Annotated in this window: 55 protein-coding genes (1 of these 55 running past the window's edge); 23 read left to right on the forward strand and 32 right to left on the reverse strand. The window is 44.8% G+C overall.

Going from position 1 to position 57671, the window contains the following annotated elements; all coding sequences use genetic code 11:
- The 4 genes from BCU12_RS22380 to gmhB form a co-directional block, all read right to left on the reverse strand.
- On the reverse strand, nucleotides 1-397 hold a 397-nt coding region (locus BCU12_RS22380), incomplete at its 3' end, for a glucose PTS transporter subunit EIIB (protein WP_157939900.1).
- A 180-nt stretch (nucleotides 398-577) separates the two neighbouring features.
- Nucleotides 578-1525: a trehalose operon repressor TreR gene (treR, locus tag BCU12_RS22385; protein WP_102406888.1), complete on the reverse strand. Its 948-nt coding sequence runs from the start codon at nucleotides 1523-1525 to the stop codon at nucleotides 578-580.
- A 76-nt stretch (nucleotides 1526-1601) separates the two neighbouring features.
- Nucleotides 1602-1946, reverse strand: a complete 345-nt coding sequence (locus tag BCU12_RS22390) for an MliC family protein (RefSeq protein WP_102406890.1) — start codon at nucleotides 1944-1946, stop codon at nucleotides 1602-1604.
- Nucleotides 1947-2038: 92 nt separating this feature from the next.
- Complete coding sequence (gene gmhB, locus BCU12_RS22395) at nucleotides 2039-2590, reverse strand: D-glycero-beta-D-manno-heptose 1,7-bisphosphate 7-phosphatase (protein WP_102406892.1); 552 nt, start codon at nucleotides 2588-2590, stop codon at nucleotides 2039-2041.
- 214 nt (nucleotides 2591-2804) lie between these two features.
- Here gmhB and metN point away from each other — a divergent pair, with 214 nt between their 5' ends.
- The 3 genes from metN (at nucleotide 2805) to BCU12_RS22410 (ending at nucleotide 5474) form a co-directional block, all read left to right on the forward strand.
- On the forward strand, nucleotides 2805-3839 hold the full coding sequence (gene metN / locus BCU12_RS22400; protein ID WP_102406894.1) for a methionine ABC transporter ATP-binding protein MetN: 1035 nt from the start codon (nucleotides 2805-2807) through the stop codon (nucleotides 3837-3839).
- Nucleotides 3829-4521: a methionine ABC transporter permease gene (locus BCU12_RS22405; protein ID WP_102406896.1), complete on the forward strand. Its 693-nt coding sequence runs from the start codon at nucleotides 3829-3831 to the stop codon at nucleotides 4519-4521. The genes metN and BCU12_RS22405 overlap by 11 nt, the downstream gene beginning before the upstream one ends.
- Before the next feature lie 143 nt (nucleotides 4522-4664).
- Complete coding sequence (locus BCU12_RS22410; RefSeq protein WP_102406898.1) at nucleotides 4665-5474, forward strand: MetQ/NlpA family lipoprotein; 810 nt, start codon at nucleotides 4665-4667, stop codon at nucleotides 5472-5474.
- Nucleotides 5475-5647: 173 nt separating this feature from the next.
- Here the strand turns inward: BCU12_RS22410 and BCU12_RS22415 are convergent, their stop codons facing one another.
- Both BCU12_RS22415 and syd read right to left on the reverse strand, forming a co-directional pair.
- A complete protein-coding gene (locus BCU12_RS22415) occupies nucleotides 5648-6436 on the reverse strand; it encodes a Zn-ribbon-containing protein (RefSeq protein ID WP_102406900.1) in 789 nt (262 codons plus the stop codon).
- Nucleotides 6437-6515: 79 nt separating this feature from the next.
- On the reverse strand, nucleotides 6516-7061 hold the full coding sequence (syd, locus tag BCU12_RS22420) for a SecY-interacting protein (protein ID WP_102406902.1): 546 nt from the start codon (nucleotides 7059-7061) through the stop codon (nucleotides 6516-6518).
- Nucleotides 7062-7175: 114 nt separating this feature from the next.
- On the opposite strand from syd, the gene queF reads away from it, so the two are divergent.
- From queF to xni, 5 genes are all read left to right on the forward strand, one after another.
- Nucleotides 7176-8021, forward strand: coding sequence for an NADPH-dependent 7-cyano-7-deazaguanine reductase QueF (gene queF, locus BCU12_RS22425; protein ID WP_102406904.1), 846 nt, complete (start codon nucleotides 7176-7178; stop codon nucleotides 8019-8021).
- Nucleotides 8022-8034: 13 nt separating this feature from the next.
- On the forward strand, nucleotides 8035-10302 hold the full coding sequence (locus tag BCU12_RS22430) for a hypothetical protein (protein ID WP_102406906.1): 2268 nt from the start codon (nucleotides 8035-8037) through the stop codon (nucleotides 10300-10302).
- Between the two features lie 117 nt (nucleotides 10303-10419).
- Nucleotides 10420-11985 carry a GGDEF domain-containing protein gene (locus tag BCU12_RS22435; protein WP_102406908.1) on the forward strand — a complete coding sequence of 522 codons (1566 nt, stop codon included), beginning with the start codon at nucleotides 10420-10422 and terminating at the stop codon, nucleotides 11983-11985.
- 214 nt (nucleotides 11986-12199) lie between these two features.
- Entirely contained in the window at nucleotides 12200-13576 is a 1377-nt protein-coding gene (gene ppnN, locus BCU12_RS22440) for a nucleotide 5'-monophosphate nucleosidase PpnN (protein WP_102406910.1), read from the forward strand.
- A gap of 115 nt (nucleotides 13577-13691) precedes the next feature.
- Nucleotides 13692-14459, forward strand: coding sequence for a flap endonuclease Xni (gene xni, locus BCU12_RS22445; RefSeq protein WP_102406912.1), 768 nt, complete (start codon nucleotides 13692-13694; stop codon nucleotides 14457-14459).
- Nucleotides 14460-14647: 188 nt separating this feature from the next.
- Here the strand turns inward: xni and rlmM are convergent, their stop codons facing one another.
- The 7 genes from rlmM to pomA form a co-directional block, all read right to left on the reverse strand.
- Nucleotides 14648-15739 (reverse strand): 23S rRNA (cytidine(2498)-2'-O)-methyltransferase RlmM, encoded by a 1092-nt coding sequence (gene rlmM / locus BCU12_RS22450; RefSeq protein WP_102406914.1) that lies wholly within the window; start codon nucleotides 15737-15739, stop codon nucleotides 14648-14650.
- Entirely contained in the window at nucleotides 15736-16134 is a 399-nt protein-coding gene (locus BCU12_RS22455) for a DUF423 domain-containing protein (protein WP_102406916.1), read from the reverse strand. Before BCU12_RS22455 ends, rlmM begins: the two co-directional genes overlap by 4 nt.
- Nucleotides 16124-16798: an alpha/beta fold hydrolase gene (locus BCU12_RS22460; RefSeq protein WP_102406918.1), complete on the reverse strand. Its 675-nt coding sequence runs from the start codon at nucleotides 16796-16798 to the stop codon at nucleotides 16124-16126. The genes BCU12_RS22455 and BCU12_RS22460 overlap by 11 nt, the downstream gene beginning before the upstream one ends.
- A complete protein-coding gene (locus BCU12_RS22465; protein WP_102406920.1) occupies nucleotides 16791-17699 on the reverse strand; it encodes a transcriptional regulator GcvA in 909 nt (302 codons plus the stop codon). Before BCU12_RS22465 ends, BCU12_RS22460 begins: the two co-directional genes overlap by 8 nt.
- A 445-nt stretch (nucleotides 17700-18144) precedes the next feature.
- Nucleotides 18145-19593 carry a tRNA uracil 4-sulfurtransferase ThiI gene (gene thiI / locus BCU12_RS22470; RefSeq protein WP_102406922.1) on the reverse strand — a complete coding sequence of 483 codons (1449 nt, stop codon included), beginning with the start codon at nucleotides 19591-19593 and terminating at the stop codon, nucleotides 18145-18147.
- 208 nt (nucleotides 19594-19801) lie between these two features.
- Nucleotides 19802-20761 carry a flagellar motor protein MotB gene (locus tag BCU12_RS22475; protein WP_102406924.1) on the reverse strand — a complete coding sequence of 320 codons (960 nt, stop codon included), beginning with the start codon at nucleotides 20759-20761 and terminating at the stop codon, nucleotides 19802-19804.
- A gap of 10 nt (nucleotides 20762-20771) precedes the next feature.
- Nucleotides 20772-21536, reverse strand: coding sequence for a flagellar motor protein PomA (pomA, locus tag BCU12_RS22480; protein ID WP_102406926.1), 765 nt, complete (start codon nucleotides 21534-21536; stop codon nucleotides 20772-20774).
- Between the two features lie 427 nt (nucleotides 21537-21963).
- Between pomA and xseB the strand changes: the two genes are divergently transcribed.
- The 3 genes from xseB to dxs are packed head-to-tail and all read left to right on the forward strand — an operon-like array spanning nucleotide 21964 to nucleotide 25003.
- Entirely contained in the window at nucleotides 21964-22206 is a 243-nt protein-coding gene (xseB, locus tag BCU12_RS22485) for an exodeoxyribonuclease VII small subunit (RefSeq protein ID WP_102406928.1), read from the forward strand.
- A 15-nt stretch (nucleotides 22207-22221) separates the two neighbouring features.
- Nucleotides 22222-23106, forward strand: a complete 885-nt coding sequence (ispA, locus tag BCU12_RS22490; protein WP_102406930.1) for a (2E,6E)-farnesyl diphosphate synthase — start codon at nucleotides 22222-22224, stop codon at nucleotides 23104-23106.
- Nucleotides 23107-23125: 19 nt separating this feature from the next.
- Nucleotides 23126-25003, forward strand: a complete 1878-nt coding sequence (gene dxs, locus BCU12_RS22495; RefSeq protein ID WP_102406932.1) for a 1-deoxy-D-xylulose-5-phosphate synthase — start codon at nucleotides 23126-23128, stop codon at nucleotides 25001-25003.
- A gap of 182 nt (nucleotides 25004-25185) precedes the next feature.
- Here dxs and BCU12_RS22500 read toward each other — a convergent pair whose 3' ends face one another.
- From BCU12_RS22500 to BCU12_RS22515, 4 genes are all read right to left on the reverse strand, one after another.
- A complete protein-coding gene (locus BCU12_RS22500) occupies nucleotides 25186-26187 on the reverse strand; it encodes a linear amide C-N hydrolase (protein WP_102406934.1) in 1002 nt (333 codons plus the stop codon).
- Between the two features lie 123 nt (nucleotides 26188-26310).
- The gene (locus BCU12_RS22505) at nucleotides 26311-27186 is read right to left on the reverse strand and encodes a LysR family transcriptional regulator (RefSeq protein WP_102406935.1); all 876 of its coding nucleotides are present in this window, start codon (nucleotides 27184-27186) and stop codon (nucleotides 26311-26313) included.
- Nucleotides 27187-27197: 11 nt separating this feature from the next.
- Nucleotides 27198-27938: a tRNA pseudouridine(65) synthase TruC gene (truC, locus tag BCU12_RS22510; RefSeq protein ID WP_102406937.1), complete on the reverse strand. Its 741-nt coding sequence runs from the start codon at nucleotides 27936-27938 to the stop codon at nucleotides 27198-27200.
- Complete coding sequence (locus BCU12_RS22515) at nucleotides 27932-28252, reverse strand: YqcC family protein (protein ID WP_102406939.1); 321 nt, start codon at nucleotides 28250-28252, stop codon at nucleotides 27932-27934. Before BCU12_RS22515 ends, truC begins: the two co-directional genes overlap by 7 nt.
- A gap of 86 nt (nucleotides 28253-28338) precedes the next feature.
- On the opposite strand from BCU12_RS22515, the gene BCU12_RS22520 reads away from it, so the two are divergent.
- Complete coding sequence (locus BCU12_RS22520) at nucleotides 28339-29379, forward strand: DUF3549 family protein (protein WP_102406941.1); 1041 nt, start codon at nucleotides 28339-28341, stop codon at nucleotides 29377-29379.
- 142 nt (nucleotides 29380-29521) lie between these two features.
- On the forward strand, nucleotides 29522-29821 hold the full coding sequence (locus tag BCU12_RS22525) for a DUF3301 domain-containing protein (protein WP_102406943.1): 300 nt from the start codon (nucleotides 29522-29524) through the stop codon (nucleotides 29819-29821).
- Here BCU12_RS22525 and BCU12_RS22530 read toward each other — a convergent pair.
- Entirely contained in the window at nucleotides 29781-30287 is a 507-nt protein-coding gene (locus tag BCU12_RS22530) for a GNAT family protein (protein WP_102406945.1), read from the reverse strand. The genes BCU12_RS22525 and BCU12_RS22530 overlap by 41 nt on opposite strands.
- An 808-nt stretch (nucleotides 30288-31095) precedes the next feature.
- Here BCU12_RS22530 and BCU12_RS22535 point away from each other — a divergent pair.
- Complete coding sequence (locus BCU12_RS22535; protein WP_102406947.1) at nucleotides 31096-31389, forward strand: hypothetical protein; 294 nt, start codon at nucleotides 31096-31098, stop codon at nucleotides 31387-31389.
- Nucleotides 31389-31832 carry a YaiI/YqxD family protein gene (locus BCU12_RS22540; protein WP_102406988.1) on the forward strand — a complete coding sequence of 148 codons (444 nt, stop codon included), beginning with the start codon at nucleotides 31389-31391 and terminating at the stop codon, nucleotides 31830-31832. Before BCU12_RS22535 ends, BCU12_RS22540 begins: the two co-directional genes overlap by 1 nt.
- 209 nt (nucleotides 31833-32041) lie before the next feature.
- Here BCU12_RS22540 and BCU12_RS22545 read toward each other — a convergent pair whose 3' ends face one another.
- Nucleotides 32042-33631: an AbgT family transporter gene (locus tag BCU12_RS22545; RefSeq protein ID WP_102406949.1), complete on the reverse strand. Its 1590-nt coding sequence runs from the start codon at nucleotides 33629-33631 to the stop codon at nucleotides 32042-32044.
- 359 nt (nucleotides 33632-33990) lie between these two features.
- Here BCU12_RS22545 and tsaA point away from each other — a divergent pair, with 359 nt between their 5' ends.
- From tsaA to BCU12_RS22570, 5 genes are all read left to right on the forward strand, one after another.
- The gene (gene tsaA / locus BCU12_RS22550; protein ID WP_102406951.1) at nucleotides 33991-34686 is read left to right on the forward strand and encodes a tRNA (N6-threonylcarbamoyladenosine(37)-N6)-methyltransferase TrmO; all 696 of its coding nucleotides are present in this window, start codon (nucleotides 33991-33993) and stop codon (nucleotides 34684-34686) included.
- A gap of 115 nt (nucleotides 34687-34801) precedes the next feature.
- Nucleotides 34802-36517 carry a proline--tRNA ligase gene (locus BCU12_RS22555; protein ID WP_102406952.1) on the forward strand — a complete coding sequence of 572 codons (1716 nt, stop codon included), beginning with the start codon at nucleotides 34802-34804 and terminating at the stop codon, nucleotides 36515-36517.
- A 171-nt stretch (nucleotides 36518-36688) separates the two neighbouring features.
- Nucleotides 36689-37357 (forward strand): tellurite resistance TerB family protein, encoded by a 669-nt coding sequence (locus tag BCU12_RS22560; protein WP_102406954.1) that lies wholly within the window; start codon nucleotides 36689-36691, stop codon nucleotides 37355-37357.
- 166 nt (nucleotides 37358-37523) lie between these two features.
- Complete coding sequence (locus tag BCU12_RS22565) at nucleotides 37524-37727, forward strand: YaeP family protein (protein ID WP_102406956.1); 204 nt, start codon at nucleotides 37524-37526, stop codon at nucleotides 37725-37727.
- Between the two features lies 1 nt (nucleotide 37728).
- On the forward strand, nucleotides 37729-37920 hold the full coding sequence (locus BCU12_RS22570; RefSeq protein ID WP_102406958.1) for a DUF4250 domain-containing protein: 192 nt from the start codon (nucleotides 37729-37731) through the stop codon (nucleotides 37918-37920).
- 64 nt (nucleotides 37921-37984) lie between these two features.
- On the opposite strand, the gene BCU12_RS22575 is transcribed toward BCU12_RS22570, so the two are convergent.
- The 3 genes from BCU12_RS22575 to purL form a co-directional block, all read right to left on the reverse strand.
- On the reverse strand, nucleotides 37985-38290 hold the full coding sequence (locus BCU12_RS22575) for a DUF3622 domain-containing protein (protein WP_102406960.1): 306 nt from the start codon (nucleotides 38288-38290) through the stop codon (nucleotides 37985-37987).
- Between the two features lie 189 nt (nucleotides 38291-38479).
- On the reverse strand, nucleotides 38480-40006 hold the full coding sequence (locus BCU12_RS22580) for a diguanylate cyclase (protein WP_102406962.1): 1527 nt from the start codon (nucleotides 40004-40006) through the stop codon (nucleotides 38480-38482).
- 189 nt (nucleotides 40007-40195) lie between these two features.
- Nucleotides 40196-44104 carry a phosphoribosylformylglycinamidine synthase gene (purL, locus tag BCU12_RS22585; protein ID WP_102406964.1) on the reverse strand — a complete coding sequence of 1303 codons (3909 nt, stop codon included), beginning with the start codon at nucleotides 44102-44104 and terminating at the stop codon, nucleotides 40196-40198.
- 305 nt (nucleotides 44105-44409) lie between these two features.
- On the opposite strand from purL, the gene mltF reads away from it, so the two are divergent.
- Nucleotides 44410-45954, forward strand: coding sequence for a membrane-bound lytic murein transglycosylase MltF (gene mltF, locus BCU12_RS22590; RefSeq protein ID WP_102406966.1), 1545 nt, complete (start codon nucleotides 44410-44412; stop codon nucleotides 45952-45954).
- Nucleotides 45955-46252: 298 nt separating this feature from the next.
- A complete protein-coding gene (locus tag BCU12_RS23670) occupies nucleotides 46253-46387 on the forward strand; it encodes a hypothetical protein (RefSeq protein WP_277871298.1) in 135 nt (44 codons plus the stop codon).
- A gap of 145 nt (nucleotides 46388-46532) precedes the next feature.
- Here the strand turns inward: BCU12_RS23670 and tadA are convergent, their stop codons facing one another.
- The 6 genes from tadA to BCU12_RS22620 all read right to left on the reverse strand — a co-directional run bounded on the left by tadA (nucleotide 46533) and on the right by BCU12_RS22620 (nucleotide 51966).
- Entirely contained in the window at nucleotides 46533-47054 is a 522-nt protein-coding gene (gene tadA / locus BCU12_RS22595; RefSeq protein WP_102406968.1) for a tRNA adenosine(34) deaminase TadA, read from the reverse strand.
- 177 nt (nucleotides 47055-47231) lie between these two features.
- Nucleotides 47232-48791, reverse strand: a complete 1560-nt coding sequence (locus BCU12_RS22600; protein WP_102406970.1) for an AbgT family transporter — start codon at nucleotides 48789-48791, stop codon at nucleotides 47232-47234.
- Between the two features lie 297 nt (nucleotides 48792-49088).
- On the reverse strand, nucleotides 49089-49502 hold the full coding sequence (locus tag BCU12_RS22605; RefSeq protein WP_102406972.1) for a prepilin-type N-terminal cleavage/methylation domain-containing protein: 414 nt from the start codon (nucleotides 49500-49502) through the stop codon (nucleotides 49089-49091).
- Complete coding sequence (locus tag BCU12_RS22610; protein WP_241909897.1) at nucleotides 49492-50814, reverse strand: hypothetical protein; 1323 nt, start codon at nucleotides 50812-50814, stop codon at nucleotides 49492-49494. Before BCU12_RS22610 ends, BCU12_RS22605 begins: the two co-directional genes overlap by 11 nt.
- Nucleotides 50811-51476, reverse strand: a complete 666-nt coding sequence (locus BCU12_RS22615) for a hypothetical protein (RefSeq protein ID WP_241909898.1) — start codon at nucleotides 51474-51476, stop codon at nucleotides 50811-50813. The genes BCU12_RS22610 and BCU12_RS22615 overlap by 4 nt, the downstream gene beginning before the upstream one ends.
- Nucleotides 51457-51966, reverse strand: coding sequence for a GspH/FimT family pseudopilin (locus tag BCU12_RS22620; RefSeq protein ID WP_102406974.1), 510 nt, complete (start codon nucleotides 51964-51966; stop codon nucleotides 51457-51459). Before BCU12_RS22620 ends, BCU12_RS22615 begins: the two co-directional genes overlap by 20 nt.
- Nucleotides 51967-52067: 101 nt before the next feature.
- On the opposite strand from BCU12_RS22620, the gene BCU12_RS22625 reads away from it, so the two are divergent.
- Complete coding sequence (locus BCU12_RS22625; protein ID WP_198599410.1) at nucleotides 52068-52496, forward strand: type IV pilin protein; 429 nt, start codon at nucleotides 52068-52070, stop codon at nucleotides 52494-52496.
- Nucleotides 52497-52629: 133 nt separating this feature from the next.
- Here the strand turns inward: BCU12_RS22625 and BCU12_RS22630 are convergent, their stop codons facing one another.
- The 4 genes from BCU12_RS22630 to BCU12_RS22650 form a co-directional block, all read right to left on the reverse strand.
- The gene (locus BCU12_RS22630; RefSeq protein ID WP_241909899.1) at nucleotides 52630-53034 is read right to left on the reverse strand and encodes a hypothetical protein; all 405 of its coding nucleotides are present in this window, start codon (nucleotides 53032-53034) and stop codon (nucleotides 52630-52632) included.
- Between the two features lie 317 nt (nucleotides 53035-53351).
- Complete coding sequence (dnaJ, locus tag BCU12_RS22635) at nucleotides 53352-54500, reverse strand: molecular chaperone DnaJ (protein WP_102406980.1); 1149 nt, start codon at nucleotides 54498-54500, stop codon at nucleotides 53352-53354.
- Nucleotides 54501-54764: 264 nt separating this feature from the next.
- Nucleotides 54765-56684: a molecular chaperone DnaK gene (gene dnaK / locus BCU12_RS22640; RefSeq protein WP_102406982.1), complete on the reverse strand. Its 1920-nt coding sequence runs from the start codon at nucleotides 56682-56684 to the stop codon at nucleotides 54765-54767.
- A 235-nt stretch (nucleotides 56685-56919) separates the two neighbouring features.
- Nucleotides 56920-57671, reverse strand: part of the annotated coding region (locus BCU12_RS22650) for a dicarboxylate/amino acid:cation symporter (protein ID WP_102406986.1) (this coding region is incomplete at its 5' end). 425 nt of the annotated region lie beyond the right edge of the window; 752 of its 1177 annotated nt are in view.

Here is a 57671-nt window from a genome sequence, read left to right on the forward strand (position 1 = left end):
CGTTACGGAACCCGAGAATCAAACCACCCGTGATAATGGCAGGCAATAATGGAACAAAAATTTCAGCGAGATGAGAAATGCCACGCTCTAGGATATTCATGTTTTGGCGAGCAGCCAGTTTCGATTCATCTTTAGACGCTTCCGACTTTCCTGATAGGTCAATCAGAATCGCATAAACCTCATCCACCTCAGTACCAATCACAACCTGAAATTGGCCCGCATTGGTAAAACACCCTTTTACCAGGCTTAACGCCTCTAGAGCCGCTGTATCTGCTTTTTCTGTGTCGTTTAGTACGAAGCGAAGTCGTGTTAAGCAGTGACTGACACTGGCAATATTGTCGCTACCACCGACCAGTTGTATAAGACGCGCTACGTCTTGTCTCGCTATCTTGCTCATATCCTTATCCACCTTTTGGAGTATCACTCAAGTTCGTTTCAATCTATGGAAACAATAAATGGGAACATTCCCATGAATTAATGTGCAGTTTGCCAGATCGAAAACCAAACAAAAATGGGAACAGTCCCATTAATTGAGTAGGATCACAGTATAATTTTAATTCAAATAGAAATTAATGGGTTACGAAATAACCGGGGGCTGAGTGATGTGAACAAGTTCCGAATCGCCATTTATATGAGATATCAGAAGGTTAGCAGCCTGTTGGCCAGCAAGAGTATAGCCAGGATCGATACTGTGAACTTTAGGAAATAAGAAAGAGAGAAGTTCATTTCCCCCCACACCGGTGACCATAACATCTTCACGACCAAGTTCTTGCAGCTTCTTGATAACGCCAAGCGCTAACGTATCGCTGGCGCAAACTATCGCCTGTGTTGAATCGGTCAACACCTTGTCTGTCAACTGATAGGCGCTTTCATGGTGTAATTGCCCAGTTTGATAGTTGGGCGAACGCTGATGATCATGACACCAAGCCAGATACGCATCTAAGCGGAGTTTACCCGTCGTTTTATCACTCGGATCAACACCAATAAAGGCGATCTCACTCAAGCCAAGATCCACTAAATGCTGCAAGGCATGCTCAATGACACCGTGATTGTCGTAGTTAATCGAAGAGGTAACCTCTGTATCCATCGCAATCACAACCGATCTTCCCTGCCAGATGCCTAATTTTTCGGTATCAAGATCGGAGAATCCAAACACAATGACGCCATCGACATTGCGTTTTTTCAGCACGTCTAGGTGCTCATTGGTTTTTTCTCTGTCGAACTGACTCTCCATGATCACCGCGTCATAGCCCGCTGCGTAGATCGTGTTGAGCATACTGCCCACCGCTCTATTCTCTGATGGAGAATCAAGACGAGAGATGATGACCCCAACCACTTTTTGGCTTCCACCACGCATTGATTGCGCCGACTTAGAGGGCACGTAACCTGACTCTCTGATGATCTGCTCCACTTTCTCGCGTGTCGCAGGCTTAACCTTGGGATCATTAGTTAGCACGCGTGAAACCGTCGATTTACCGACGCCCGAAAGCTTAGCGATATCATGAATGGTGAGTTTTTTGGTCATACTTATCTGAAGGTAGAGGCAAAAGAAAATCGTATCGGTAAACTTGAAGGCTTACCGATACCACAAGGCTTATAACTTATTGTGTTTTACAGTTTTTGTAAACTTGCTGATGATACTCTAAGCGAGCGTCATCGGCTTTGGTTCGCAGCGTAATTGGGTTTTCAACGTCTGCTGTCCCATCATTCAGAATGTACCTCGCCCCAGAGCCGGAGCGAATACGAATCAACGCGTACTCCTTGTCAACAACACGTAAAATGGCAATGTCACTGTCTGGTATATACGCAACATCAAAATATTGTTCAGACTCACATTGATATGCGTGGAACAAGCTCTCATCTACGTTCATGTCACCATGAGTCGATTGAGAACACCCCACCAAAACAAAGCCTAACATTGTTAAAACCGTCAGTCGTTTTAACATAGTAACCTCCTACCTTTTACTCGCTTTTCTCACTGTTACTTTTCGTACAATAAACAAGACAGGACAAACAAAAAAGGCCGCTAGGCGACCTCTTATTTCGATAGATAGGCAGGAACATCTCTTATGCTATCGAGCACGGTCGTGGCTAAGGCTTCACCTTTGTCCGTCACAGGCTTTCCTGTACGCACTAGAATTTTAGTGCCAACTTCCGCCGCCTCGGCAGCCATCATATCTTCGGCTTTATCTCCGACCATGACTGACTTAGACATGTCTATCTTTAAGAAGTCTCGAGCAGAGATAAACATACCTGGCTTTGGCTTTCGGCAGTCACACTCTTCTTTGTATTTCCCAACACCATGTTCAGCATGATGCGGACAGTAATAGAAACCATCAAATTCGACACCATGATCAACAAAGTTCCAATCCATCCACTGAGTCAACGAAAGGAAACGCTCTTCATCAAACATGCCGCGCGCAATACCTGATTGGTTAGTGACTAATACAAGCATATACCCCATATCCTGAAGTTGCTTAGTCGCTTCGAAAACGCCCTCAACAAATTCAAAAGAATGCTCATCATGGACATAGCCATGATCAATGTTAATCACGCCATCTCGGTCTAAAAACAATGCAGGTTTGGCCAAAATAAATACTCAATCTTCTTAATATTGTGAGGAATTATCGCACGCTTTATTTCTTTCATCACTATCTAATTACTTTTGATACTAGAACAAACGAACGTTTAGACGTCTAGACGTAAAAATATCTATTGACTTGATTCATTGAACACCATAGCATCCACTACTAAATGAGATACAGTTCAAAATATTATTCTGTTGTCCCTGCACAGGAAAGAAAATGATTGAGATAAATCAAGTAAATAAGGTTTTTTATCAAGGCACTAAAGAGATAGTGGCGCTAAAAGACATTGACCTACACATTGCTCAAGGCACCATTTTTGGTGTGATTGGCTCGTCAGGTGCAGGGAAAAGCACCCTGATTCGCTGCGTAAACATGCTTTCCGCACCAACTACGGGCTCTATTATTGTTGATGGTGTTGACCTAACTCAGCTAAGTAAGTCTGAGCTGAGTGAAGCGCGCCGTAACATTGGTATGATCTTCCAGCACTTCAACTTGCTCTCTTCTCGCACTGTGTTCGATAACATTGCACTGCCTCTCGAGCTTGCAGGTCAAAGTAAAGAACACATTGAAAGTAAAATCAGTGAATTGCTAACACTGGTTGGCCTAGCAGATAAACGCGACACCTACCCTGCCAACCTAAGTGGCGGTCAGAAGCAGCGTGTCGCGATCGCAAGAGCGTTAGCCTCAGACCCTAAAGTACTGTTGTGTGATGAGGCGACCAGCGCTCTTGATCCTGCAACAACACAATCCATCCTAGAACTACTTCGTGAAATCAATAACAAACTGAATATCACGATTCTTCTCATCACCCACGAGATGGATGTAGTCAAGGGAATCTGCCATGAAGTCGCCATTATTGGTGATGGAGAGTTGGTTGAAAAAGGCACGGTTGGCGAAATTTTTGCTCACCCTAAAACAGAACTTGCGCATCAATTCATTCGTTCAACACTCGATCTTACGATTCCTGAAGACTATCAAGTTCGCCTTCAAGAAACACGCGTCGAAGGGAGCTACCCATTAGTTCGTTTAGAATTTACCGGCGAAACGGTCGATGCGCCTCTAATGTCTCAAATTACCCGTCAGTTTGACATTGATGTCAGCATTTTAAGCTCAGATCTGGATTACGCGGGCGGTGTAAAATTCGGCATGATGGTGGCTGAATTCTTTGGTAACGAACAAGACGACAACTCAGCAATCGAATTTTTGCGCGAGCATAAAGTAAAAGTAGAGGTACTCGGTTATGTCCTTTAATACCAGTTTTTTAGCAACTGTAGCGGATTGGCTAAACCTAAATGGCAACCTGTTGCTTGGTGCGACATGGGAAACCATCTACATGGTCGGCGTTGCCGGTATCGTCGGGTTTGGCGTAGGCATTCCACTGGGTGTTATTTTGCACACGACCAAAAAAGGTGGCTTGCTGGAAAACACCAAGCTTAACGCCATTCTTGGTGCCATTGTGAACATTGGCCGTTCTGTCCCGTTCTTGGTTCTGATGGTCGCGATTATTCCCGTCACCAAATTGCTTGTGGGTACCTTCATTGGTACAACAGCTGCGATTGTTCCACTAACGATTGGCGCGATTCCATTCGTGGCTCGCTTAATTGAAGGGGCCCTTTTAGAGGTTCCGACTGGTTTGGTTGAAGCCGCGCAATCAATGGGGGCAACACCGACACAAATCATAACGAAAGTTCTACTACCGGAAGCACTGCCGACCATTATTAACGCGGTCACAATTACTCTTGTCACTCTTGTCAGTTATTCAGCGATGGCGGGAACGGTTGGTGGTGGTGGTTTAGGTGATGTCGCCATACGTTACGGATTCCACCGATATGATGTTGTCATCATGGGCGTCACGGTCGTTATGTTAATCGTACTGGTGCAAATCATTCAATCGATTGGCGATACGATCGTTCGCCGCGTCGATCATCGATAAAAGCCAGTCATCAATAAACAATTTACAGATAAAGTAATTCACAGATAAAACACAAAAAGACAAATTCCCGTGAGCATTCTCAAATGCATCGTCATTGAGAAGCCGCGAAAACAAGATTTTCATTTTTTGATAAGGAGATAATCATGAAATTTAACCTTAAAGGTTTACTAACTATCGCAGCAGCAGCTTCTGCTCTTGTTCTTTCTGGTTGTGGCGATAAAGCAGCGGATAGCAGCAAGATTAAAGTGGGCGTTATGGCGGGTGCAGAAGCTCAAGTAGCTGAAGTTGCAGCGAAAATCGCTAAAGAGCAATACGACCTAGATGTTGAACTCGTGACGTTCACAGACTATGTAACGCCAAACGCGGCGCTGGATGATGGCTCTATCGATATCAATGCATTCCAACACAAGCCATACCTAGATCAGCAAGTGACAGACCGTGGCTACAAAATCACGATTGCTGGTAACACGTTTGTATACCCGATTGCTGGTTACTCAAAAGAAGTGGACTCTGTTGAACAAATCGCTGATGGCGCTCGCATTGCCGTTCCAAACGATCCAACTAACCTAGGTCGCTCTCTGCTTCTTCTTGAGCAACAAGGTCTTATCACACTTCGCGAAGGCGCTGGTCTACTCGCAACCGTTCGTGACATCGTGACTAACCCGAAAAACATTACAATTGTTGAGCTAGATGCAGCACAACTACCTCGCTCTCTTGATGATGTGGCGCTGTCTATCATCAATACAACTTACGCGAGCTCAATTGACCTAACACCACAAAACGACGGTATCTTCGTTGAAGACAAAGAGTCTCCATACGTAAACCTGATCGTTTCTCGTGAAGATAACCTAGACGCTGAAAACGTGCAGAACTTCGTAAAAGCGTACCAAACTGAAGAAGTGTATAACGCAGCTTCTGAAATCTTTAAAGGTGGCGTTGTTAAGGGTTGGTAATCACCCATAGCACATAAGTTTTATTAAGAGGACGAGCGCGTCTCAGCGTGTTCAAACTCAATAATTCAATGCATAAAAAAGCCGATATTTTCCACTATTACAGTGAGAACCTATCGGCTTTTTCTTGTCTGAAGACCTAGCAATCCTAAACCGTATACTAGGGGAGCAGCGTCCTAGTTATGATAGGTTTTGATTTGATCCCAAGAGATATTTGACACAATACGGCAGTCATCGCACTTAAAGTGGAACATCTCATGTGCTGGCTCATCAAGTAGCCATTCACCGCCACATTTGGGGCATTTACGCTGCTTCTCTTTCTCTAGGCTCTCACCGCCTACTCGGTACTGATAGTAGTACGTCGGAACTTGTGTGAGGTATTCTATGCGCCCTCTCAAATCCCAGCCGCGACGAAACAGCAAGCTATCCACATCACAGATTTCTTTTTGAGTGGCGTATTCGGCTTTGCAGCTGCCTGCCATTTGGATTTCATCACACGCTTGCCACTCTGTTTGCCATTTGATCAGCGCTTTATGATCACCGTTGAATGTCGCCGGATTGCGATACAATGGGATGGGCAGCAAGGTTTCTCCACTTCTCAGTGGTGAGCAGGTATGAACAAACGTGGTGTAAAGGATTTGCCAACTTGGCTTCTCTTCTTCTGCGGTTTCTTCTGAGTTTAGATCTCGGCCGAGCAATCGCATTTTGGGTGCCAATAGGCTCGCGTTAGATAAACGATTAATGCACACCTTTACAAAATCAGAGTGGTGTTTCGGGTGTAAACTGTCTTCTTCAGGGCAAACAACACGTACGAAAAACTCCCCCTCCCCCATAACGATAGGGAACTCTCTTCCCAGCACTTGCCCGTTATACCGCAAAGCATCCATCAGGCCATTTACCGCCTTATCTACCGCACTCACGGTCGTGTTATCAAAGCATTCAAATTGCAGTTCAACAACGTACATTATTCAGTCCAAAGCAAAAATTGATTCCTGAAAGTCGGAATCTAAAAATAGTGAGATAGTGTGTGACTTGTAGCCGGGCCTACACTTCAGGTTCCAATTTCGTTAAAAACTCAACAATGTCTTCCGCTAATACATCGCGTTTATCGGTTCCTAACCTTTCAAGGATGACGTTCCCAGACAGGTTACAGATGGAGATAACGTCCAGTTCGGCGTCAGTGGCCGCAATAAAAACCGTTGGCTTTAATTTCAATCGGCGCTGAGTCACTAGGTGGCCAAGAATATTCTCCTGCAATAGAACGAAGTCGTCATCGCTCCATACTTGCAAAAGAGTCAGCTCATTACCGTCCCATTTAGCATTCATGTCAGCGCTGTATTGGCTACCATAAAAGGTCTTGATGTCGTCATGAAGAGTGAGTTCAATGCCATTTTCAACATTGGTGAAATCTGCACTTTTTTCTCGTGGATACGCTTTCCATAGCACACTGTCTTCTAATTTTTTCTCGACACAAGGTGAGACTAGCTCATAGAGGTCTTCATTTTTAGGAAGAGAGTCATGCGCAGCTTGATACGCCTCTAAATACCTTTGGCTAAAAGAGAAAAGCGCTTGAGCGGTATGAGAAGTCATTATTGTCTCCAAATTATGAGTAAGCGATTACCCAAGAACAAGTGCATCATTTAATGACAGTTCGGTGGGGATTGCGTAAAATTCTCGCCATTCTAATCTAATTTAAGACAAAGTATGAGCAAATATTCTGATGCCAAGGAGCTTGCGGGCCTGACGTTAGGCCAAAAAACGCAATATACCAATCAATATGATGCGAGCTTACTGCAACCTGTGCCGCGTAGCTTGAATCGTGATGACTTGAACCTTGGTGATAGCCTTCCATTTCTAGGCTGTGATATTTGGACTATGTACGAACTCTCTTGGCTCAATAGCCGAGGTTTACCTCAGGTCGCTGTGGGCGAAATCGCCATACCAGCCACTAGCCCGAATCTCATCGAATCAAAGTCGTTCAAGTTATACCTGAATAGCTTTAACCAAACCAAATTTGACGATTGGGCAGCCGTTTCGAAGCGCCTACAAGCGGATCTTTCTGCTTGTGCTGGTGAGTCGGTCACATTGAATATTTTTCCTGTCACGGATTACAGCGGACAAACCATTGTATCGATGAAAGGTGATTGTATTGATGAACAAGACGTCGAAATCAATAACTATGACTTCGACGATACACTGTTAGCAAACTCAACCAGCGACGAGGTGGTTGAAGAAGCACTGCACAGCCACTTATTAAAATCGAATTGCCTGATTACCAACCAGCCAGACTGGGGAAGTGTTGAGATCCAATATCAAGGTCAAAAAATCAACCGCGAAGCTCTGCTACGATACATTGTCTCTTTTCGTGAGCACAATGAGTTTCACGAGCAGTGTGTCGAGCGCATCTACACCGATATCATGAAATATTGTAAGCCGACTCGCTTAACGGTTTATGCACGATACACAAGACGCGGTGGCTTAGACATTAACCCTTATCGTTCATCTGACAATTCAATGCCCGCTGATAACAAGCGAATGGCGCGTCAATAAGGAATATTACCAAATGCTATTTATGCGCTGGATGAGAGCTTTTTGCTTCATCGTTTGCCTATTTTCAATATCTGCAAACGCTACTGTCTACTCGTCAGCAACACTAAACGAAGCCAGTAGCTCTCTCGATATTGTGCCAGCGCAAGCAAAAGCGCTTACGTTGAACTACCTAAGTCAGCGTAAGCTAATCACGGATCCAAGTGAAAATCCCTCCGCAATGAATCGCGATGAAAACGACAGCACGTTGCGAACACCTGCCAGCACCATCGACGCACTGACGATTCTCGCTCAAGCAGAATATAAGTTAGGGAATACAACCGCCGCTTTCACTCACCTTAATGAAGCCTCTCAACTTGCTGAAAAATATCGACTGCACTACCTCTCTTTGAGTGTAAAACTGCAACATACTGAGTTGGTATGGCTTCAGTCTCGTCAATCTGACAAAGCCAATAAAGCGATTGAAGATATTCAGTTAAGGTACACAGACATAAAGCACGCCGATCAATTTGCCCGCGTCATCTATTATCGAATCTTTATGCTTAAAGCCAAGATCGCGTCTTACGACGGGAAAATCGACCTTGCTAACCAATATTTTGAAAAGGTAAAGCCGTACGTAGATTCGCTGAAATCGAAATCGACGTACATCAACTACCACATTTCAGTCGGCGAACACTTTCTCAATCATAAGCTGTATAACCACGCGCTTTCGATGCTATTGATCAGTTATTGGCAAGCCATTGAGGATAACTCTAGCGCGCAACTTGCCGCCGTTAATCGACTATTAGCTCGACTTTTCTATGAACGAAAAGTCTTTGACATCGCCTTGAGGCATTTATCTCAAGCCGCTGATTTTTATGACAACTATCAGAGTTCAACGGTTTTAGCTGACGTTCTAAAACAGATGGGTGATATCTACTTTCAACAATCCAAATACAACCTGGCGTTGGTTCACTATTTCAACGTGATTGACCATGAAAGAAAGGTCAACAAGATTGAAAATGTCATCGATATCAGGCTGTCTCTTGCAGCAACCTATTTGCAGCTATTCAACTTCTCATTAGCAGAGCAATATTTAAATCGCGCTGAAAACCTGCTCGAATACGCAAGCATACCGACATTAAAAGCAGAGGCTCTGCTGCTGAATGCCGGCCTTGCCTACCATAAATTAGAACCCAAATTGGTGTACGCCTACGCAAATGAGGCTCTGGAACTTGGCGTGGAACTGAAAGACATTGCCATCCAATCAGAAGCTTATCAGATGCTGTATCTTGGTCATGAACAGAGTGGAGAGTTAGACAAATCTCTGGAAAACTTAAAGCAATACAACTCGCTTTCTCGCATTCAGCAGCAGTCTCTTAACCTTATTAACGAAGAAGCTTTTCGTCAGCAAAAAGAGTTTGTTGAACAAACATTACATCTAGCCGGACAACAAGAAGAACTCATAGAGATCAATAATAAGTTCGTGGAATCAAGACGAATATCGTGGGCACTGTTCACGATTGGTGTACTAATTTTCATCGTGTTACTTCGTCGCGGGTATGTCATCCAGAAACTGACGATGGACAATAAATCGCTCAGTGATGCGTTATCGACCCATTCGCGCTCAACACTGCCTAACCTGCGCATGCTCAATGACTCTCTGCCAACCGCACTTGCGCAAACCTCGCAGCAGCTAGAGCAATGGCAATTTGGAGAGTTGATCTATGAACCGCTCAACGACCGACTCAAGTTTGTTCTGATTGATATTCCATTTCTTAGAAATATGTATCTTCAAAATGGTTACGAAGACGGGCTAAAACTCGAAGAATCTTTTGGCCGCTTCCTAAAAACGAAGATCGCACCACCTGCACGGATCTACCACTTTTCTGATGCAAATTTGCTTTACATCGAACCACAAAATAAAGACAACACTGACCCAGAGTACATATTTAATAAGGTTCAAGGTTGGTTACAAGAGTTTGAATCTGAGCAGTCTCTCACCCAGATAGTTAGGATAGGCATTGCTGATTATCCCTTCTTACCAAGAGCCTACACGGCGATAAATGACAAGGAGCTGATCGATCTCCTTCTGATGTCAACGAGTGTCGCACGCACGCTCAGCATGAAAGAACATTCAAGCCAATGGGTCTATTTAAAGGCCATTGATAATGCGCCAGCGGCCAGCTTAGCGACCGGAAATATCCGCAAAGCCTGCAAACATGCAATAAATCAAGGCTTAATAAAGGTCCATTCTTCTTACAAGAATGAGGACAGCATCAAAAAATTATTAAAAGATGGGTAAAAGCTGCGCGTTCAAGCCTTTGTTTCAGTGACGTATTGAATTATTTTGTTATTATCGATGAAATAGTTAATAAGATCCTATTTGATCTTCATGTAATGGATTTGTAGTTAAGATTTCATGGGCGTTCTCGAAAAAGAAATAGAAATAGAGCTACTTCAGCTGAAAAGAGAACTTGAACAAGTTCGTTTGACACAACGAGATTCATCGTTCAAATTTAGAAGAGAGCAAAACGTTCTTAAGCGTATAGTTGCATCTCTCAGTTATGCCTGTGGTGAAGAGAATTCAAAGCTAAGCAGCAACCTAGCCGAGTTACGACATTCGCTTGAGCAACAAAAAGATATCAGCACGCTAATACCCAAACTTGCCGTATTGGAACGAATGCTGAAACAACAGACGTTGGCTATGGAAAAAAAGACGGTTCAACTTGATTCTCAAGTCAAGCATAGTGGAGAGACACTCTTGCGCGTTACTGGGCTACCGCCTAGGCTAAAACGCGACCTAAGAGATCTACTGAGCTACTCAGGAGCACAAAAGTCGAAAGGCTCAACTCATGCTCTGCAACTTCTTGCCATCTATGAACGTTCCATCAAAATCATCACATCCAATCCTGATACCGCGTTAACCGAAATTAACAGCGCAGCTGATAAAGAACTATTGGCTCGTTTATCTGATGAACTTCAGCACGTAATCACAGAGCTAGACTTCGAAGGGGAATCTGGAGATTTACTGACCGATATCCGCGCGAAATTATTACTCGGCGTTTCGACTCAATCACTATTAGAACTGACTTTACAGGTTCTAAAGCTTGTTATTGATGGAACCAACTTTGAACGTAAGACATCGGAACAATTCTTAGAGCAAGTGAATTCATCGCTCTCCTCGACGCTAAAAAGTGCAGCGCAGAGTGTTGACCAAAGCCAAAGCTACTTTGAACAACGACAAGAGATAAACCAAGAACTGGATGCACTCGTCGTAAAATCCAAGTCCACCGTTAGCGATTCAACCGATCTTCAAGCATTAAAACAAGAGATGAATCCTCTATTATCACAACTCGCTTCGTTGTCAGAGCGATTGAATCATGCAGAAGAACGCGAGCAGGCCCTGATCGAACGCATGGGTTATGGTAAACAACAGCTAGAAGCACTATCAGGTTTAACTCAAGATCATCGTCGTCGCTTAGAAGACCAGGCACAACGTATGCTGCTCGATCCATTAACTAAGGTTTACAACCGCACGGCCTTCAATGACCGAATGGAGCTAGAGTACCGCCGCTGGATCAGAGCACAACACAACTTGAGAGTTGTCCTCTTAGATATCGATAAATTCAAAGCGATTAACGATAGTTTCGGCTATGTGGCGGGAGACAAAGCGCTCAAGATTATCGCGCGAACCATCTCTAAAGAGATCTCTGATACCGATACTGTTGCGCGATACGCCGGTGAAGAGTTTGTATTGCTGCTTCCTGAGCACACGGATAATGAATGCTACAAAATCATTCAAACCATTCAAAGACAAGTCAGCAAGTTACCCTTTAAGTTCAAAGACAAAAACATCACGATTACACTATCCGCCAGCAGCACATTGTTTAAAGACGCTGATACACCTGAAGAAGTACTGGATCGCATCAATCGTAATCTTTCAGAAGCCAAGAATTTGGGCTCAAACCAAATCGTTTGGAAATAGCGCCACCACCTTCTATTTTTCGCTCCAACCAGCGAATCCAATTTTTATTAACATCGACGCTTACTTTCTTTTCCCTTCTATTCCTAACTCTGTAACACGTTTTTAATGATTTAATGTTTTCAAATAGTTATATCGTGAATTTCTTTGCTAAGATAATGAGTACACCTTACTTTTCTTCAGGTGTGTCTATTTCTCTACTAGAAAGGAGGCGATTATGATTACTCATATTAGCCCTGCAGGCAGCATGGATCTGCTTTCTCAACTTGAAGTTGAGCGCCTTAAAAAAACAGCCTCTAGCGATCTTTATCAGCTATATCGAAATTGTACTCTGGCAGTGCTGAATTCGGGCAGCCATACCGATAACTCCAAAGAGCTACTTGAAAAGTATAAATCCTTTGATGTAAACGTTGTTCGCCGAGAGCGCGGAATAAAGCTAGAGCTAAGCAACGCACCTGAACATGCCTTTGTCGACGGCAACATTATAAAAGGGATACAAGAACATCTATTTTCTGTCTTGCGTGACATCGTCTACGTGAATATGCACCTCGCAGACAACCAACGCCTGAACCTCACCAATAGCACCCACATGACCAACCTTGTATTTGGAATATTGCGTAATGCGGGCGCACTGACACCGGGTATCGAACCTAACCTTGTCGTCTGTTGGGGTGGACATTCAATCAATCCAACAGAGTATCAATACACTCGTGAGGTTGGACACGAACTTGGTTTGCGTGAGCTTAACATCTGTACAGGTTGCGGGCCTGGCGCAATGGAAGGGCCAATGAAAGGCGCTGCGATTGGCCACGCTAAGCAGCGTTATGAAGAGCGTCGCTATCTTGGATTAACCGAGCCATCCATTATTGCCGCAGAGCCACCCAACCCGATTGTGAATGAACTGGTGATCATGCCTGACATTGAAAAACGTCTCGAGGCGTTTGTTCGCATGGCGCATGGCATCATCATTTTCCCTGGTGGCCCAGGAACAGCGGAAGAGCTTCTGTATATTCTGGGGATCATGATGCACCCAGATAACGCTGAACAACCACTCCCAATCGTACTCACTGGATCCAAAGAAAGTGAGGCGTACTTCCGCTCCATTGATCAGTTCATTGGTGATACGTTGGGTGAAGAAGCGCAAAAACACTACCAAATCGTTATCGATGATCCAGAAAAAGCCGCGCAAATCATCAGTCAATCGATGCCTGACGTTCGACAATATCGAAAAGAGACTGGCGATGCCTACAGCTTTAACTGGTCTCTTAAGATTGCACCTGAATTTCAACTTCCTTTTGAGCCTACTCACGACAGTATGGCGAGCCTTGATCTTCACCTGGATCAACGCCCTGAAAATCTTGCAGCGTCACTGCGACAGGCGTTTTCTGGAATTGTCGCGGGTAATGTCAAAGCAGAAGGTATTCAAGAAATTGAACGCCATGGGCCATTTACCATCAATGGCGATGCCGTGCTGATGAAGAAAATGGATACCTTACTCAATGATTTTGTTGACCAGCATAGGATGAAACTGCCGGGCGGTTCTGACTATGTGCCTTGCTATAAAATAGCGACGGGTGAAGAGGGCTTTAAATAACGGTAATGGTAGATTAAACAAGCCACTCTCATCAGTGTTAAGCGCTGCAAGTGTGGCAATCTACCTCTGATTCATTACAATAAGGGCTGATTAAGCCCTTATTTTTTGGAACGTTATGTCTATACACCTAGTGATCATCGATGCGCTGAACCTCATTAGGCGCGTCCACTCTGCGCAACCGGATCCTGCAGACATAGCCAGAACCATTGAAACAACCAACCGTACCCTAAAACGCATTATTAATGAGACGAACCCAACTCATATCATTGCGGTATTTGATCACCACTTACAAGATAGAGGTTGGCGCGCGGAAGTTCTGCCAAAGTACAAAGAAAACCGAAAACCCATGCCTGAACCTTTAATGCATGGTTTAGATAAAATCCAGCAAGCGTGGTGGGAACTCGGTATCGACTCGCTGCTGTCTGATGGTGATGAAGCTGATGACTTAGTTGCGACACTGGCCGTTAAGGTTGCAAAGCATGGTGAGAAGGTCACCATTATCTCTACGGATAAAGGCTATTGCCAACTGCTCTCTCCTACCCTGCAAATCAGGGATTACTTTCAACATCGCTGGTTGGATGAACCTTTTATTGAACAGGAGTTTGGCGTAAAGCCGAGTCAACTGGCAGACTATTGGGGGCTAACCGGCATTAGCTCAAGCCAAGTGCCAGGCATTCCAGGTGTAGGGCCGAAAGCAGCGAAAGAGATCCTGACTCGGTATCCTGATATTGAGCAAGCGTATCTCGCAGAGGATCTTCCGGCTAAGTATCGTAAGAAGTTTGATGAACACATCGAGTCTGCCCGTACCTGCAAAACCGTGTGCGCATTGAAAACCGATATTGATCTAGGTTTTAACCTTCAAGATCTGAGATTCGGCTCTTAGACACGATAAATCTCTTATTTAGAGAGCCTTCTCAAAACAAGAGTACTCTCTCGCTGTCAGGCTTAAAGTCTTTATACAACAGCCAACAAAAAGCCCATCGCGCTTCCTATGTGGAATGTTTGACGGGCTTCTATCAACAGTACCTAACAACTTTCGTTCACTTTACTGCTTAACTTATTGCGCTATCGCTAGTGTGGAGAAATGTTCGATAGACACTGCAGGTGAACCGTTATCTCTTCGCGATCATGGTAAAGATGTTTTGCTTGCAGCCTGTATTTCACGTCATTTTCGCTCAGGAACTGCTTTAAGTTTTCAATATCTTGCAATACTTCATCATAGCGACCTTTCATTGGCAGCTTGAGGTTAAAGATTGCTTCTTTCGCCCAGCCACTGATGATCCATTCGCCCATCAACTGAGCCACACGAGATGGTTTTTCAATCATGTCGCAGATTAACCAAGTGATATTCTTACGGTCAGGTTCAAATTTAAAGCCATCCACTTGGTGGTGCTTAACCTGTCCGGTTTCCATTAGGCTATCAGCCATCATGCCGTTGTCCACAGAGTGAACAAACATAGAGCGCTTCACTAATTGATAAGTCCAACCACCCGGACACGCGCCAAGATCGACACCCCACATGCCAGAAGCCAATCGCTCATCCCACTCATCGCGAGGAATGAATACGTGGAACGCTTCTTCTAGCTTCAATGTTGAGCGGCTTGGTGCGTCTGCTGGAAACTTAAGCCGTGGGATCCCCATAAAGAACTGAGAGTTATTATTCGGGTAAGAATAGCCAACATAACAGTGACCTGGCGCCACAAAGCAGATATGCAGCACAGGTTTCTTAGGGCTGTCTTTGGTAAACAGTAAACCCTTTCCGCGCATCGCTTGACGCATCGGCACGGTGAACTTTCGACAGAACTTGAGTAGCTCTTTCGCTTCATTGGTGTCTGGCGTTTCAATACGAATATCGCCACAGCGAGGGAAACCTTCCACGTCGCTCAACTCATTAAGAATTGGAGAGATACGATCTTCGCTTGGTAACTCAGTCAGTTCAGCAGCAACCGCGAACATCTGGCGAGCAAAAATAAGCGTTTGAAAATCGATCGCTTTGATAAGCTTAGCGGCATCGCCATCTTGGTAACACTCAAAAACGACGTAACCGGTATTTTTCTTTACGCGAGGAAAGCCATACACCTCTAAGTGATTCGCCTTATCTTGAATTTCACCTGCACACTCTTTCTCAAAACCAGAGCGGCAATAGAGCATTACGTATTTCACTTGTTAACCTCTTTTAACTGTAGTGCGGCGACAGTAAAAAGCCCCCAGCCGATGATAAAGAGTAGTCCACCAAACGGTGTAACGGGTCCAAACCATTTAATTCCGGTGAGTGCTAGCGCATAAAGACTGCCACTAAAACAAAGGATGCCGATAATAAAGCAAATTGCAGCAAGGAAAAAATACTTTCGCGCTTTTTGACTAATATTTATCTGGATCAAAATGGCGCAAAGTGCAATGGCCAATGTATGGATGAACTGATACTGCACTCCAGTCTCGAACACCCCAATTAGGTAAGGCGCTAGCATCGATTTCAGGCCATGGGCGGCGAATGCCCCTAAAGCCACTGATATCAGCCCTGATAAGCCACAAAATGTAAGTAATGACTTACTTCGCATTGTATGTCCCTTCCTGTGTTTTGTTGTCTAGATGCTGCTTACTCACCTCAAAGATGAACTGACTGAGCTTCTCGACCGTTATTGCAATGTTCTGCTCTTCGGTAAAGCCCGATCGCTTACGAGGCTTTAAGCTATGATCACCATCAGGTAAAAACTCAACGTGAATACTTTTAGAGAGCTCAAATTCATCGAACTCTTCTCGTTTTCCCATCGTATCGCGCTCGCCTTGTAATATCAGACAAGGTTTATCGAGCGTCGCTAAATGCTCACCTTTGTATTTTTCCGGCTTACCTGGCGGGTGAAATGGGTACCCCAAACAAGCAATGCCAGCAACCAAAGGCTCCTCAGCGAGAAGGCTTGCCATGCGCCCCCCCATCGATTTTCCGCCAATCACAACGGGCTTATTCGTTAGCTCTAAAATGACCTCTCGATAGGCATCTAGCAACTTAGGTGCGCGATCGGGTGGGCGTCTCTTCCCATCTTCAGCGCGTTTCACCATATAAGGGAAATTAAAACGAACCACTTTAATACCATTATTTGCTAAGCCTTTGGCAATCTGTTGCATGAAGTCATGACTCATGTCGGCGCCAGCACCGTGGGCAAAAATAAACAGTGGCTTTGACTCACTCGCTTCTAAATTCTCATCGACAAGAAAACTACTCATCTAAAAATACCTCTTGTTCACTTTGTGCTTTCGCTAGCATCCAATCTCTAAAAGTCGCAATGCGCCCCATGTCCGCCTGTTTATCATGACAAACCACATAAAATGCATTCTTCGTTACAAACTTCTCATCAAACGGGGCAATTAAGCGCCCAGCTTCAAGTTCAGGTTGTGCCAGTACATTATTGCCAAGTGCAATCCCCTGCCCGTGTGCAGCGCCTTGTAGCACCATCGTTGAATGGCTAAAGATTGGGCCATGATTAACGTTGACTCCCTCAAGCCCATATTGCTTTGTAAACTGCTTCCAATCCTTTCGAGACGTATCATGAAGCAAGGTATGCAACTTGAGATCTTCCAGTGTCTCTAGAGGCTTGCTGCCGAGCAGTAATGCAGGGGAACACAGTGGTACGAGATATTCTTGATACAGTTTATCGGCACGTAGCCCTGGCCAATTTCCACGGCCATAGTAGATAGCCACATCGACATCATCCGTCAGAGAGCCGTCATCCATATCCACGGCTTTGATTCTGACATCAATATCTGGCTGCTGAAGGTTAAAATCGGCCAACCGAGGCACCAGCCACTGAATAGCGAAACTCGGTTGAAGGCTGATCGTTAATGCCCCCTTTTCACTTCGTTCTAAAACCTTGTCTGTCGCTTCTGCGAGTGAAGAGAAGATGTCCTTTATATCGAGGAAGTAACTTTGCCCCTCTTCCGTCAATAGAAGTGACCGATTTCGACGACGAAAGAGCTTGAGACTCAAAAATTCTTCTAATGACTTAATTTGGTGACTCACTGCGGCCTGAGTGACGAATAATTCCTCGGCGGCGCGAGTGAAACTTAGGTGCCGAGCGGCGGCTTCAAACACTTTTAACGAGTTAAGCGGTGGCAATCTTCTGGACATAGAAACACTCAAAAGTATGGATTAGTTTTTTTAATCTGAAACATTATAAATTGTCGATTGCCTAGCGGCCAGAGAAATTCTATATTTCACCCCGCAGCGCTAGCCTGAACGGCTTGATTCTCTCTAGAATCAATTGGCTTAGCAATGCAATGTTGTGTTTGCAAACTCGGATTTCGAGTTAGGTAGATTTCTACCAACATTTTGTATTGGTTACCCAAGGACAAAATCAACTTCCTGTATTTTTGACCTGTCTGTCAAATTATCTTTCACCGCCTTTATGGCGGTGTTTTTTTATCTAGCAAACCTTCCTGTACTGTTTCATTTCGAATCACAGCCCTTCGTGGATGCATAAAAAAACGCGAACCGTATAAATACGATCCGCGTTCTAAAGCAATGAATAGCGACTGAGCAGCATTATTACAATGGCTCAATCAACTTGAAAACGCTATGGGCGATAAACCTTAACGTTGCTATAACCTTGCTCTTGTAAATACAGTGCCTGTAAACGGCTCATCACGCCGCGGTCACAGTACAGTAGATATTCTTTAGATTGATCCAAGTCGCCAAACTTGCTACCAAGCTTAAAGAAAGGAATGTGCTTCACTTCAACGCCGTCAATCTCTAGAGGATTACCGTCTTCCTCATCTGGGCTACGAATATCAAGTACAATCGCGCTGCTGTCAGCTTCTTGCACATGCTCAACTTCAGGTGCCGCTTTTTCGCTTTCTTTCGCAATGTCACGAATGTCCATCACACGAGCATTCGTCACAACATCGTCTAGAATAGAGAAATCGAACTTCGCTTCTTCCGCTTCCAGTTTCGCTTTGACGGCTTTAACCGTTGGCTTCTTAGAAATCACACCACAGTACTCAGGCATCGTTTTCGCAAAGTCTTCAGTACCGATGTCACGCGCCAAATCGATGATGTCTTCTTTGTCCCAGTTAATCAGTGGGCGAAGAATCAATGTGTCTGTGACGTTGTCGATGTGACGAAGGTTGGTCAGTGTCTGACTCGAAACTTGACCAAGGGCTTCACCCGTCACCAAAGCTTGAATGCCAAACTTCTCAGCAACTTGACCCGCCGCACGCATGAACATGCGCTTGAGCACCACGCCCATTTGACCGTCAGCGACCTTCTCTAAAATCTCACCCACAACAGGATCGAAATCAACGGAGATGAATTTCACTTTTGCTGAAGAGCCGTACTTGTTCCAAAGGTAGTACGCGACTTGTTTTACGCCAATCTCATGAGCAGGACCACCAAGATTGAAGAAACAATAATGCACCTTAGAACCACGTTTAATGTGTAAGTAGCTTGATACACCAGAGTCGAACCCACCAGAAATCAGACTCAATAGGTCTTCTTGAGTTCCAAGTGGAAAACCACCTAAACCTTTATGACGAGCGATAACCTGATTGAGTTTTTCATTGGCGATTTCAACCTTGACCGTCACTTCAGGCTTAGTCAATTTAACCTTCGCACTCTCAACCGCTTGATTAAGACCACCACCCACATAACGTTCTAGTTCAATCGATGTAAAGTCATGCTTACCGCGACGTTTTGCGCGTACAGAGAACGTCTTGCCTTCAATGTTCGGGCGATTCAATTCAAGCACTTGCTCGTAAATGTCGTGCAGATCTTTAAATTCAGACTGCTGAACTTCGAGCGAATGGTGAATACCAGGCGTTTGAGTTAATACCTCAAGCGTCTCTTTATAGTATTCATCGGTTTGCCCCGATACTTCGATATGGTCACGTCGGTTAAAAACCGCCACAGACTCAGTACGACTCTGTAGAACGTTACGAATATTACACTCTAGAATCCTTGTGAAGCGCTTGCGCACCGAATCACTTTTTACAAAAATTTCTGGATGGGGCTTTACAATAAATTTCATACTTCACTTCACAAGTTAATCGCGTACACGCAACATGGTTATCTGCTTGCATTGCCATCGTTTCCAATGGTCGCTGGATAATAACCGCTCTATAAGGGCGCAAGATTATACACGAGGACGCAGATAGAAAAAAGGTGAGCATAACACTCACCTTTTGATTCCGTTTCACTGAGCTTGAGATTGACTCATCACTGGCTTTCAGTCATCGCTATTGCTCCGGAATAACCGAAGGAACCTCATCACTATAAAGAGGCTCACCCTGCATGATGCTTATCTCTACACGGCGGTTTCGAGATCGCTGAGCTGCCGTATCATTCGGGCCCAAAGGCGCTGTATCTGCCATGCCTCGAACCCTTAGACGCTGATGCGAGAACCCTCTCACTTTCTCCATCTCTTGAGCCACAGATACTGCTCGTTGAGACGAGAGATCCCAGTTGGAACGATAAAGCTCAGAATCAAGACGCTGATCATCAGTGTGCCCTGATATACGAACAATCCCAGGAACATCTTTTACAAGGTCAGCAATTTGCCGTACCAAAGGCCTAAATTTAGGCTGCAAGAACGCCGACCCTTCCGGGAACGCCCCTTTCTCACGGATTCGAATCACGATCTGTTGGCCTAAATTCTCAACCTCAATCGCACCCTCTGCAATTTCTCGCTCTAATGCTTTCTTAATCGCTTCCTCTAGCACCTCAAGCTCTTGAGATTGGGCTTGAGCTTGTTGCTGCTGTTGTTGTTGCTCTTGCGGGTCGGTATTTTGGTTATCTTTGGTTGACGTTTCAGGCGATTTACCGCCCGTCTGTTTTCCTTTGTCACGCTGATTGCCACCCGCTCTGTCTGATTCCCCTTCATGAAAATCGAGCGTCTGCTGGGTAATATCAATCGTTTGCTGCATGATGACGTCAATTGGCGTTGGTTCTGGTCGCCCGGGTCTAAACTCTTGCGCAATGATACTTGTCCCTTTCGGAATGTCTTTAACTTCCAAACGGTTTTGTACACCGAAAGCAAATTTCATCGAACCTGCAATCTGCTTGAACTTCAGTACATCCATCTCTGAAAACGAGAGTAGCAGTACGAAAAAGCACATCAGAAGCGACATCAAGTCAGCAAACGTCCCCATCCACAGTGGCAGTCCGGGAGGGGGGCATTTTGGTTCTTCTTCATCCATACCGCGCTCCTTACTCGTTATCTACGTCTAGAGAACGTTTACCTTCATTGAGGTAGTTCTTCAGATAACTGTCGATAACACGAGGGTTCTGTCCATCTTGAATAGCGAGAACACCATCCATGATCAAACGGCGGTTCAGTTTTTCTTGTTCACGTCTTAATGACAGTTTGTCAGCGATAGGGAAGAACACCATGTTCGAGAGAATCGCACCGTAAAGCGTGGTCAACAAGGCAACCGCCATTGCGGGCCCAATGGATTTTGGGTCATCCATGTTGGACAGCATCGCAACCAGGCCGACTAGCGTACCGATCATACCCATCGCAGGTGCAACATCACCAAAGGCTCGAAACACACTGGCACCAAAGTCGTGACGTTCATCGGTTAATACGATGTCTTTTTGTAATGCCGCACGAACCACATCCGCATCGTGGCCATCGACCAATAAATCAATGCCTTTCTGCATAAAGCCATTGGTTATTTCCATCTCTTCTAATGCAAGGAAACCACCTTTACGCGCGGCATCCGCCATCTCAACGACTTTCGCGATTAAGTCTTCTGGCTCATCCACTTTAAACATGAAGGCTTTACCAGCAATCTTTGCAGCGCCAAAGAATTGCCCCATGGTAAATTTCATCAATACAACGAAGGTAGAGCCACCTACAACGATCAATATCGAGGTGACATCAATGAACATCATGATGCTTCCGCCAAGAATCATCGCCATGATGACAAAGGCAAAACCACCAATCAGTCCTAATAGCGTTGCTAAATCCACAAAGCACTCCTCATGCTAACTATCAGCGAATATGTGATCGATACCAATCAAAAATGCACAATGCGACTGCTCAAATTGACGTTCTTCAATATTCTTAATAGTTGGTATTTTTTTGTCAGTTAAATAGTTATCGGCCCGATCATAAGATCTTTAACTAAATTATTGGAATGCCTTCAAACTATTTCACCACACAGATCAATATATAGTGACATTATTGCTAGTTTTTTTATCACAATGGCCAACGGTTTTATGGATAAGCCATCACATAAATCATTCAGGCAAGCTTGGGACTACCATTTAGGTATAGAAAAGAGACCGTTTTAGCTCCACTTTTCTAACAATTTCTTTTGGTTAAATTTGACCATCACCACGCCCTAAGGTAACTTTCGTCCATCTTTCTCAACTAGGCAGCTAAACTAGATAGATTATGGCGAGCAAAAAACCAGAAAACATGTCGTTTGAGGCAACCATAGACGAACTCGATTCCTTAGTTGATCAGTTAGAAAATGGAGATTTAGCCCTTGATGACGCATTGAAGAAATTCGAACGTGGCATCTCATTGGCTCGAGCAGGTCAAACAAAACTGAGTGATGCTGAACAGCGTGTCAGTATTTTACTGCAGAATGATGATGACGCTCCTCTAAGCTCATTTGAATCTCCATCGGAATAATATAGAAGACCCGCTATGATTGAAGCGTTGACCGCTTATCAACAACAAAATAACCACGTGCTCAACTCGTGGTTAGATCGCTTGCCGTATCAAAATAAAACCCTAGTTGACGCCATGCGTTACGGCCTATTGTTAGGTGGTAAACGTGCAAGGCCGTTTCTCGTCTATGCGACAGGAAAGATGTTAGGTTGTGATGAAGCTCATCTCGACACCCCTGCCGCTGCCGTTGAATGTATCCATGCTTACTCGCTCATCCATGATGATCTCCCAGCAATGGATGATGATGAACTTCGCCGTGGCCACATGACTTGTCATATTAAATTTGACGAAGCCACTGCTATCTTAACGGGTGATGCCCTTCAAACCCTTGCTTTTACTATCTTATCTGAAGGTGAACTCTCTCAAAATGCAGAAGCCTACCGGATTAAAATGGTGCAATTCCTGGCTCAAGCATCGGGTGCGCAAGGTATGTGTGTTGGGCAAACATTAGATTTGGAAGCGGAAAACCGTCAAGTCACACTTGAAGAGCTTGAAGAAATCCACCGAAATAAAACCGGTGCGTTAATCAAATGTGCGGTTCGACTTGGTGCACTGGCTGCTGGAGAAAAGGGAATTCAAGTTCTACCGCAGTTAGATAAGTTTGCCGATGCCATTGGCCTTGCATTTCAAGTGCAAGATGACATCTTAGATGTTGTCGGCGACACCGAAACACTTGGAAAGCCTCAAGGCTCAGACCAAGAATTGAATAAAAGTACTTACCCTTCTTTACTTGGTTTAGACGGTGCAATCACGAAAGCACACACTCTATTGAACGAAGCACTTCAAGCTTTAGAATCGATCCCTTACAATACACGATCACTTGAAGAGTTCGCCCGATACGTCATCGAACGCAAGAACTAAACATAATAAGCGCAATACTATGACTCTTGATATTTCAAAATATCCAACATTATCACTGGCCAACACACCAGATGAGCTACGAAGTCTCCCTAGAGAAACGCTGCCTAAGCTGTGTGACGAGCTTCGTACATACCTATTGAACTCAGTGAGCCAATCTAGTGGCCACTTAGCTTCAGGCCTTGGTACTGTCGAGTTAACGGTCGCCTTACACTATGTCTATAAAACACCCTTTGATAAATTAATCTGGGACGTGGGCCATCAAGCCTATCCACATAAAATTCTGACGGGTAGACGCGACCAAATGTCCACCATTCGCCAAAAAGATGGATTGCATCCATTTCCTTGGCGTGAAGAGAGCGAGTACGACACGTTATCTGTCGGTCACTCTTCGACTTCCATCAGTGCAGCACTCGGTCTCGCAATCAGTGCCGAAAAAGAGAAGAAAGGCCGTAAAGTTGTCAGTGTCATTGGTGATGGTGCGATCACCGCAGGCATGGCTTTCGAAGCGATGAACCACGCAGGCGATGTACATTCTGACATGCTGGTTGTTCTGAATGACAACGAGATGTCTATCTCTGAGAACGTTGGCGCACTGAATAATCACCTAGCGCAGGTGTTATCGGGTAATCTATACACCTCTATCCGCGAAGGCGGTAAGAAAGTACTTTCTGGCGTTCCACCCATCAAAGAACTGGTGCGTCGCACAGAAGAGCACCTAAAAGGGATGGTGGTTCCAGGCACACTATTCGAAGAGTTAGGGTTTAACTACATTGGCCCAGTCGATGGCCATGATGTCAATGAACTCATCAAAACACTCAAGAATATGCGCGAGTTAAAAGGCCCGCAATTCCTGCACATCATGACCAAGAAAGGCAAAGGCTATGAGCCTGCCGAAAAAGATCCGATTGGTTATCACGGTGTACCGAAGTTTGACCCGAGTCATTCTAGCCTTCCAAAGAGCGGTAGCTCAAAACCGACCTTTTCCAAAATTTTTGGCGACTTCTTATGTGATATGGCTGCGCAAGACCCTAAATTAATGGCTATCACACCAGCCATGAGAGAAGGCTCTGGAATGGTTCGTTTTGCGAAAGAGTACCCAGAGCAGTTCTTTGATGTCGCTATTGCAGAGCAACATGCGGTCACTTTAGCAACAGGCATGGCTATCGCAGGTGACAAACCTATCGTGGCTATTTACTCAACCTTCTTGCAGCGTGGCTACGATCAACTGATTCATGACGTAGCGATTATGGATCTTCCAGTCATGTTTGCTATCGACCGCGCAGGATTAGTAGGAGCAGACGGCCAAACTCACCAAGGCGCATTCGACATAAGCTTTATGCGATGTATTCCGAATCTGAGCATCATGACGCCAAGCGATGAAAATGAGTGCCGTCAAATGCTGTATACCGGCCACCAACACACCGGTCCTTCCGCGGTTCGTTACCCAAGAGGCAGTGGTTGTAGCTCAACAATCGATTCAACGTTTACCTCTCTAGAAATAGGTAAAGGTCGTTTGATGCGAAACTCGAGTAAGACAGAGGGAAGTAAAGTCGCGATTCTGAACTTTGGTACTTTCCTGCCTGATGCCTTAGAAGCGGCAGAAAACATGGATGCAACCGTTGCAGACATGCGATTTGTAAAACCGCTCGATGAATCGTTGGTTCGTGATCTTGTCGATAGTCACGACGTTATTGTGACTCTAGAAGAGAATGCGATTGCCGGTGGTGCAGGTGGCGCCGTGATCGAGTTTATGATGAGAGAGAAGCTGCTCAAACCGGTACTTAACCTTGGTTTGCCAGATCGCTTTATTGCACAAGGTTCGCAAGAAGAGCTGTACACAGAACTAGGGTTAGATGCGAAAGGAATTGAAGCGTCAATCAATGCATACCTCACATAAACACAACGGAGCTTACTCAAACTAGGGCCGTACAATTAGAGATAAGACGAATAAGTAAAGTGGATGTCCGGTAATCTCTTTTCGTACACCCTACCCTTACCTCTGGCTTTAGCAAGAAAATAGGCAAATAAAAAACCCTCGTTAGTACGAGGTTTTTTTAGTCAAAAGTGGCTTACGCTCTACTATTGGTACATTGCCTGTGGGTGAATACCCATAACTTGACGTTCAGCTTTATTGGTTTCAAACATATCAAAGTTATATTTCTCGCCGTTCCATGTATCGTGGCGGTCTAGCACCCATTCACCATTGTTGCGATCCGTGTATACCGTCCACAATGTAGGGAATACATCACCCACATTTTTATCCAGTTGGTCATAACCAGCAAATGAAGTAGCGCCTGCTGCTTTGATTGCTACTTTAGCCGCCTCTGTGTCTGTCACGTTGCGGCTGTACATATCAGCGAGCACAGCCTTAGCACGTAAACGTCTGTCATATGGGCGAATACTAGAATCACCAACCGCAGATTCTTTATCTAGAGTCAAATGAAAGCTGAACTCAGGGTCATTCGACATATAAGCGGAACCCTCTTCTGTATACACTTTCATTTCACCAGCAATGAACTCTACAACTGCAGTGTTGCCCGCTTTGTCGGCAAATTGATAGTGAACAGGAGCGACTTCAGAGCAGTGTTCCATGTCATTATGTGGCGGTAAACCACAAACACCATTATTCACAACATCAACGCCTTCTAACGCAGCGACGACTTCATCAACCGATTTAAAGTTATCCACTGCCCAAGATGGGACATTGAGCGCATCAACATCTGGTCGGCCCTTCGTTGGTTCCGAAAACTCAGTGTAATCCTTACCCAAATATAGGATTCTAGCTTCAAGCCCTTCTTCATTCATCGCTTCTGCAGCGATACCAGGAAGAAAACTAACCACTTTCATTGATGCGTATTTTGATTTCGCTTCTACACCGTCATTGCCCGTTGCGTACGTATTTTGAATGCCGGCACCATCGCCAACGACTTTAGCATCATCATGACCAAACCAGTCCATTGTACGAACCGATAATGCTGCCTCTCCGTTATTGTAAACCGATGTCGTACATGCCTGTGCTGTTGCGGCAATACCTGCAGTAACTGTCGCTGCTAACGCTAAAGTTAAGACTGTCTTTTTCATGATGAACCCTTCTGATTTATCTCAATTTGAAAAGGAACCGTTTCGCTGTCCCTTTAAGTTGTTTGTATATTAACGAGATAAATTCAATGGCTCGAGTTACCGCCTTTAAGTTAAACTTACAGGCTAATCGATTAACCCATCAATCAAAGTCATTCCAGCCACACCTATCGCTTGTGTCCATGTAATGTCGATAGGCCATGTGAGGGTACTGTTTAAAAAGTCGACTTGGAGCTGAACTAATTGACCACTTTCGACGAGTGGTTGCGCAAGTTGAGAAGGATAGAACGCGAATCCCATCCCCGATAGCAGCAGTTCTCGGATCTGATACAACCGGTCACATTGCACGACTTTTGGGCTATGTCGCATCGACTCAACAAGATCAGCCGTCGCAACCCTCCCAATACTTGGCAAAAGTTGAACGTACTGTGCTAAGTCAGCATTACCAATACCAGCTTTGATTCTTGCCAATGGGTGCGATGGGGCGCAAACAAAGCACCAATGAATTTCATCAACCGTACTTATCTCGCATCCTCTTTTTGGAATCAACCCAGAAGGAGCAATCACCATATCCGCGCCCGACTCTCCTAACTCACTCAATCCAATCTCTTCGCTGTCTACTAGCACAAGTTCCAACTCTGGGTACTGATGCATAAGTTGAATGATCGCTTCTTGAAACCTTGGAAAAAAAGTCAGTCCATGAAGTGCGATGGTGAGTGTCGGCTCCACCCCCGATTTCAAGGACTTGGCCTTCTTCTCGATGGCATCAAGACGAGGAACAAGCTCAAGCCCTTGAAAATAAATAACCTTTCCAGCCGCTGTTAACTCTGGGGCTTTACCTGCTCGACGCTCAAACAAGATAATATCAAGATCAATTTCCATGTTTTGGATGACTTGATTGACCGCAGATGCACTGACTCCAAACTTTCTCGCAGCCGCTGAAAAAGAGCCATGCTCTACAATAGCGTTCAGGTACATGAGTCTTTCTGTGGTTATTAGCATCGGCTATTCACCTACTTGGTGTCTGAAATATGAATGGGAGACTGCCATCCGAAACTCTCCATTAAAGATAGCCACGAGTCGTCAAATTGTGCAGTGAGAGTCAGTAATTCGTTCGTGTATGGGTGTTTGAACGAGAGTTTTGATGCATGCAGTAACAAACGGCGAGTATCATAATGCTCTCGATAGAGACGATTGTGCTTACCATCACCATGAGTGGTATCACCAACAATAGGGTGCCTTAGATGAGCCATATGACGACGTAGTTGGTGCTTTCTACCTGTCTTAGGCTTCATTTCCATCAAGCAGTAACGGCTGGTCGGAAAGTGGCCTGTGGAATAAGGCACTTCTACCTTTGCCAAAGGCTTGTATAACGTCACGGCATCCTGAGCTTCTTTCTCTTGTGACGCGAACTTATCCGCAATTTTATCCAGCTCAACTTTTAGTGGGTAATCCAGCTCGCCACCTTCTTCTATCCAACCTCGAACAATGGCGTGATAGGTCTTCTCCATTTCATGGTTGGCGAACATTGGCATCACTTGAGAAGCCACCTCGCTCGACAAGGCAAACACCAACACACCAGAGGTCGGCCTGTCTAAACGGTGTAGAGGGAAGACGTGTTGGCCAATCTGATCACGCAATGTCTGCATGACAAATTGCGTTTCGTGCTTGTCTAGCCAGCTTCGGTGCACCAACATTCCAGCGGGTTTATTCACCGCAACCAAGTACTCATCTTGAAATAGAATTTCTAACATGATTTCACGGCCTCATCGATCTTTTGTGTGATCATTACGACGCTCCGATAATCAGGTTGTCCTTGCCAAGCCTGCTGGAAATATGGGGCGATGGAAAAGCCAGTGGGTAGATTCGCATTTTGCTCTATCAACGTACGGATCTTTGGAATGAAAATCCACTGAAGCCATTGTTCAGGATTTAGCGTATCCACGGCAAATGGTTGAGTGCTATTGAGCGCCGATTGGCTAGGTCTTTCAGCCTGCCAAAGCTGTTTTTTGTGAAGCTCTTGCTGCAGTTCATCAAGCAAAAGAAAAAGTTGTGCAGATTGGGTCATGAATCACTCTGAAAATTAACACTAGGCCTTGAAATTACGCGCTAGGATACCATGTAATAGGCATAGAAACTCAAGGTCAATTCTCCATGGAACATATTCATACCCTGTCGGAGCTACTCAAAAATAGTGGCTGCCAATACAAGATTTTTGATCTTGGTCGACGCATTAAAACGATTGAAAACAATACCTTCTTGCGTGTAGAAAAAGGGCAACAACCCTACCCTTTCCCGCTGCAACGAAAAGCACATTTGGCCGTCGCTTATTGGAATGAAGAAAATCAGCCTTGGATTTGGTTTTTAAAATTTGAACTTGATGAGCGTGGCTTGCTGAAACAAGCAGATGTCGGAAACTTTCTAAAGTTTGTTATCGAAGCGATGGGGACTCGCATCAGTCAGGATATGAGTGAAGATCAGCAAGAAAAATTGGCGAATAACCCCTTCACCTATAAGCCTAGTGAAGACAAAATGGCGGTGTTTAACAGCCAAATTAGGGCTGAGCTTGATCTCCCAACCAGTCAATACTATGAGCATGCACAGCACTACTTTACCGGTGATCTAGGGTGGAATAATTGGCAAACAGTTGGGCTTCAGGGTATTACTGATCTTTGTGCTCGACTTGGTCAAGCACAAAATGGCGTCATGGTTCGCAAGGCGATTTCACATTTACCGAATGAACCTCTTTACGCGCTTCTTGGTGCTTTAGAGCATACCAATCTACCAACCAAGCTTGCGAACACGCTTAGAGAGTTAACGGCGAAAGAGATAGAATCGAAAGAACCCGATTTATTCTTACTTTCAGCGTTATGCCGAGCGCTTGCTGGCGCAGATAACTCAATTTCCCTGCCAATCATTCAGTTAATATTGGACAGCCCACGTCTCAGTCATCAAGAAGTCTTAATAGGTATCGCAGGGCGCTCATGGCATCTTCTTTCCGAGCCTGAAGTTGCCGAGCAATTTCTCTTGAGACTCGCTCAAACAGGAAACCAACCTCTGTTTAATCAGCTTTTCTCTGATCTTGTAATGCTTCCAGAGCTTCGAATGGTGATATTGCCACTTCTCCATTCAAGCCCATCTGAAGAGTTAGCGAACGCCCTATTGTTACTTCAGAAGACAACGTACTCGTCATGATCTCGCGTTGAACGATTAATTAGAGAGTTTGTAGTATCCATTACGCTTAACTCTCTTGCTTCTTCTTATCGCTACATAACATGAATCACCGTCTTAACTCACATACTTAATGCACTAGCCTGAACGCTAAAAAGGATACGCTGTGATAGATAATTTATTGGCCATCGTCGCACTCAGTTGCGTCTGTTTTCTGTTTTGGCAACAGCGTCGACAGAGCGAGTTAGCGAAAGCGGCGATTGAGAGGAAATGTAAACAGCTTGACCTACAACTGGTCTCGGTTGCGCTTGGCCAGCACAAGCTTAAAACCCCGAAAGGCTCCTGGCGATGGCACACCATTTATCATTTTGAGTTTTCATCTTTAGGCGATGATTGTTATCAAGGTGAGCTGACGATGATGGGGTTTAGGCCAATGAACTTTCACCTGCCACCACATCGCTTGTAAGCTGATACTCGTAATAAGGCCCGTGAATATCGTGGCTCTGCCCTACCCGATGAAAGCCTGACTTTTCTAGCAGTTTAATCGAAGCCACGTGGTGAGTATTGGCGGTGGCTATCACTTTATTGAGCGACAGTTCTCGATACGCCTTAGGCATAAACGCTTTTAAGGCTTCGCTCGCCAAGCCTTTACCCCAATACGCTTTATCGAGAATGATCCCTAATTCGGGGGCTGAATCTAGATTGGAAATAAAGAGATGCCCTATGTACTCTCGGTTGTAGTTATCTAATACGGCCATGCAATACATCGATGAGTCATTGAGAACGCGATCAAATAATACTCGAGCAGAAGAGACCGTATGAGGGCCATTCATGTCGGCACAGTTCTTCACGCAACAGTTAAGCATCAGAAATTCTGATTGCAGTGATTCACTGTAGGGAAGTAGCATTAATCGCCTAGTGACTATCGTCATATCTCATCCTTGATAACGACTCGTAAAAGGTTTCCGTGAGCGCCAAAATAGAATGGCGAAAGTTAAACCAACTAACCAAACCAATCATTGATCTCAGCTAGTATTTGATATTGTTATTGAGTTTTTTGTCAAAGGGAAGTGCTATTGCACAAAATAAGAAAAACCCCGACACTTGCGTATCGGGGTTATAGTCTTACTCGCAGCAGTCCGGCTACTCTTTAATGCTCCATGCATCATCCATAATAGTGGCTGAATCCATCAGCATTTCCGTACGTCGCCGTCCTAGCGGTGTCCTATTCGTCCTGATAGCCAACAATCCTAGTTAGCACTCATCACTTGTTCCTTGAGCGGTGTCCATTGCATCTTCCTGATGCTGTTCCTACCTCTTCCTAGAGGTGTCCATTGCCGTTCCTTGTAGCTACCATCCTAGTAACCAATGTATCCGTACAATGTCCTTCGCTTCCTGCTGGCCGCTATCCTAGCCAGCCTCATCTTCTTCCTGAAGATAACCAAGTCCTTGGTTGTTCCTATTCCGTATCGAACTCCTTTCGACAGGTTCTAATTTACGCCATTTCGGTATTTAAACAATCACTACCAAAGATAAATAATCCTAAGCAAAAACAACCAATAAAATAATAAACATAAAATTCAACACCTTAGCCAATGAGAATGTAAAATCACTATTCATTTTATGTATTTATCTCACGCTCAATGTAAGAGATCTCGCACAACACGACGACACTTTTGATATTCGCCAAATTCACCAATAAAACGTATCATGCGAGAATAATGATTTAAGGAGTCTAGGATGCTTACTCAAAACGTCACCGATGAACTAACGACAATCATGTCGAGCCTAACGCAAGAGGGTAAAGAGCCAACGGTTGCGCTAGTAAAAGCTCGCCTCAGTAGCGCAGTTCCAATGCCTGCACTTATCACGGCCATTAAAAGCTGGAAAGCATCGAACCGCGTTCCAAAAGTAGAGATAGCGGCTTCAACGCCATCAGAGCAAGATAAGATCACCACTCTAGAGCAACAGGTGAACGAACTCCTTACTCGAGTTAGCGCTTTAGAAGCGCAATTAAACGGGAAGCAATCATGATGCAAATTTGGGTCGATGCTGACGCGTGTCCAAAAGTGATCAGAGAAACGATTGTTCGCGCAGCAGAGCGTACTGGTGTGCAGTGTACTTTTGTCGCAAACCACGTCGTTCCCGTGCCAAAGCGAAACAACATACATTCAATTCAAGTTCCTGCAGGCTTTGACATTGCCGATAATGAAATCGTCAAAAGAACCAACTCCGGTGACCTTGTCATCACCTCCGATATCCCCCTCGCAGATGAAGTCATCACAAAAGGCGCATTGGCGCTGAATACCCGTGGCGAGCTTTACACAACAGAAACCATCAAGGCTCGCCTTAACATGCGTGACTTTATGGATACACTGCGTTCCAGTGGAGTCCAAACGGGAGGCCCAGCAACACTTTCTCAAACGGATAGACGAGAATTTGCTAACCATTTGGATAGAATCTTAGCCAAACGTTAATTGAGTTCTTAACCAAAGAGCAATAGATTCATTGCTCTTATTACTCTCCTACATCCGCTCACCATGAAATTTTGGTTGGTCATTAGAGGTTGGGATCACGTATCGATTTACTGGTCTATAACTTTGCTGCTTTATAACAATGCGGCTTGAATAAAAAAACCTGCGAACAACGCAGGTTTTTCTTTTTGATCGATAGAATCGAATAAAGGCTATGGCGTGTAGTACGTCGCCGCGCCTGGTCCTACAGGTAAGCCTAGAAGGAATACCCAGATGTAGAACATCAAGCTCCAGCCAACCATGAAGACGACCGAGTATGGAAGCATCGTCGAGATCAATGTACCAATACCTAGATTCTTCATGTAGCGAGTCGCGACCGCAAGGATAAGACCGAAATAGCTCATCATCGGTGTGATGATATTCGTTGTCGAATCACCAATACGGTATGCCGCTTGAATCGTTTCAGGCGCGTAACCGACAAGCATCAACATTGGTACAAAGATAGGTGCTGTTACCGCCCACTGAGCAGAAGCTGAACCGATCATCAGATTGATGAATCCACACATTAGAATGAAGGCGAAGAATAACGAAGGTCCAGTCAAACCGATGTTTTGTAGGAAACTTGCACCACCAACCGCAAATACTTGGCCAAAGTTAGTCCAGCTAAAGAAAGCAACGAACTGAGCGGCAAAGAACACCAATACAATGTACATGCCCATTGAAGACATTGATTTCGACATTGCATTGATCACATCACGATCGTTATTCATCGTTCCAACTACACGGCCATACACAAAACCTGGGATTGCAAAGAACACGAAGATAAACGCAACGATACTTCTTAGGAAAGGAGAGCCAGCAATTTCGCCCGTCACTGGGTGACGTAAAATGCCATCAGCAGGAACAATCGTCCAAGCAAGCAGTGCACTCACAACCAAAATAGCGATACCCGCAAATTTAAGGCCTTTCTTCTCAACAGCAGTCAGACTACCCATAGAGTCATTAGAAAGGTCTTCAGCGGCATCTTCTTCGTTGTATTTGCCCAGTTTCGGCTCAACAATTTTCTCAGTCACAAATGCGCCAGCAAAGGTAATGAAGAAGGTTGAAACAAACATGAAGTACCAGTTCACTTCAGGACCCACAGTATAAGTAGGATCCATCATCTGCGCTGCAGTTTCAGTGATGCCAGATAGCAACGGATCAACCGTACCAATAAGCAAGTTAGCTGAGTAACCACCAGACACACCAGCAAACGCTGCAGCAAGACCAGCAAGAGGGTGGCGACCTAACGAATGGAACATCATAGCTGCAAGAGGGATTAGAACAACGTAGCCCAGCTCAGATGCTGTATTCGAAATGATACCAGCGAAAACGATAGCAACCGTCACCATGCGCTTAGACGCACCCATGACCACGCCACGCATTGCTGCAGATAAAAGACCAGAATGCTCAGCAATCGCAACACCCAACATGGCAACAAGTACAGTACCTAGTGGTGCAAAACCCACAAAGTTGCTGACTAAACTGGTTACGATGCGTTGTAGCCCTTCCGCATTCAGTAAGCTCACAACATGAATCATACCATCAGCAGCACGGCCGCTTGCGCCTTCAGGGCGTGGGTCGATGACAGAAACTTCAAAGTAACCGGCAATACCAGAAGTGACGAGTATCGCGACACAGAAAATGGCAAAGAGAGTAATAGGATGAGGTAACAAGTTCCCCAAATATTCTACAGCATCAAGAAAGCGCGTAAAAATCGGCTTTTTTGGCGAGTTTTGTTTAATCGAAGCAGATGAACTCATCTGGTCCCTCCATTGTGTTTGCTTGTAATTTCTAATTTATTTTGTTTTTAACCTTACGCTGTCAATACGCAGGGCTGCCGCAGATTACTTTACAGATCGTAAAAACAGAAGCCTAACATGTAACAAAAAACCTCAAAGGACAGTAGGGTTAACCAGTTAATAACAAGCAATCAGAGCTTATAACTAAAGAAACACAACAAGTTATCTAAAAAAAGATAATTAACAGTGTGTCAGCTATCTGTAACTACTTATTCTTGGTGCATTTTTGTTACCATGCGTTTTCATCAAAAAAACTGAACCATAAATGGTCTATATAAAATTGATGGAACCATCCAAAACACAAAGTTGTGAGGTCACGCGTGTATTCAATCGAACCCATAGGCACTATTCAGACGCCATATAAGGAAAAATTCGCTGTCCCTAGGCAGCCGAGATTGGTGCCAAGTGCAACGTCGAGAATCAAACTGATCGGCCAAGCCAACTGTTTAGAGTCCGTTCGAGGGCTTAACGAGTTCAGCCACGTTTGGTTACTTTTTCTATTTGACAAAAATCTTGAGGCTGGCTGGAAGCCAACCGTTCGACCACCAAGATTAGGGGGAAATGAACGAATGGGTGTGTTTGCTTCGCGAGCCACCTTTCGCCCTAATGGAATAGGCATGTCTGCAGTTGAAGTGACGGGGATTACCCAAGAAGGTGACCAAGTCTATCTAGAATTAGGCAGTGTCGATTTGGTTGACGGCACTCCGATTGTCGATATCAAACCTTACATTCCCTACTCAGATTCAATACCAAACGCTAACGCGAGCTACGCGGAAGAAGAACCAGACACCATTGACGTCATCTTTACCGACCATGCGTTAGCATCGCTCAAGCAACGCGATGATGCTGACATGAAAAAAATCGTCATCACGCAGGTTCTCGCACAAGACCCTCGCCCGGCTTACAACAAGAAAAAGCCAGACACGAAAGAGTACGCCGTCAATTTGTTTGATTTTAATGTCAAATTCACCGTTTCAGGAAACTTAGTGACGGTAACGACAATAGAAGACTTTTGACAAACACATTTGACTGCTATTATTGCTGGCTACCACTTTTTCCTATGCAACGATCGACCGTCATAACAATGGCTGCGATGCGGACGCATATTAACTAAGATGAACGGATAAAATAATGCGCACCAGTAACTATCTTCTTTCTACCCTGAAGGAGACTCCAAACGACGCTGAAGTAATCAGCCATCAGCTAATGCTACGCGCGGGCATGGTCCGTAAACTGGCTTCAGGCCTATATACTTGGCTACCTACTGGTTTGCGAGTATTGCGTAAAGTTGAAAACATTGTTCGTCAAGAGATCGACAACGCTGGCGCTGTTGAAACCTTGATGCCTGTTGTTCAGCCCTTTGAACTTTGGGAAGAGACGGGTCGCTCTGAGACAATGGGCCCAGAACTGCTTCGTTTTACCGATCGCCATGAGCGTCCGTTTGTATTAAGCCCAACAGCAGAAGAAGTGGTAACCAGCCTTGTTCGTAATGAAGTGAACTCATACAAACAGCTACCTCTTAACCTGTACCAAATTCAAACTAAATTCCGCGATGAGCGCCGCCCTCGTTTTGGCGTCATGCGTGCGCGTGAGTTTTCGATGATGGATGCCTACAGCTTTGATATCGATAAAGAAGGCCTAGAGAAATCTTATCAGGCGATGCACGACGCTTACTGTAAAGCGTTCGATCGTATGGGCCTAAACTACCGCCCAGTATTGGCAGACTCTGGCGCTATCGGTGGCAGCGGTTCTCAAGAATTCCACGTACTTGCAGAAAGCGGCGAAGACCTCATCGCATTCTCTTCTGAGTCGGACTACGCAGCAAACATTGAAAAAGCGGAAGCTCTGGCGCCAACTACTGAGCTTGCAGCGCCTACTCAAGCGATGGAACTGGTGGATACACCAAACGCAAAAACCATCGCTGAGCTTGTTGAGCAACACGGTCTAGCCATTGAAAAAACGGTTAAGACTCTATTTGTTAAAGCGTCTGACGACGTTGAAGCCGACATCATCGCATTGATCATTCGCGGCGATCACGAGCTTAACGAAGTAAAAGCTGAAAACCTTTCACAGGTTGCGTCTCCACTAGAAATGGCGAGTGAAGCAGAAATTCGTGCTCTTATCGGTGCAGGCCCAGGTTCACTTGGCCCTGTAGGCCTAGAGTTGCCATTCATTGCTGACCGCTCTGTTGCTGTCATGAGTGATTTTGGCGCTGGCGCAAACGTAGACGGTAAGCACTACTTCGGTATTAACTGGGGTCGCGACGTTGAACTTACTCAAGTTGAAGACCTACGTAACGTTGTAGATGGCGACCTGAGCCCATGTGGTCAAGGTACACTCCAACTGAAACGTGGTATCGAAGTCGGTCACATCTTCCAACTGGGTACAAAGTACTCGGAAGCAATGAACTGTAACGTACTTGGCCCTGACGGTAAGAGCGTCACTCTAGAGATGGGCTGTTACGGTATTGGTGTGTCACGTGTTGTGGCATCCGCTATCGAGCAAAACCACGACAAGTTCGGCATCATTTGGCCAGACGCACTTGCGCCTTTCCAAGTCGCTATCGTGCCTATGAACATGCACAAATCAGAGCGTGTGAAAGAAGCCGCTGAGAATCTATATGCAGAATTAACAGCAATGGGTGTTGAAGTGCTGTTTGATGATCGTAAAGAACGCCCTGGCGTAATGTTCAAAGACATCGAGCTTGTGGGGATTCCACACACTATCGTTATCGGTGATCGCAGCATGGATGAAGGCAACTTCGAATACAAGAACCGCCGTGCAGGTGAGAAATCAGCCGTACCAATGACAGACATCATTGAGCACATCGAAGCTCAGCTTAAATAAGCCTTAACCGAATAAAATATGTCCTCAAAGGGTTAGTCGATTGGCTAGCCCTTTTTCTTATCTCGTGCATTCTAGCGCGTGAGTAAATACACATACCTTCCGATTATTCGTTGTTAATCTTCTATTCATTATCACTCCTTTAGACTGCATGTTAATCAACAGGAGGTGTACATGAATTTAACCAGTCTTCTCAATCAAGCGCTAAAGTCTGATCTCGTCAAACAAGGGTCAGAAAAGCTTTCTCAACACGCTTCCAGCTTAAGCTCTAAAAGTAACGACAGCAGTAAACTAAAAACACTGGGCGCTGGCGCTATTGGTGGTGGATTAGTGGGTGTTTTGATGGGTTCGAAAAAGACCAAGAAAATCGGCAAAAAAGCGGTCGGTATTGGTGGTGCTGCCGCACTGGGCGCACTGGCTTACAAAGTCTATAACGACTACCAATCTAAACAAGGCCAAACACCCAATGCAGAGCAGGCTCAGTTTGATGAAAATGATGCCAACCACAGCGTACTGATTCTACGGTCAATGATTGCCGCGTCTAAAGCTGATGGCCATGTCGATGAAGAAGAAATGGCGAAAATAGAACAAGCCGTGGAAAGCATGGGGGCAGACTATCAAATAACGAAACTGGTGTCAGAAGAGCTGCACAAACCGCTCGATCCCAGCGAGATCGCTCAGCTAGCGACGTCACCGCAACAAGCAAGTGAGATCTACTTAGCCTCTTTGATTGTGGCCGACGAGCAGAACTTCATGGAAAAGGCCTACCTTAAAGAACTCGCTAAGCAGCTCAACCTTGCCGATGAGGTTACTTATCAGCTCAAACAACAAATATCAGGCTAGTCGGTAGTATCTGGTTAAACGACAAGCCAGAAAAGTGATACGTCGTACCACAAGAAATGAGATATTGAGCAAGAACAAACTAACTCGGATCTTCGTCAGATCCGCTTTGTTTTTGCTTTTCTCTATGTGTATATTGAGACCAGTTATCATTTGGTTAGGTATTAAAATGAAAGTATACGATTGTTGTGATTTGGTGCGTGAACTGTATTCTCAAATCGGCAGTGGCGATCAGGGCTACATTCCGAAAGCAATCACTTGCGCAGTAAAGACATTAAATGACCTTGCAGCAGATGCTTCTCTTCCTAAAGAAGCGCGCGAGCGTGCAGCGTTTGCTGCGGCAAATTTGCTGATCTCAGATTTCGAGGACTGATATGAATCTCGCGAATTTTGAAAAAATGGATCCAGTGATGCTGATGAGCATCGTCAACATGAAGTTACGTGATGACTTTGGAGGAGATTTGGATCAGCTCGTTGTGTTTTTCGACATCGATAAAGCCTCGTTAGAAGCTAAGCTATCAAGCGCTGGGTTTGATTTTCTTCCTGAAGCCGGTCAGTTTCGATAATCACAAACAAGTAAAAACAAAAAAACCGCCCATTCGGCGGTTTTTTTATGGGTGATGCTATCGATTACTCGGCATCATCTTCAGCGGCTAAGCGAGCTTCTCTTCTTTGCTCAGCTTCACGGGCCAGTTTCGCTTCACGCTCTTCACGTTCTTGGCGTTGAACACCTTTACGTTCATTACGCTCAGCTTGGTTCTTAACAAAACCAGCCAGCTCTTTTTCAGCCCAAGCTTGCGCTTCAGCTTCTGTTTCAAAGCCCATTTCACGCTTCGATACAACAACTTTACGAGAAGTCACTTGGCGTGTAATTTCGGCAGCCCAACCCGTACGTTTCTCAACAAGACGGATTGCAAATTTTTTATTTGACGACATTTTCATTTTCCTAAGGGATTAATCAGGGATTGCCCAACGCTAAGAAATCTATCTATATTGAGCGCGTTTAAAACCATCCCTTGGTAAGCGCGGTATTAGACCATAAAAAAACACTCTTTGCTGCTGTTTTATTAGATCAAATAGCAAGCTATATTATTCGTAAACTCACACTAGCAACGAATCCTTTAATTACTGCCCCTCAATAACACTAGTATCATTTCGCCCGTTCTCTTTTACTTTATAAAGCTCGATGTCCGCTTTATGGACCAAACTAGAATAACTTTCTTTTGACCCTCGACCACAACAAACACCACCGACGCTCACAGACAATATGTCCGCAACGGTTGAATACTCATGGACAATCGCCAGCGTTCGCATATTTTGGTGTATCTGTTTAGCCAAGGATTCACTGTCAAAAGGGGTAGAACTGGCTACGACAAGACAAAATTCTTCACCGCCAAAACGGGCAAGAACCTTGTTCTCAACATAGATAGATTTGTCCAAATGCTTGGCGACTTGCTCTAGCGCATTATCTCCGGCTAGGTGACCATAGTGATCATTATAAGATTTGAAAAAATCGATATCGATCATGAATAAGGTTAAATACGCGACTTTGGCGTCATCGATCCATTTTGTGGTTAGCTTTTCTAACAAACGCTTATTGGCTAGACCTGTTAAAAAGTCATGTTCCGATTGCCATTTAAGCTCTTTGCGGCTTGCATCTAACTCTCCCACTAAATGATTCACCGTCATTGAAAATTGCTTAATTTCCTTGGAAACGAATTGTCGCTCATCTGGCAAGGCTTTACCTGTTTGAGCAAACTCGATGAACGCTTTACGCGCCAGATTAATAGGCTGAGTGAGCTTATGAACAAGCAATAAGTTCATTAAAAAAAGGGTACTCGCAAAACCAATGACAACAGTGAGCTCGTTTGCCTCAACAAATTTAGGACGAACCACGCTGTGCTTCACTTGTATATTGATATTGAGATGAGAAATGGAATCAATGAAATTAAGGTAACTGGCGGCAGACACGCCATATTTATGATGTACAACGGGTATCGTCTTTAACGTTCTTATCATTACGTCGAGCCCTGTCGTTTTCTCGACCAATTGTAAGTAGTCTGGCTCTAGTGGACTGATAAACACAATGTAGCCGCTGCGACACTCGAATGCTTCACTGTTACAAATCCTAGAAAGTGAATAAATATAGGCACGTTGCTCAAAAGCAAGCAACCCCGAAGTGGCTTGATGTTCTTCGGTAGATGTTGAATCCGCTTTCTCTAGCAATCTATCAAAGTACCCTGATAGCTCATCACCAATAGGGATCTGTTTTTCTTCAGTATGATCATATCGCGCCCCATACATGAGTTTTTTATCAGTATTAAAGATTAAAACAACCTCTAATCCTGTCGAAGAAAGCGTATGGATGTTGATGTCGTCTTCGGTGAAGGCTTCATTCCCGTCTTGAGCAAATTCGGCCATTGCGTCCCAAGAGGCATAATCGGACAACTTACCCTCCAGATCATTCTTCGCCAAGCTCAACATTGTTCCTACTTGCTGTATCTCCCTTTCGTGAATACTTTCTACCTGCGCTAGGGCTTTGTCATAAGACCAAAGATACTTAAATGTAAAATACGCACACAGAAACATAATCACGATAAACAGCGACATAACAACGGAAAGTGCCCGCATGCTCCAATTCGATACAGACATGTTGAAGAAGCCCTCATTGATAGCTTCTTATTACCTTAGTTAAGGGCCTCCACTTTAGCCAATCGATAGTAAAGTATGGAAAGGTTTTAGAGCCCATCTCATTGAATGCTTTATCATTTCTTAAGACAAAAAAATCGCCACTCAGTGAGTGGCGATTTCTATATACATGTTAGAACGTTGTTCTATCGACTAGCCCACATTCTTACGTGCGTTTTGGAACATACGCATCCAAGCGCCATTCTCGCCCCAACCTTCTGGAGACCAAGAGTTAGCAACCGTGCGGAATACACGCTCTGGGTGTGGCATCATGATAGTCACTCGGCCATCCGTCGTTGTTAGACCGGTGATAGCGTTTGGCGAACCATTCGGGTTGTTCGGGTATTGCTGCGTTTGGTTACCGTTGTTATCAACGTAACGCAGAGCAACCGTACCTGAGTTTTCAATCGCGTTTAGGTGGTCGTTATCACGCACTTCTACGCGGCCTTCACCGTGAGAAACAGCGATTGGCATACGAGAGCCTTCCATACCGTTGAAGAAGACAGAATCTGACTTCTGAACTTCTACTAGGCTGAAACGAGCTTCGAAACGCTCTGATTCGTTGCGAACGAAACGTGGCCAGTTATTTGCGCCTGGGATTAAGTCACGCAAGTTAGACAGCATTTGACAACCGTTACACACACCTAGAGAGAAGGTATCTTCACGCTTGAAGAAGTTTTCAAATTGGTCACGTGTAGAGTCGTTGAACAGAACCGATTTAGCCCAACCTTCACCAGCGCCCAGTACATCACCGTAAGAGAAGCCACCACAAGCCACAAGGCCGTTGTACTCTTCTAGTACCGCTTGACCCGTTAGGATGTCGCTCATGTGAATATCGGTAGCTTCGAAACCTGCGCGGTCGAATGCTGCTGCCATCTCAACGTGAGAGTTAACACCTTGCTCACGTAGAATCGCCATCTTAGGTTTAGCACCTGTGTTGATGAATGGTGCAGCGATATCTTCGTTAACGTCAAAGCTTAGTTTCACGTTCAGACCAGGGTCTGAGTTGTCTTTCTTCGCTTCGTGCTCTTGGTCAGCACATGCTGGGTTATCACGTAGACCTTGCATCTTATGCGTCGTCTCAGCCCAGATAGTACGCAGTTCAGTACGGTTACGTTCAATCACTACAGACTCGCCAGACTTAATCACTAGCTCATCAGATGCTCCCCCTTCACCAACAACGCTACCAATTACGTGTGAACACGCTTCTAGGCCATTTGCTGCAAGAGTTGAAAGTACTGCGTCTAGGTCGTCGTTACGTACTTGGATTACTGCACCTAGTTCTTCGTTGAAGAGTGCTGCTAGTGTGTCTTCGCCTAGCGCTTCGATATTTGCATTAACACCACAGTGACCTGCGAACGCCATTTCTGCTAGCGTTACGAATAGACCGCCATCGCCTTTATCGTGGTAAGCGACAACTTGGTCGTTCGCTACAAGTGCTTGAACGCCTTCGTAGAAACCTTTTAGTTGAGCTGCGTTGTCTACGTCTGCAGGCTTATCACCAAGCTGCTTGTATACCTGTGCAAGTGCTGTTGCTCCCATGCGGTTTTTGCCGTTACCTAAATCGATAAGAACTAGGCTTGTATTACCTTTGTCTGTACGTAATTGAGGAGTAATCGTTTTACGAACATCTTCAACACGTGAAAACGCAGTGATAACAAGAGATAGAGGAGACGTTACTTCTTTCTGCTCACCGTTCTCTTCCCACTTAGTCTTCATCGACATTGAGTCTTTACCCACAGGGATAGTCAAACCCAGTGCAGGACATAGTTCTTCACCAACCGCTTTAACCGCTTCGTAAAGACCTGCATCTTCACCTGGGTGACCCGCTGGAGACATCCAGTTAGCCGACAGTTTAATATGTTTAATATCACCGATGTTAGTCGCTGCGATGTTAGTAATTGCTTCACCAACCGCTAGGCGAGCCGATGCGCCGAAGTCTAGAAGTGCCACTGGTGTACGCTCACCAAGAGACATCGCTTCACCGTGGTAAGAGTCGTAGCTTGCCGCAGTTACCGCGCAGTTAGCAACAGGAACCTGCCATGGGCCAACCATTTGGTCACGAGCCACAAGGCCTGTTACCGAGCGGTCACCGATGGTGATAAGGAATGTTTTCTCAGCCACTGTTGGTAGGCGAAGAACACGGTCAACCGCTTCGTTCATTTCAATACCAGAGCGGTCAATCGCAGGGTTGTTCGCTTTTAGCGTCTTAGCGTCACGGTGCATCTTAGGCGTTTTACCTAATAGGATGTCCATTGGCATGTCGATTGGCGTGTTGTCGAAGTGCGAATCTTCTAATTTAAGATCTCGTTCTTCTGTTGCTTTACCCACCACTGCGTATGGTGCGCGCTCACGCTTACAAATCGCGTCGAATGTTGCCATGTCTTTGTCAGCAACCGCCATTACGTAACGCTCTTGAGATTCATTACACCAGATCTCAAGTGGGCTCATGCCCGGCTCATCGTTTGGTACATCACGTAGGTTGAAAATACCGCCACGCTCACCGTCGTCTACTAGCTCTGGAAGTGCATTCGAGATACCGCCCGCGCCCACATCGTGGATGAATGCGATTGGGTTCGCATCACCTAGCTGCCAACAACGGTCGATAACTTCCTGACAACGACGTTCCATCTCTGGGTTTTCACGTTGTACCGAAGCGAAATCCAAATCTTCAGAAGAAGAACCAGAATCCATTGAAGATGCAGCACCGCCACCAAGGCCGATGTTCATTGCTGGACCGCCAAGAACGATTAGGCTTGCACCTACTGGGATCTCTTTCTTCTGAACATGATCATCACGGATGTTACCAAGGCCACCAGCCAGCATGATTGGCTTGTGGTAACCACGAACTTCTTCACCTGCGTGAGAGTTTACTTTCTCTTCGTAAGTACGGAAGTAACCTAGTAGGTTTGGACGACCAAATTCGTTGTTGAATGCTGCGCCACCAAGAGGACCTTCAAGCATGATATCCAAAGCAGTAACGATACGGCTCGGCTTACCAAAGTCAGTTTCCCAAGGTTGAACGAAGTTCGGGATCTTAAGGTTAGATACAGAGAAAGCAACAAGGCCAGCTTTTGGCTTACCACCAATACCGGTTGCGCCTTCATCACGGATTTCGCCGCCTGAACCTGTTGATGCGCCCGGCCATGGAGAGATTGCCGTTGGGTGGTTATGCGTTTCAACTTTCATCAAGATGTGTGTTTTTTCTTGGTGGTAGTTGTATTGGCGAGTTTCTGGATCTGGGAAGAAACGACCGACTTCAGAACCTGTCATTACCGCTGCGTTATCTTTGTAAGCAGACAGAACGTGCTCTGGTGTCGTTTCAAAGGTGTTCTTAATCATCTTGAACAATGATTTTTCTTGCTTAACGCCATCGATAGTCCAATCAGCGTTAAAGATCTTGTGACGACAGTGCTCTGAGTTCGCTTGCGCAAACATCATTAGCTCGATGTCAGTCGGGTTACGACCTAGCTTTTCAGTGAAGCTTTCAAGAAGGTAATCAATTTCATCTTCTGCAAGAGCAAGACCTAGCGTTACGTTTGCTTCTTCTAGGGCTTTACGGCCACCAGTAAGAAGATCAACTTCCGCGTAAGGTGCAGGTTCAGCAACAGTGAAAAGTGCCGCTGCCGATTCGAAGTCAGTGAAAACCACTTCCATCATACGATCGTGCAAGATTGCTTTTAACTCGACAAGCTGCAGTTCAGTCAGTGCTTCTGAGCTTTCAATGTAGAAAGCCGTACCGCGCTCAAGGCGTACCACTTTATCAAGACCACAGTTGTGTGCGATATCAGTGGATTTTGAAGACCAAGGTGAGATAGTGCCTGGACGTGGCGTTGCAAGCAGCAGTAAACCTTCAGGCTTATGCTCTTCAATCGTTGGACCGTAAGTCAGCAGCTTTTCTAACTTCTCAACTTCAGACGCGTCAAGGTCTGCAGTCAGATCTGCAAAGTGGGTAAATTCAGCATAAATACCAGTTACTGGTAAGCTTAATTCACGGCAAAGCTCTAGAAGCTTGTTAACACGAAACTCAGAAAGGGCTGGGGAGCCACGAAAAATTCTCATGTACTTAGGTCTCTTATGCAATTGATTAAGGTGATATTGGTATAAATTCAGTGGGTTAGCATCAGTAGCTAAACATGAACTTCGAACTTATGCCGATTTCCCCTCTATATTGCGAGCGCATTATAAAGCAATTAGTTTTGTGATGTAACACCAAAAGCAACCGTTTGCGTCATTTTTTTTGTCAATTTGAAATTACACCGTTAATGGCGAATTACCACCCAGTCCGCGCATTCTTTTATAACTCTGCTTTTCGATACTGTTAGGCTTTGATATAAAAGCGATACTAAGTCTATGAGAACTTAACAATGTTGAATCAAAGTCTCTTAAATATAAAACTGACCGCAGCTATTATTTTTTCGTCGATCGCTCTATTCGGCTGCCAAATCGAGTCAGATCCCAAAAGCGAACTCGATCAAGTACTTGAGCGCGGTGTTCTACGTGTTGGAACCCTGAACAACCAGCTTTCTTATTACATCGGCCCCGATGGCCCAGCCGGACTTGATTATGAATTGGTTAGAGTATTTGCCAACGAATTAGGCGTTAAGCTAGAAATGAAACCCGCTTACCGCATGTCGAGTCTTTACCCTGCTTTGAAAAATGGTGAGATTGATATCATTGCAGCAGGCTTAAGTCAGTCGGAAAGTCGACTGAATGAATTTCGCGCAGGCCCAGCGTATTACTATGTCAGCCAACAATTAGTTTACAAAAAAGGTCAGTGGAGACCGAGAAACTTTGACCAGCTACTTGAACGACAAGAGTCACTTATTGAAGGTTATGATGGTGAGCCTGTTGTTAGCATTGTCGATGACTCCCACTTCAAAAACACACTCGAAAAACTAAAGACGCAGCACGATTCATTTCAATATTCCGTGGACATAGATGCCGACATCAATCAGCTATTAAAAGAAGTATCTGAAGGAACACTGCCCTTTACTGTGGCTGACTCTATTGAGATCTCCCTTTCACAACGTATTTACCCAGACATCGCTACCGCATTCGAACTCACGGAAGATCAACCGATTTCATGGTTTATTAACCGCTCTGAAGACGAAAGTTTGTATGCGCTATTAATCGAGTTCTTCGGCTCACTGAAACAATCAGGACAACTGGCGGCGCTAGAAGAGAAGTACATCGGTCACATAGGCAGCTTTGACTATGTGGATACGCGTGCTTTCATACGCGCTCTAGACAGCAAACTTCCTGAATGGTCACCACTGTTTAAGCAGTATTCCGAAGAGTTTGATTGGCGCTTAATTGCGGCTCTTGCGTATCAAGAGTCTCACTGGAACCCAGTTGCTCGCTCTCCTACGGGTGTACGTGGAATGATGATGCTTACGCTACCGACTGCTAAAAGTGTTGGCGTGACCAATCGCCTTGATCCGGAACAATCAGTACGAGGTGGGGTCGAATACTTAAGAAAAATGGTAGACCGCATTCCAGACAGCATTTCTGAGCATGAAAAAATATGGTTTGCACTTGCCTCGTACAACGTCGGTTTCGGTCATGTCATGGATGCGAGACGCTTAACCAAACGTCAAGGTGCCAATCAAAATGCCTGGGCAGACGTAAAAGACCGACTGCCACTCCTGAGACAAAAGAAATACTACAGCCAGTCTTATTATGGCTTCGCTCGCGGTGACGAGGCAAGAAACTACGTAGAGAACATACGTCGATATTATCAAAGCATCATTGGGCACGTTGAGCAGCGAAGTGTCTCTGAAAATGCGTCAGGCGTAGAGGATCTCACGGTGATCGTACCTTTACCGCCAGCAATATCGGACGCTGAGGCAAGCGATGATTCCACTTCAGTTGAAAACGCCCAGAATGACGAGGAAACGGCAGAGAATTAATGACATTGAGCGTTAGTGAGTTCCACTAGAACTTCTCTAGTTCGAGAAGGCACGATGTTCAGATACCATAAATTTAGTGCGCAATAATCTATCTCGCTGTTGTAGTCGATTATTGTGCACTAAAGTTGTTTAAAGCGACCTTACTTTCTATAGCAGTCTATCTGGATCTCTATTGCCATTGTTTTAAGCGCAGTCATATTGCGGTAACAATTCCTTTTTATAAAGGGTAAACAATAGAGCAACCCTCTCTATACAAAGACTTTGAAATTCGATCAATAGTATCGGTAAAGGATTATTTATGATGAAACGTAAGATACAAACGAAACGCTTAAACAACTCCGTTTCTGCGACACGAAGAAAACGTATGTTGGCGAATAACAAGAAGAAGATTATTTGGCGAAGCCGAACGTACACTCAAATGCTAATGGATTAACAATAGACGGTGAGCCTTATTGTATAGTTAGCCACTATTGTTCTCGTCACCACAAATAGACAGATTCAGATTCGATCTCTATCAATTCATGTTTTTCAAAGATACAAATCGTTTGTTAGAGAACCATAGTCAATATTGGCAAGAACTAACCTTTCGATTCTACGTCACTTCTTGATTGGCGCTTCTTCTCTTTGATCTCCTTACGTCGACGCTTAAAGAAAGCCTGAAGCACCTCTCTGCACTCCTCTTCCAACAGCCCTTTTTCAACTTCGGCGTAGTGATAAGCCGCCTGACTTTCAAAGAGATCCAGCACAGTGCCCGCCGCTCCCGCCTTTAAATCTGATGCGCCAAAAACAACACGTTTCACTCTGCTGTGCAATAGTGCTCCCGCACACATTGGACAAGGCTCTAGCGTCACATAAAGCGTCGTATCAAGCAGTCGATAATTCTCTAGCGCTCTCCCTGCTTTACGAATTACCTCAACCTCTGCATGCGCAGTAGCATCATGTTGACCAATCGAACGGTTCCAACCTTCTGATATGATCTTTCCATCTTTAACGAGCACAGCGCCAATAGGTACCTCTCCTTCACTTTCTGCAACTGCAGCAAGCTCCAAAGCTCTGCGCATAAAGCGTTCGTCTTGAGAAGAGAATTGAGAATCAGGCACGCGTTCACTCCAAATACATTTACAAACATCAATGACACAGTCTGAGCGCTACTCGTCTTGAGTATGGAGCCAGAATAAAGCCAATATTGAACAAGCTTGAAGTTTACATTGATTTTGCAGATAAGAAAAAGCCCGCGAAGATTTCGCGGGCTTTAAATAGTGAATGCTTATTAGCGCTTACATTGTGTAAGTGTAAGGCGCATTGATACCTAGTGGAATACCGAACGCCCAGTAAGCAAGTAGGAAGATTGTCCAACCAATTAGCATTGCGATAGAGAATGGCATCATCAATGCAGCTAACGTACCGATACCCGTCGACTTCACGTAACGTTGACAGTAAACAACCACTAATGGGAAGAAAACCATTAGAGGAGAGATGATGTTCGATACAGAATCGCCAACACGATAAGCCGCTTGAGATAGCTCAGGAGAGATACCCACAACCATTAGCATTGGAACTAGAATTGGACCAATTAGCGCCCATTTTGCTGACGCTGAACCAACCAGTAAGTTAACAAACGCAGTAAGTAGAATCATACCAACGATCGTCAGTTCACCAGCAAGGTCCATTGCTTTCAGACCTTCAGCACCGTAAAGCGCAAGCATAGTACCAATGTTTGATTGGCCAAATGCCGATAGGAACTGAGCACAGAAGAACGACATAACAATGTACGCGCCCATCGTAGACATGGTCTCAGACATTGACTTGATAATATCGTTGTTACTATTGAATTTACCTGAAATACGACCGTAAACGATGCCAGGGATAACAAACAGTACAAAGATAAGTGGAACGATTGACTGCATCAGAGGCGCAGAGAATGCAGTTAGCTCGCCTTCAGGAGAACGTAATGCAGAGTCTTCTGGCATAAGTGCAAAGACAAGCGCTGCAATACCTGCAACCATTGCCCAACCTGCCCAACGGAATGCTTTAGATTCAATCTCAGTGAACGTACCTAGATCAGGTGCTTCTTCAGCATCTTCATCAACAGGTGTATTTGAAAGACGCGGCTCAATGATCTTCTCAGTTACCCACCAACCGATACCTACGATTAGGAATGAAGAAAGACCCGTAAAGAAGATGTTCGCTAGAGGGTTAACAATGTATTCAGGATCAAGAACGTTTGCTGCTGTTTGCGTAAAGCCAGCTAACAGAGGATCGATACCAGAAGGAATAAAGTTAGCTGAGAAACCACCTGATACACCAGCAAATGCAGCTGCAATACCCGCTAGAGGGTGACGACCCGCAGCGTGGAAGATGATACCACCTAGTGGAATAACCAGTACGTAACCCGCGTCAGCTGCTGTGTGAGAAACAATAGCAACTAGAATTAGCATCGGTGTTAGTAGCTTAGCTGGCGTGAAGTTAAGCATCTTCTTAAGGCCAGTTTGAATGAAACCAGAAGCATCGGCAACACCAACACCTAGCATCGCAACCAAAACAATACCTAGAGGAGCAAACCCAGTAAACGTCGTTACCATGTTTGCCATAAAGCTAGCGAGTGCTTCGCCAGTAAGAAGGTTATTGACTTCTAGTGCATCACCCGTACGTGGGTTAATAAGGTCGAATGAAACATTCGATAGAATCGCTGAAGATACCCAGACAATAACAAGTGCCCAGAAAAATAGAATCGCAGGGTCAGGGATTTTATTACCTGCTGTTTCGATTGCGTTTAAGAAGCGATCCATGCCGCTCGGCTTCGGCGATGGTGCTTGTTTTGCAGCTTGGTTACTCATGGTAACTCCGTATTTTTTGTGTGGTTGCCTTAGACCTTATTGATACTTTTCTTGGTCTATATAACGCTGCGCATTGTATAAAATTCAGACCTCAAAAGCACAAGGTTCTATGACATTTTCTTTAAACAGAGGCATGTTTTGCAAAAACACAATCTACGTGCAACAATAAAATCACATCTCCGTATACCAAAAACCCACAAAACTTATACCTAAATAAAACACATTAAATTAATCATTATCACCACAATAAACAACCCAACCAAGATCAACGACCAAAAATGAGGAAAATTACAGAATTTAATCAAACTCACTATACTTAGATAACATTGTTACAATTTTCACTTCTTTATCTTGTTGATAACGATCGAGCCAGTACGCCTTGAACGAGATTTGACTCAATGTATCCCCCATGGTTAATTCAGATTCACAAGTGAGTTGTATCGACAATGTTGAACTGCCCACAGTCATGCTATTACACTCATTATGAACGTCCATCAATGTGTAATTGTGCGAAGAAAATGCCGCCCCTCTTTGACGAAACTTCTCCAACTGAGATTCAATCATATATAGCGCTTCTAAACTCGACTTCGCATTATCCGCTTTGCTTTCCACATAACTTTGGAGCTTGATCAATCCGAGCGATGCGACGCCGATTAGAATGAAAGCAATCATTACCTCAATTAGGCTGAATCCTTTCTGCTTAGCGGTCATACCACGACCCCTTTTTCCACTTCGGTTTGGCGGAAAAAACAAAGCTCGACGTAATATCACTGTTGTATTGCAATCGCATAGAGTTATCAAACAAAGCCATTTGTCCTTGAGTATCAAAGACCATTCCACCTGTAAACTTGAAAGAGCCAGACTGTAGGTAGGTCGCATGTAGCGGGGTTAATGATGAGCCTCCATATAGACTACTTATCAGTGAATCAAAATTGGATGGGGTATGGGCAATGGGTACTTTTGTATTTGCACTGATATTTGCCCAATTTTCAGGAGCTGGTGAAAAACTCTCATTAAAATGAAAAACCACACCATCAATGGCACCCGATCCACGAATCGCAAGTACACCGTTATGCACCAACAAGAACAAATAGGTCTTTGCATGACTCGATTGAATCGCGATGATCGCATCTATCGCATCTTGGTTTAACTCACAGCTACCCTCTATCCAAATCTTATTGGATTCACCTCGAACAAGATCGTCTTTGAATTTATCAACACAGTTCACGTCAGCCCCCTGCATGGTGTAGCTTAAAAATCCATACTCCTCATGCTCTCTCACTTGCTCCCAATCACCCCGTTCAAAACCAAACGTGCTTTTAAATGGATTAAGGGTCTCTACACGCTGAACGTCATTACCTACATTATGTGAAACAAAATTGTTCGCAGAGTCTTGCCATATACCGGCTTGCGAGCCCACATCAGTTTTGTGATTAGATGCGCAGTCGACACTATTATCAAAGTCTTCACTCGGCTTAGGAATCGACGAACCAACACCATGGTTTGTCATACCAGCACTTGAAAATAGGTAGTTACTGACCACCACTGCAACACATTCATGTTCATTGTCGCTATTTCTAGGTCCAGGATCTGGCGGAGACACCAGAGTTGAACCAAATACAAGCAGATCTGATGTCGACTTAATCGCGCCTACTCCCCCACCACCTGAAAATACGATGCTTTTATTGATCTCTCTGTATCCGTATTTGGCTGATAACCTTTCAGGATCACTAGGACTGACCTGCAGGTGGTCAAGATCCATGGCTGAGCAAACACTGTTTAAATTCGTTGGAATGCTCGTATTATTGTTCTCAACAATCGATGAGAACGCACACTCCAAACCACCTTCGGCTCGCCAGTGAGCTTGGCGATCCTCAATTTGGTTGTTCGTAATTTTAATCTGATAGAAAACCCCTCTGTATGAACTTAGTGCCGTCGCCAGCGCGGCAACTAACAACATAGAGGTCATCAGCAATACTGAAGCCCCTGTTTGATGTCGTTGATGCAACTTCCGCATCTTCATAGCCAGTTCCTTTGTTTCACGGCCATACTGACCGAGTGGTTATGCCGTCCGTCTTTGAGTTCCGCTTCCAAGTAGATTTCTGTTAACAAGTTCTCAGCGCTGCTGGTGACTAGCGGAGTCGTATCAATAGTAAAGGCAACAACATTCACTACGTTTTGATCAAGCAGGTTGTAGCAACCGTTCAGCTCAGAAAGCGCCAACAGTGTGGCCTGCTTCTTTTCACAACTGAACAATGCGCCGTCTTTAAGCTTATATTTCACATGCTGATAGTTGGATGTGTCTTCAGCGTAGTAGGCAAAACCCATACTGCTTCCGCTTACCGCAATGGCATCATCTGAACCCGCTAGTTTAACGGTATAGCCTGATCCGCCATCAAACCCCGCTCTTTGAATGTCCGATCTCATCATTGCCGTTGTGCTCATTAAACTCTGTAGCACTAACAATTCTAATGACCGATCCTTTGCCGTTCGTTGACCACTTAAAAACACGCTGCCAATAATGGCGATCGCAATGATGCCGATTAACATCGAGATCATCATCTCGATAAGTAAAACACCGCTCTGCTTTCTCATTGGGCGGAAGTGACGTGCAGAATGCCTAACGGTACGCTGACGATCTCGAGAATTAAGCATCTGGCTGGACTTAACAGGATTGATAGCCATATTGCTCTCCATTCAGGCTGCAGACTCGGATTCTACCCGGTGGGTTTGAGGTTTTAATGGAGAGCTGAATCGAACTATCTGACGTCGGATAAAAAGAAAGGCTTCCAGATTTAGGCCTCCCTCTAATCTCATCAAATGATATCTGCTCTGAGCTATAGGTATGGAGAAGGCTGATTCCCTGATATGGGCTACCATCAAAGTAAGCGATTTTATTGGCCGTAGTAAGGTCATCAGAATCTGCCAATATCACCGTCCAATCTAACCCCGAATAAACATCCCCTTCAAGAAAAGAAAAATGAGCAAATAGCTTGGTGTTTCTCATCACAGCTTCCGATTTGCCTTGAATCAAAAAACCATTGAATTCAGTAGCAAGCCGTTTCATTTTGTTGCCCTCTATCATCGTGTTAAAACTGGGGGCAGAAAAAGCGAGAACAACACCGCATACACTAATCGTGATCACCAACTCCAACAAAGTAAACCCGCGAGCCATTTCGCAACTCCCTATGAAACTTATTGTTTATAATCCAATTCACTTGCGCTGATGCTATCAGGTAATAAAACTAGGGGGGAAATTAGTCAGGACAACTCGTAATGATTCAATTAATTAACTGTAAACTATACAAAAAGAGAGAGGTTGGGATGACCTTGATCGAATTATTGTTCTCTGTTGCGATTATCGCGATACTCAGTGCAATAGCCTATCCAAGTTTCACTGATCACTCATTGAAGGCACATCGTACCGCAGCAAAAGTCGACATGGCTCGAATTCAATTACAACTAGAGGAAGGGTATGACGGGCACTACAACTGGAGTTCGATAATCTCATCGGGAAGTTGCACAATATGCGATAGCAGTGACTCTCGTTATCTCTTTTCAGTGACAAGTTCTGCCTCGATGGCGTACATCATCACTGCCACAGCGCAAACGGACGCAGGCCAAACGAACGACAAGTGCTTGCCGCAAGACAAAACCATGACACTGAACGCGTTAGGGCAAACAACGCCAAGCGATTGCTGGTAGTTCCTATTAGAGATCCAGTTTGAAAGGCATAAAATAGCCTGTTATTGGCAGGCTATGACATTCATCAATCAGTTTATACATCAATCGGTTTATAGGGTTGTCTTAAGGCTCTATCAACCAATGACAAATTTTATTAGAAGTAAACCCTCAACCCGGCTTTCGCTTCAAGTTCAAATTGCATTTCATCTAAGTAAAGATTTGGCCCTACATCGATGTAGAACCCCATCGGCTTTACCCTTAATTCAGCTCCTATGCCAGACGTCACCGCCATATAATGGGTATTTCGATCGATATATTGGCCACCAACAAATAAGTACAAAGGCGTATTAGAAACTTGAAACGACTTATTCGCACCGAGACCAAACTGATCGTCTAAGCTAACATTGAATCGGATGTCATTATGTTTAAACTCAAGCCCCCAAAATGGTTCTCCTACAAATAGCCCGACTCCAGTATTTGCTTTCACCCCTACGCTAAACACACACAGAGCGACAGCCAATGCATACTTTATTGCTTTGTTTTCTCTATTCTTTTTCACATTCTGCCCTTTATACATTCTTCTTTTGATTACGCACACCATGATTGGTACAACGAAAGGCGGCGAGAATATCAGGCTTAATACAGGATTCATTGAAGAAAATAGAAAGTTCACTCATCTTTTACAACAGATGAAAAAGAATTCAAACTCATGACAGAGGATTAACGGAAGTGCTTATATATCAGTCAGATAGACAAGGAAGGCAGTCGACAAAACAACAGTGAATAGGCAAAAGAAAATAAAACAATAATCTTAGCGAAAACAAAAAGGTCAGCTGAAAAGCTGACCTTTATTAATCAATGCAGTAACCCAATCAATTAGCTTGTTAGGTCATCAAAGAATTTTTTAACACCATTGAAGAAACCTTCAGATTTTGGTTTGTGCTTGTTTGCCGCTTCGCCACCACAAGACTCTTCAAATTCTTTCAGTAGCTCTTTCTGGCGTGAGCTTAGTTTTACTGGCGTCTCAACAACCAATTTCACGATCAAATCGCCAACACCGCCGCCACGAACACCTTTTACACCTTTGCCACGCATACGGAACATACGACCCGTTTGAGTTTCATCTGGCACTTTCAAGTTAACACGACCGTCGAGTGTCGGAACTTCAACTTCACCACCTAGCGCCGCCATTGCAAAGCTCACTGGCACTTCACAGTAAAGGTTGTTGCCGTCACGCTCAAAGATATGGTGCTCTTTAACATGAACTTGTACGTAAAGATCACCAGCTGGTGCTCCAGATTCTCCCGCTTCACCTTCGCCAGATAAACGAATGCGATCACCAGTATCCACACCTGATGGAATTTTAACATTAAGCGTTTTCGTCTTCTGTTTACGGCCTTGACCGTGACAAGAGTTACATGGGTCTTTAATGATCTTGCCTTTACCGTGACAGGTAGGACACGTTTGCTGAACAGCAAAGAAGCCTTGACGCATCTGTACTTGGCCGTGACCGTGACATGTGCCACACGTTTCAGGAGAAGAACCTTTCTTAGCGCCACTTCCTTCACAGGTGTCACAGTGAACAAGCGTTGGGATCTCGATCTCTTTAGAAACACCTTTTACCGCTTCTTCTAAAGTCAGTTCCATGTTGTAACGCAAGTCTGATCCACGTTGTGCACGCTGACCACCGCCGCCGCCACGACGACCGCCACCAAAGATATCACCGAAAACATCACCAAAGATGTCACCGAAATCACCTTGACCGCCGCCACCGAAGCCGCCGCCACCCATTCCACCTTGCTCAAATGCAGCGTGGCCGTATTGGTCATAAGCCGCTTTCTTTTGAGAGTCAGTCAGAATTTCGTACGCTTCTTTTACTTCTTTAAATTTTTCATCTGAAGTGTCATCACCCTGGTTACGGTCTGGGTGGTATTTCATTGCTAAGCGCTTGTAGGCTTTTTTAATATCACGCTCAGATGCGTCGCGGCCGACACCGAGTACTTCATAAAAATCACGTTTTGACATGCTGTTGGTCACCAATTTAGTGCTACAAACGGTTAAGGCCCGTTTGCGGTTGTATCAATATAGCTAAGGGGCTTATAGAACGGTGTGTGAAAGCGTTCTTATAACAGGTCGCTTAGCTATATTGATAAATCATTTACAAGCAGACGGGCGTATGAGTTTCCTCAAACGCCCGTATCGATATTTTTAAGCTGCGTTCTAAAACAGACCACAGCTAAAATCAGAAGAAGAACATAGTCACTATGCTCCTCTTCTTAGAAGAAAAGATTACTTCTTATCTTCTTTAACTTCTTCAAACTCAGCGTCAACTACATCTTCTTCTTGAGCTTGCTGTTGGCCTGCTTCTTCGCCGCCTTGAGCTTGTTCAGCTTGTGCTTTCTGCTGAGCAATCTCCATTAGCTTTTGAGAAGCTTCCATTAGAGCTTGTACTTTCGCGTCGATAGCTTCTTTGTCGTCGCCTTTCTTCGCTTCTTCAAGTTCTTTGATCGCTGCTTCAATCTTCTCTTTGTCTTCTGCAGGTAGCGCTTCACCAGCTTCTTCTACTTGCTTCTGAGTACCGTGAATCATTTGGTCAGCTTGGTTGCGAGCAGTCGCTAGTTCTTCGAACTTCTTATCCGCTTCTTTGTTCGCTTCCGCTTCTTGAACCATTTTCTCGATTTCGTCGTCGCTTAGGCCGCCAGAAGCTTGGATAGTGATCTTCTGCTCTTTACCTGTCTGCTTATCTTTAGCAGAAACGTGCAGGATACCATCCGCATCAAGGTCGAAAGTTACTTCGATTTGAGGCATGCCGCGTGGTGCTGCCTGGATGCCTTCTAGGTTGAATTGACCTAGAGACTTGTTGTAAGTCGCTTGCTTACGCTCACCTTGAAGAACGTGGATAGTTACCGCGTTTTGGTTGTCTTCTGCAGTAGAGAACGTTTGGTTCGCTTTCGTTGGGATCGTTGTGTTCTTCTCAACAAGCTTAGTCATTACGCCGCCCATCGTCTCGATACCAAGAGATAGAGGCGTTACATCTAGAAGAAGTACATCTTTAACGTCACCCGCTAGAACACCACCTTGTACAGCAGCACCCATTGCAACCGCTTCATCAGCGTTTACGTCTTTACGTGGCTCTTTACCAAAGAACTCAGTCACTTTAGCTTGAACCATTGGCATACGCGTTTGACCACCAACCAGGATAACATCGTTGATGTCACCAATTGATAGATCAGCATCCGCTAGAGCAACTTTAAGAGGCTCAAGAGAACGTTGAACTAGGTCTTCAACTAGAGATTCTAGTTTTGCACGAGTCACTTTAACGTTCATGTGCTTAGGACCAGTTGCATCAGCAGTAACGTAAGGTAGGTTTACGTCAGTTTGCTGTGCTGAAGAAAGTTCAATCTTCGCTTTCTCTGCTGCTTCTTTAACACGTTGCATAGCAAGAGGATCGTTCTTAAGATCGAGGCCTTGCTCTTTCTTGAATTCGTCGACTAGGTAGTTGATTAGACGGTTATCAAAGTCTTCACCACCAAGGTGAGTGTCACCGTTAGTTGCTAGTACTTCGAATGTCTTCTCGCCTTCAACTTCGTCAATCTCGATGATTGAGATATCGAATGTACCACCACCAAGGTCGTAAACAGCAATAGTGCGGTCGCCGCCTTTCTTATCAAGACCGTAAGCCAGTGCAGCCGCTGTTGGTTCGTTGATGATACGTTTAACTTCTAGACCTGCGATACGGCCAGCATCTTTTGTTGCTTGACGCTGAGCATCGTTAAAGTAAGCAGGTACTGTGATAACAGCGCCAGTAACTTCCTCACCAAGGAAGTCTTCTGCTGTTTTCTTCATTTTCTTCAGTACTTCAGCCGAAACTTGAGGAGCAGCCATTTGTTGGCCTTGCGCTTCAACCCAAGCATCACCGTTATCAGCTTTAACAATGTTAAATGGCATGATTTTGATGTCGCGTTGTACTTCTTCGTCTTCAAAACGACGACCAATAAGACGCTTAATAGCAAATAGCGTGTTAGTTGGGTTAGTTACCGCTTGACGTTTTGCAGGCTGACCTACTAGCGTTTCACCGTCAGTGTATGCGATAACGGATGCTGTTGTACGCTCACCTTCAGCATTTTCAATTACGCGTGGCTTGTCACCGTCTAGAACAGCAACACAAGAGTTAGTAGTACCTAAGTCAATACCAATGATTTTACCCATCAGGCGATCTCCGAATTAATTCTATTTAGATTTTCTATACACCCTATGTGGGGGATGCATAGTGGGCTTTCAACCCTTGCGAATAAACAAAAACGAATCTTTGTTTTTTTGTATGCACCATAGATAAGGGCGGCAAATCCCTTTTCAAGGGTCGAACTAAAAAAAGTCACGATATTTCTATACAAAAAAACGGAGCTAAATAGCCCCGTTTTTGAATCAATCATTAACTCTATGATTAAACAGATACCTTTTCTGTCTCTGCTGAGATTGCTTCCTCACCTACTGCCCCTTCTGATTGAGCAACAATGGTGTTCACAGCGGTATCACCCACCACATTGGAAGAGGTACAGAACATATCATTAATACGGTCAACCGCGGCAATGATCGCTAGGCCTTCCGGAGGTAGTCCTAGTTGGTGCAATAGAACGCCAACCATGACAACACCACCACCCGGTACGCCACCCGCACCAATAGATAACAATAAGATGGTTAAACCCAGTGTCACAATATCAGCAGAGTTGATTGGTTGACCAAAGGCGTTGGCAACAAAAATAGTCGCCAATGCGATATAGATAGACACGCCTGACATGTTCATTGTTGCACCTAAAGGTACGCCAAAACCTGCTACAGATTTAGACACATTCAATTTTTCTGTCAGGGTTCTCATTGTCACCGGAATAGTGGCATTTGAACTTGCAGTAGATAGCGAGAACAAGACTTGCTCGCGAGTTGCGCGAATAAAGTGCTTAGGCGATTTTCCGGTTGCGATGCCAACAACGGTTGGATAGAAGACGAATATCCAAAATACCAGCATTGTGACAACAAGACCGACATAACCTGCGACAGAGAAGAGCGTATTCGCATCCAACGTTGCGCCTAATTGAATCATCAGAGCGAAGACACCGTAAGGTGCAAGACTCATGACTAGGCCCACAAGCTTCATCATGATCTCATTGGCCATCTTAAATGTCTTAATCGCCGGCCCAC

It is taken from the genome of Vibrio sp. 10N.261.55.A7 (assembly GCF_002877365.1).
In the GTDB taxonomy this organism is placed as follows: domain Bacteria; phylum Pseudomonadota; class Gammaproteobacteria; order Enterobacterales; family Vibrionaceae; genus Vibrio.

Excerpts from the sequence above, each read along its gene's own strand:
- treR (WP_102406888.1), bottom strand. The coding sequence starts at position 1,525 with ATGACCAAAAAACTCACCATTCATGATATCGCTAAGCTTTCGGGCGTC.
- BCU12_RS22390 (WP_102406890.1), bottom strand. The coding sequence starts at position 1,946 with ATGTTAAAACGACTGACGGTTTTAACAATGTTAGGCTTTGTTTTGGTG.
- metN (WP_102406894.1), top strand. The coding sequence starts at position 2,805 with ATGATTGAGATAAATCAAGTAAATAAGGTTTTTTATCAAGGCACTAAA.
- BCU12_RS22405 (WP_102406896.1), top strand. The coding sequence starts at position 3,829 with ATGTCCTTTAATACCAGTTTTTTAGCAACTGTAGCGGATTGGCTAAAC.
- BCU12_RS22410 (WP_102406898.1), top strand. The coding sequence starts at position 4,665 with ATGAAATTTAACCTTAAAGGTTTACTAACTATCGCAGCAGCAGCTTCT.
- BCU12_RS22415 (WP_102406900.1), bottom strand. The coding sequence starts at position 6,436 with ATGTACGTTGTTGAACTGCAATTTGAATGCTTTGATAACACGACCGTG.
- syd (WP_102406902.1), bottom strand. The coding sequence starts at position 7,061 with ATGACTTCTCATACCGCTCAAGCGCTTTTCTCTTTTAGCCAAAGGTAT.
- queF (WP_102406904.1), top strand. The coding sequence starts at position 7,176 with ATGAGCAAATATTCTGATGCCAAGGAGCTTGCGGGCCTGACGTTAGGC.
- BCU12_RS22430 (WP_102406906.1), top strand. The coding sequence starts at position 8,035 with ATGCTATTTATGCGCTGGATGAGAGCTTTTTGCTTCATCGTTTGCCTA.
- BCU12_RS22435 (WP_102406908.1), top strand. The coding sequence starts at position 10,420 with ATGGGCGTTCTCGAAAAAGAAATAGAAATAGAGCTACTTCAGCTGAAA.
- ppnN (WP_102406910.1), top strand. The coding sequence starts at position 12,200 with ATGATTACTCATATTAGCCCTGCAGGCAGCATGGATCTGCTTTCTCAA.
- xni (WP_102406912.1), top strand. The coding sequence starts at position 13,692 with ATGTCTATACACCTAGTGATCATCGATGCGCTGAACCTCATTAGGCGC.
- BCU12_RS22455 (WP_102406916.1), bottom strand. The coding sequence starts at position 16,134 with ATGCGAAGTAAGTCATTACTTACATTTTGTGGCTTATCAGGGCTGATA.
- BCU12_RS22460 (WP_102406918.1), bottom strand. The coding sequence starts at position 16,798 with ATGAGTAGTTTTCTTGTCGATGAGAATTTAGAAGCGAGTGAGTCAAAG.
- BCU12_RS22465 (WP_102406920.1), bottom strand. The coding sequence starts at position 17,699 with ATGTCCAGAAGATTGCCACCGCTTAACTCGTTAAAAGTGTTTGAAGCC.
- thiI (WP_102406922.1), bottom strand. The coding sequence starts at position 19,593 with ATGAAATTTATTGTAAAGCCCCATCCAGAAATTTTTGTAAAAAGTGAT.
- BCU12_RS22475 (WP_102406924.1), bottom strand. The coding sequence starts at position 20,761 with ATGGATGAAGAAGAACCAAAATGCCCCCCTCCCGGACTGCCACTGTGG.
- xseB (WP_102406928.1), top strand. The coding sequence starts at position 21,964 with ATGGCGAGCAAAAAACCAGAAAACATGTCGTTTGAGGCAACCATAGAC.
- ispA (WP_102406930.1), top strand. The coding sequence starts at position 22,222 with ATGATTGAAGCGTTGACCGCTTATCAACAACAAAATAACCACGTGCTC.
- dxs (WP_102406932.1), top strand. The coding sequence starts at position 23,126 with ATGACTCTTGATATTTCAAAATATCCAACATTATCACTGGCCAACACA.
- BCU12_RS22500 (WP_102406934.1), bottom strand. The coding sequence starts at position 26,187 with ATGAAAAAGACAGTCTTAACTTTAGCGTTAGCAGCGACAGTTACTGCA.
- BCU12_RS22505 (WP_102406935.1), bottom strand. The coding sequence starts at position 27,186 with ATGCTAATAACCACAGAAAGACTCATGTACCTGAACGCTATTGTAGAG.
- truC (WP_102406937.1), bottom strand. The coding sequence starts at position 27,938 with ATGTTAGAAATTCTATTTCAAGATGAGTACTTGGTTGCGGTGAATAAA.
- BCU12_RS22515 (WP_102406939.1), bottom strand. The coding sequence starts at position 28,252 with ATGACCCAATCTGCACAACTTTTTCTTTTGCTTGATGAACTGCAGCAA.
- BCU12_RS22520 (WP_102406941.1), top strand. The coding sequence starts at position 28,339 with ATGGAACATATTCATACCCTGTCGGAGCTACTCAAAAATAGTGGCTGC.
- BCU12_RS22530 (WP_102406945.1), bottom strand. The coding sequence starts at position 30,287 with ATGACGATAGTCACTAGGCGATTAATGCTACTTCCCTACAGTGAATCA.
- BCU12_RS22535 (WP_102406947.1), top strand. The coding sequence starts at position 31,096 with ATGCTTACTCAAAACGTCACCGATGAACTAACGACAATCATGTCGAGC.
- BCU12_RS22540 (WP_102406988.1), top strand. The coding sequence starts at position 31,389 with ATGCAAATTTGGGTCGATGCTGACGCGTGTCCAAAAGTGATCAGAGAA.
- BCU12_RS22545 (WP_102406949.1), bottom strand. The coding sequence starts at position 33,631 with ATGAGTTCATCTGCTTCGATTAAACAAAACTCGCCAAAAAAGCCGATT.
- BCU12_RS22555 (WP_102406952.1), top strand. The coding sequence starts at position 34,802 with ATGCGCACCAGTAACTATCTTCTTTCTACCCTGAAGGAGACTCCAAAC.
- BCU12_RS22560 (WP_102406954.1), top strand. The coding sequence starts at position 36,689 with ATGAATTTAACCAGTCTTCTCAATCAAGCGCTAAAGTCTGATCTCGTC.
- BCU12_RS22565 (WP_102406956.1), top strand. The coding sequence starts at position 37,524 with ATGAAAGTATACGATTGTTGTGATTTGGTGCGTGAACTGTATTCTCAA.
- BCU12_RS22570 (WP_102406958.1), top strand. The coding sequence starts at position 37,729 with ATGAATCTCGCGAATTTTGAAAAAATGGATCCAGTGATGCTGATGAGC.
- BCU12_RS22575 (WP_102406960.1), bottom strand. The coding sequence starts at position 38,290 with ATGTCGTCAAATAAAAAATTTGCAATCCGTCTTGTTGAGAAACGTACG.
- BCU12_RS22580 (WP_102406962.1), bottom strand. The coding sequence starts at position 40,006 with ATGTCTGTATCGAATTGGAGCATGCGGGCACTTTCCGTTGTTATGTCG.
- purL (WP_102406964.1), bottom strand. The coding sequence starts at position 44,104 with ATGAGAATTTTTCGTGGCTCCCCAGCCCTTTCTGAGTTTCGTGTTAAC.
- mltF (WP_102406966.1), top strand. The coding sequence starts at position 44,410 with ATGTTGAATCAAAGTCTCTTAAATATAAAACTGACCGCAGCTATTATT.
- BCU12_RS23670 (WP_277871298.1), top strand. The coding sequence starts at position 46,253 with ATGATGAAACGTAAGATACAAACGAAACGCTTAAACAACTCCGTTTCT.
- BCU12_RS22600 (WP_102406970.1), bottom strand. The coding sequence starts at position 48,791 with ATGAGTAACCAAGCTGCAAAACAAGCACCATCGCCGAAGCCGAGCGGC.
- BCU12_RS22605 (WP_102406972.1), bottom strand. The coding sequence starts at position 49,502 with ATGACCGCTAAGCAGAAAGGATTCAGCCTAATTGAGGTAATGATTGCT.
- BCU12_RS22610 (WP_241909897.1), bottom strand. The coding sequence starts at position 50,814 with ATGAAGATGCGGAAGTTGCATCAACGACATCAAACAGGGGCTTCAGTA.
- BCU12_RS22615 (WP_241909898.1), bottom strand. The coding sequence starts at position 51,476 with ATGGCTATCAATCCTGTTAAGTCCAGCCAGATGCTTAATTCTCGAGAT.
- BCU12_RS22620 (WP_102406974.1), bottom strand. The coding sequence starts at position 51,966 with ATGGCTCGCGGGTTTACTTTGTTGGAGTTGGTGATCACGATTAGTGTA.
- BCU12_RS22625 (WP_198599410.1), top strand. The coding sequence starts at position 52,068 with ATGATTCAATTAATTAACTGTAAACTATACAAAAAGAGAGAGGTTGGG.
- dnaJ (WP_102406980.1), bottom strand. The coding sequence starts at position 54,500 with ATGTCAAAACGTGATTTTTATGAAGTACTCGGTGTCGGCCGCGACGCA.
- dnaK (WP_102406982.1), bottom strand. The coding sequence starts at position 56,684 with ATGGGTAAAATCATTGGTATTGACTTAGGTACTACTAACTCTTGTGTT.